At 61.8% G+C, this 56327-nt stretch carries 51 protein-coding genes (2 of these 51 running past the window's edge); 13 read left to right on the top strand and 38 right to left on the bottom strand.

Annotated features, from left to right (window positions below):
• Nucleotides 1-869 carry the 5' portion of a DMT family transporter gene (locus J1G33_RS21805; protein ID WP_103733894.1) on the bottom strand. The gene continues 22 nt to the left of window position 1, outside the view, so 869 of the gene's 891 nt are visible here — the first part of the coding sequence; the start codon lies at nucleotides 867-869; its stop codon lies off the left edge, out of view.
• 97 nt (nucleotides 870-966) lie between these two features.
• Here J1G33_RS21805 and J1G33_RS21800 point away from each other — a divergent pair, with 97 nt between their 5' ends.
• The 3 genes from J1G33_RS21800 (at nucleotide 967) to J1G33_RS21790 (ending at nucleotide 3349) form a co-directional block, all read left to right on the top strand.
• Nucleotides 967-1755, top strand: coding sequence for a helix-turn-helix transcriptional regulator (locus J1G33_RS21800; protein ID WP_005784308.1), 789 nt, complete (start codon nucleotides 967-969; stop codon nucleotides 1753-1755).
• 71 nt (nucleotides 1756-1826) lie between these two features.
• Entirely contained in the window at nucleotides 1827-2126 is a 300-nt protein-coding gene (locus tag J1G33_RS21795) for a PsiF family protein (RefSeq protein ID WP_005784310.1), read from the top strand.
• A gap of 209 nt (nucleotides 2127-2335) precedes the next feature.
• Nucleotides 2336-3349, top strand: coding sequence for an AI-2E family transporter (locus J1G33_RS21790; protein ID WP_032878157.1), 1014 nt, complete (start codon nucleotides 2336-2338; stop codon nucleotides 3347-3349).
• 83 nt (nucleotides 3350-3432) lie between these two features.
• Here the strand turns inward: J1G33_RS21790 and J1G33_RS21785 are convergent, their stop codons facing one another.
• A complete protein-coding gene (locus J1G33_RS21785) occupies nucleotides 3433-4701 on the bottom strand; it encodes an Hsp70 family protein (protein ID WP_078820160.1) in 1269 nt (422 codons plus the stop codon).
• A 238-nt stretch (nucleotides 4702-4939) separates the two neighbouring features.
• Here J1G33_RS21785 and J1G33_RS21780 point away from each other — a divergent pair, with 238 nt between their 5' ends.
• Entirely contained in the window at nucleotides 4940-5878 is a 939-nt protein-coding gene (locus J1G33_RS21780; protein WP_032878155.1) for a DnaJ C-terminal domain-containing protein, read from the top strand.
• A 45-nt stretch (nucleotides 5879-5923) separates the two neighbouring features.
• Here J1G33_RS21780 and ureC read toward each other — a convergent pair whose 3' ends face one another.
• From ureC to cbiE, 22 genes are all read right to left on the bottom strand, one after another.
• A complete protein-coding gene (ureC, locus tag J1G33_RS21775; RefSeq protein ID WP_078820161.1) occupies nucleotides 5924-7624 on the bottom strand; it encodes an urease subunit alpha in 1701 nt (566 codons plus the stop codon).
• Nucleotides 7625-7742: 118 nt separating this feature from the next.
• The gene (locus J1G33_RS21770) at nucleotides 7743-8048 is read right to left on the bottom strand and encodes an urease subunit beta (RefSeq protein ID WP_122732365.1); all 306 of its coding nucleotides are present in this window, start codon (nucleotides 8046-8048) and stop codon (nucleotides 7743-7745) included.
• Nucleotides 8045-8578: a GNAT family N-acetyltransferase gene (locus J1G33_RS21765; protein WP_223018727.1), complete on the bottom strand. Its 534-nt coding sequence runs from the start codon at nucleotides 8576-8578 to the stop codon at nucleotides 8045-8047. Before J1G33_RS21765 ends, J1G33_RS21770 begins: the two co-directional genes overlap by 4 nt.
• Nucleotides 8579-8583: 5 nt before the next feature.
• Entirely contained in the window at nucleotides 8584-9096 is a 513-nt protein-coding gene (locus J1G33_RS21760) for a GNAT family N-acetyltransferase (protein ID WP_032878150.1), read from the bottom strand.
• Nucleotides 9097-9105: 9 nt separating this feature from the next.
• Nucleotides 9106-9408, bottom strand: coding sequence for an urease subunit gamma (gene ureA, locus J1G33_RS21755; protein ID WP_032878149.1), 303 nt, complete (start codon nucleotides 9406-9408; stop codon nucleotides 9106-9108).
• A gap of 159 nt (nucleotides 9409-9567) precedes the next feature.
• Entirely contained in the window at nucleotides 9568-10407 is an 840-nt protein-coding gene (locus tag J1G33_RS21750; RefSeq protein ID WP_223018726.1) for an urease accessory protein UreD, read from the bottom strand.
• Between the two features lie 31 nt (nucleotides 10408-10438).
• Nucleotides 10439-11137, bottom strand: a complete 699-nt coding sequence (gene urtE, locus J1G33_RS21745) for an urea ABC transporter ATP-binding subunit UrtE (RefSeq protein WP_078820165.1) — start codon at nucleotides 11135-11137, stop codon at nucleotides 10439-10441.
• A gap of 148 nt (nucleotides 11138-11285) precedes the next feature.
• Nucleotides 11286-12119, bottom strand: a complete 834-nt coding sequence (gene urtD / locus J1G33_RS21740; RefSeq protein WP_087149500.1) for an urea ABC transporter ATP-binding protein UrtD — start codon at nucleotides 12117-12119, stop codon at nucleotides 11286-11288.
• A complete protein-coding gene (gene urtC, locus J1G33_RS21735) occupies nucleotides 12116-13183 on the bottom strand; it encodes an urea ABC transporter permease subunit UrtC (RefSeq protein WP_223018725.1) in 1068 nt (355 codons plus the stop codon). Before urtC ends, urtD begins: the two co-directional genes overlap by 4 nt.
• Nucleotides 13183-14685 (bottom strand): urea ABC transporter permease subunit UrtB, encoded by a 1503-nt coding sequence (urtB, locus tag J1G33_RS21730; protein ID WP_148852887.1) that lies wholly within the window; start codon nucleotides 14683-14685, stop codon nucleotides 13183-13185. The genes urtC and urtB overlap by 1 nt, the downstream gene beginning before the upstream one ends.
• Nucleotides 14686-14850: 165 nt before the next feature.
• Nucleotides 14851-16116 (bottom strand): urea ABC transporter substrate-binding protein, encoded by a 1266-nt coding sequence (gene urtA / locus J1G33_RS21725; protein ID WP_005784337.1) that lies wholly within the window; start codon nucleotides 16114-16116, stop codon nucleotides 14851-14853.
• A 184-nt stretch (nucleotides 16117-16300) separates the two neighbouring features.
• The gene (locus tag J1G33_RS21720) at nucleotides 16301-17311 is read right to left on the bottom strand and encodes an iron ABC transporter permease (RefSeq protein WP_223018724.1); all 1011 of its coding nucleotides are present in this window, start codon (nucleotides 17309-17311) and stop codon (nucleotides 16301-16303) included.
• Nucleotides 17308-18255, bottom strand: a complete 948-nt coding sequence (locus J1G33_RS21715; protein ID WP_223018723.1) for an ABC transporter substrate-binding protein — start codon at nucleotides 18253-18255, stop codon at nucleotides 17308-17310. The genes J1G33_RS21720 and J1G33_RS21715 overlap by 4 nt, the downstream gene beginning before the upstream one ends.
• A complete protein-coding gene (locus tag J1G33_RS21710; RefSeq protein WP_078820168.1) occupies nucleotides 18252-19040 on the bottom strand; it encodes an ABC transporter ATP-binding protein in 789 nt (262 codons plus the stop codon). The genes J1G33_RS21715 and J1G33_RS21710 overlap by 4 nt, the downstream gene beginning before the upstream one ends.
• A complete protein-coding gene (locus J1G33_RS21705; RefSeq protein ID WP_223018722.1) occupies nucleotides 19040-21148 on the bottom strand; it encodes a TonB-dependent receptor in 2109 nt (702 codons plus the stop codon). Before J1G33_RS21705 ends, J1G33_RS21710 begins: the two co-directional genes overlap by 1 nt.
• A gap of 151 nt (nucleotides 21149-21299) precedes the next feature.
• Nucleotides 21300-22682, bottom strand: coding sequence for a PepSY domain-containing protein (locus tag J1G33_RS21700; protein ID WP_223018721.1), 1383 nt, complete (start codon nucleotides 22680-22682; stop codon nucleotides 21300-21302).
• A 117-nt stretch (nucleotides 22683-22799) separates the two neighbouring features.
• Nucleotides 22800-24860 (bottom strand): TonB-dependent copper receptor, encoded by a 2061-nt coding sequence (locus tag J1G33_RS21695; protein WP_223018720.1) that lies wholly within the window; start codon nucleotides 24858-24860, stop codon nucleotides 22800-22802.
• Between the two features lie 93 nt (nucleotides 24861-24953).
• A complete protein-coding gene (locus tag J1G33_RS21690) occupies nucleotides 24954-25343 on the bottom strand; it encodes a DUF2946 domain-containing protein (protein WP_032878129.1) in 390 nt (129 codons plus the stop codon).
• A gap of 9 nt (nucleotides 25344-25352) precedes the next feature.
• Entirely contained in the window at nucleotides 25353-25835 is a 483-nt protein-coding gene (locus J1G33_RS21685; RefSeq protein WP_032878127.1) for a copper chaperone PCu(A)C, read from the bottom strand.
• 47 nt (nucleotides 25836-25882) lie between these two features.
• Complete coding sequence (locus J1G33_RS21680; protein WP_005784364.1) at nucleotides 25883-26275, bottom strand: DUF2946 domain-containing protein; 393 nt, start codon at nucleotides 26273-26275, stop codon at nucleotides 25883-25885.
• A 258-nt stretch (nucleotides 26276-26533) separates the two neighbouring features.
• Nucleotides 26534-27253 (bottom strand): cobalt-precorrin-6A reductase, encoded by a 720-nt coding sequence (locus J1G33_RS21675; RefSeq protein ID WP_223018719.1) that lies wholly within the window; start codon nucleotides 27251-27253, stop codon nucleotides 26534-26536.
• Nucleotides 27250-28455 carry a precorrin-6y C5,15-methyltransferase (decarboxylating) subunit CbiE gene (gene cbiE, locus J1G33_RS21670; RefSeq protein ID WP_223018718.1) on the bottom strand — a complete coding sequence of 402 codons (1206 nt, stop codon included), beginning with the start codon at nucleotides 28453-28455 and terminating at the stop codon, nucleotides 27250-27252. Before cbiE ends, J1G33_RS21675 begins: the two co-directional genes overlap by 4 nt.
• A gap of 38 nt (nucleotides 28456-28493) precedes the next feature.
• On the opposite strand from cbiE, the gene cobG reads away from it, so the two are divergent.
• The 5 genes from cobG (at nucleotide 28494) to J1G33_RS21645 (ending at nucleotide 33844) form a co-directional block, all read left to right on the top strand.
• Nucleotides 28494-29840, top strand: a complete 1347-nt coding sequence (cobG, locus tag J1G33_RS21665; RefSeq protein WP_223018717.1) for a precorrin-3B synthase — start codon at nucleotides 28494-28496, stop codon at nucleotides 29838-29840.
• Nucleotides 29833-30459, top strand: a complete 627-nt coding sequence (locus J1G33_RS21660; RefSeq protein ID WP_005784376.1) for a precorrin-8X methylmutase — start codon at nucleotides 29833-29835, stop codon at nucleotides 30457-30459. Before cobG ends, J1G33_RS21660 begins: the two co-directional genes overlap by 8 nt.
• A complete protein-coding gene (locus J1G33_RS21655) occupies nucleotides 30459-31190 on the top strand; it encodes a precorrin-2 C(20)-methyltransferase (protein ID WP_223018716.1) in 732 nt (243 codons plus the stop codon). The genes J1G33_RS21660 and J1G33_RS21655 overlap by 1 nt, the downstream gene beginning before the upstream one ends.
• Nucleotides 31190-32827, top strand: a complete 1638-nt coding sequence (gene cobJ / locus J1G33_RS21650) for a precorrin-3B C(17)-methyltransferase (RefSeq protein WP_078820176.1) — start codon at nucleotides 31190-31192, stop codon at nucleotides 32825-32827. The genes J1G33_RS21655 and cobJ overlap by 1 nt, the downstream gene beginning before the upstream one ends.
• A 237-nt stretch (nucleotides 32828-33064) precedes the next feature.
• Nucleotides 33065-33844 (top strand): hypothetical protein, encoded by a 780-nt coding sequence (locus tag J1G33_RS21645; protein ID WP_223018715.1) that lies wholly within the window; start codon nucleotides 33065-33067, stop codon nucleotides 33842-33844.
• Here J1G33_RS21645 and J1G33_RS21640 read toward each other — a convergent pair.
• The 13 genes from J1G33_RS21640 to J1G33_RS21580 form a co-directional block, all read right to left on the bottom strand.
• Nucleotides 33841-34437, bottom strand: a complete 597-nt coding sequence (locus tag J1G33_RS21640; RefSeq protein ID WP_003171467.1) for a MarC family protein — start codon at nucleotides 34435-34437, stop codon at nucleotides 33841-33843. The genes J1G33_RS21645 and J1G33_RS21640 overlap by 4 nt on opposite strands.
• A gap of 438 nt (nucleotides 34438-34875) precedes the next feature.
• Complete coding sequence (locus J1G33_RS21635) at nucleotides 34876-37650, bottom strand: hybrid sensor histidine kinase/response regulator (RefSeq protein WP_032878117.1); 2775 nt, start codon at nucleotides 37648-37650, stop codon at nucleotides 34876-34878.
• A gap of 115 nt (nucleotides 37651-37765) precedes the next feature.
• Nucleotides 37766-39058 carry a phosphoribosylamine--glycine ligase gene (purD, locus tag J1G33_RS21630; RefSeq protein ID WP_032878115.1) on the bottom strand — a complete coding sequence of 431 codons (1293 nt, stop codon included), beginning with the start codon at nucleotides 39056-39058 and terminating at the stop codon, nucleotides 37766-37768.
• Nucleotides 39059-39216: 158 nt separating this feature from the next.
• Nucleotides 39217-40824, bottom strand: coding sequence for a bifunctional phosphoribosylaminoimidazolecarboxamide formyltransferase/IMP cyclohydrolase (purH, locus tag J1G33_RS21625; protein ID WP_032878113.1), 1608 nt, complete (start codon nucleotides 40822-40824; stop codon nucleotides 39217-39219).
• An 81-nt stretch (nucleotides 40825-40905) separates the two neighbouring features.
• Nucleotides 40906-41226, bottom strand: a complete 321-nt coding sequence (gene fis / locus J1G33_RS21620) for a DNA-binding transcriptional regulator Fis (RefSeq protein ID WP_002555375.1) — start codon at nucleotides 41224-41226, stop codon at nucleotides 40906-40908.
• Nucleotides 41223-42236, bottom strand: coding sequence for a tRNA dihydrouridine synthase DusB (gene dusB, locus J1G33_RS21615; protein WP_032878112.1), 1014 nt, complete (start codon nucleotides 42234-42236; stop codon nucleotides 41223-41225). The genes fis and dusB overlap by 4 nt, the downstream gene beginning before the upstream one ends.
• A gap of 185 nt (nucleotides 42237-42421) precedes the next feature.
• Nucleotides 42422-43648, bottom strand: coding sequence for a DUF3426 domain-containing protein (locus tag J1G33_RS21610; RefSeq protein ID WP_223018714.1), 1227 nt, complete (start codon nucleotides 43646-43648; stop codon nucleotides 42422-42424).
• Nucleotides 43649-43678: 30 nt separating this feature from the next.
• On the bottom strand, nucleotides 43679-44557 hold the full coding sequence (gene prmA / locus J1G33_RS21605; protein WP_032878110.1) for a 50S ribosomal protein L11 methyltransferase: 879 nt from the start codon (nucleotides 44555-44557) through the stop codon (nucleotides 43679-43681).
• Between the two features lie 275 nt (nucleotides 44558-44832).
• A complete protein-coding gene (gene accC / locus J1G33_RS21600; RefSeq protein WP_223018713.1) occupies nucleotides 44833-46194 on the bottom strand; it encodes an acetyl-CoA carboxylase biotin carboxylase subunit in 1362 nt (453 codons plus the stop codon).
• Nucleotides 46195-46211: 17 nt separating this feature from the next.
• Nucleotides 46212-46676: an acetyl-CoA carboxylase biotin carboxyl carrier protein gene (accB, locus tag J1G33_RS21595; RefSeq protein ID WP_003188191.1), complete on the bottom strand. Its 465-nt coding sequence runs from the start codon at nucleotides 46674-46676 to the stop codon at nucleotides 46212-46214.
• Between the two features lie 24 nt (nucleotides 46677-46700).
• On the bottom strand, nucleotides 46701-47156 hold the full coding sequence (gene aroQ, locus J1G33_RS21590) for a type II 3-dehydroquinate dehydratase (RefSeq protein WP_032878109.1): 456 nt from the start codon (nucleotides 47154-47156) through the stop codon (nucleotides 46701-46703).
• Between the two features lie 296 nt (nucleotides 47157-47452).
• The gene (locus J1G33_RS21585; protein ID WP_223018712.1) at nucleotides 47453-49414 is read right to left on the bottom strand and encodes a methyl-accepting chemotaxis protein; all 1962 of its coding nucleotides are present in this window, start codon (nucleotides 49412-49414) and stop codon (nucleotides 47453-47455) included.
• A gap of 53 nt (nucleotides 49415-49467) precedes the next feature.
• The gene (locus J1G33_RS21580) at nucleotides 49468-51138 is read right to left on the bottom strand and encodes a PleD family two-component system response regulator (protein ID WP_078820186.1); all 1671 of its coding nucleotides are present in this window, start codon (nucleotides 51136-51138) and stop codon (nucleotides 49468-49470) included.
• 298 nt (nucleotides 51139-51436) lie between these two features.
• On the opposite strand from J1G33_RS21580, the gene J1G33_RS21575 reads away from it, so the two are divergent.
• From J1G33_RS21575 to speA, 4 genes are all read left to right on the top strand, one after another.
• Complete coding sequence (locus J1G33_RS21575) at nucleotides 51437-52504, top strand: DUF2333 family protein (protein WP_003188197.1); 1068 nt, start codon at nucleotides 51437-51439, stop codon at nucleotides 52502-52504.
• A 2-nt stretch (nucleotides 52505-52506) separates the two neighbouring features.
• Nucleotides 52507-53043 carry an NUDIX hydrolase gene (locus J1G33_RS21570; RefSeq protein ID WP_032878106.1) on the top strand — a complete coding sequence of 179 codons (537 nt, stop codon included), beginning with the start codon at nucleotides 52507-52509 and terminating at the stop codon, nucleotides 53041-53043.
• Nucleotides 53044-53225: 182 nt separating this feature from the next.
• Nucleotides 53226-53597, top strand: coding sequence for a translation initiation factor Sui1 (locus J1G33_RS21565; RefSeq protein ID WP_005784408.1), 372 nt, complete (start codon nucleotides 53226-53228; stop codon nucleotides 53595-53597).
• Between the two features lie 142 nt (nucleotides 53598-53739).
• The gene (gene speA, locus J1G33_RS21560) at nucleotides 53740-55653 is read left to right on the top strand and encodes an arginine decarboxylase (RefSeq protein WP_005784410.1); all 1914 of its coding nucleotides are present in this window, start codon (nucleotides 53740-53742) and stop codon (nucleotides 55651-55653) included.
• Nucleotides 55654-55764: 111 nt separating this feature from the next.
• Here the strand turns inward: speA and J1G33_RS21555 are convergent, their stop codons facing one another.
• A protein-coding gene (locus tag J1G33_RS21555) for an MATE family efflux transporter (RefSeq protein ID WP_223018711.1) crosses the window boundary here: on the bottom strand, nucleotides 55765-56327 show its end. It continues 781 nt past the right edge of the window; 563 of the gene's 1344 nt are visible here — the last part of the coding sequence; its start codon lies beyond the right edge, outside the window; its stop codon occupies nucleotides 55765-55767.

The following is a 56327-nucleotide window of genomic DNA, read 5'->3' as shown; positions in this document are numbered from 1 at the left end:
CGTCTGACCGGTGTGGTCCAGCGCTCCGACAGGATCACTCCACCCAGGGTCAGCAAGCCACCCACCAGGTGATACAGCGCCAACTCTTCCTTCAACACCACTGCTGCGATCAGTGCGGTAATCAACGGCAGCAGGTTGAAAAACAGCGTGGTACGGCTTGGCCCCAGGGTCTTCACCGAGTGCATCCACGCCAGCGGCGCCAGCATTGAAGCCAGCAGGCAGGCGTACAGCACCAGCGGAATATTCGTCCAGCCCAAACCGGCCTTGGCCGAGAACAGGTACAGCGGCAGCAGCACCACCACCGCCACCAGCACCTGCAAATACAGCAGCACCAACGGTGGCAGGCGCAGTTGCCATTTTTTCAGCAGGGTGCTGTAGACCGCATAAGCCAGCGTCGCCACCAGCATCATGCCGTCACCCAGGTTGACCCCGTGTTGCAACAGCGCGCCCAGGCTGCCGGACGATACCACCACCACAACACCGGCGAACGACAGCACCGCGCCGGTCAGAGCGCCGAAGGTCAGGCGTTGCCCCAGGCTGATAATCGCGGCGGTCAACGCCATCAGCGGCATCAGCGAGAGGATGATGCCCATGTTGGTGGCGCTGGTCAGCGTGGCGGCGTAATAGGCCAGGCTTTGATACACCGCCATGCCCAGCACGCCGAGGATGAAGATCTTGCCCAGGTTGGGACGGATAAGCGCCCAGTTGGCAACGACCGGCTTGAGCATGAACGGGGTGAACAGCAGTGCTGCGAACAGCCAGCGGTAAAAGCCGATTTCAGCCGGGAAAATCGAGCCCACGGCCAATTTGTTGACCACGGTGTTGCCGGCCCAGATAAAGATGGCCAGCAGCGGATACGCGTATTGCATCGAAAGAAACCCAGTGTATTGACGAGGCGCGATTATCCCCTGTCTGGATCGAAGCCTATACTGCGATCCAGACAACCGACCTCTGAATCCAGACAACATGCCCCGACATACCGTACGCCTGGCGGATTTCCCCCGCCTGCCGAGCCCTGTGTACTTTCGCTATTCCGATTTCGCACCCGATACCGAGTGCACCCCGCACCGGCACAGCTGGGGGTCATTGGACTATTCAGCCAACGGCGTGATGCGCATGGAGGTGGCTGGCAGCCGTTTTATGTCGCCGCCGCAGTACGCGGTGTGGATTCCGCCCAATACCGAACACAGCTCCTACAACGCCCAGGCGATTGTCTATCGTTCGGTGGGCTTGGCGCCGACGCTCTGCGAGCAGTTGCCGCAAGCGCCGTGCACGCTGACGATCAGCGATATTCTCAAGGCCATCCTCAGCGATTTCGCCCAGCGCGACGTGAATATCCCGCAATCGGACGCGGATATCCGCCTGGCCCAGGTGCTGGTGGACCAACTCAAGCAGGCGCCGATCCATGATGGCTTCCTGCCCTACGCCCGCCACCCCGGGCTGCTGGGGGTGCTGGAAGGTATGCAGGCGCAGCCCGCCGACAATCGCCCGCTCGGGCAATGGGCTGAGCAGGTACATGTGAGCGAACGCACCCTGGCGCGTCAGTTTGTGCGCGAGCTGGGTATGAGTTTTGGTGAATGGCGCCAGCGCCTGCGCTACCTGGCGGCCATCGAAGCCCTGGACAGTGATCGCAGCGTGCAGCACGTGGCGTTTGATTTGGGCTACAGCACCGCCTCGGCATTTATCGCCATGTTCCAACGCCATGCTGGTTGCACCCCGGAGCACTACCGACGGACGAATATTCGTGGCCGGTGAAGTTGTAACAGCTTTTGACTACACTGCGCTGTAGGCCGTGCCCGTCGGCACGGTAACAGGGAGAAAACTCCATGAAGATGCTGCGTATTCCGTTGTTGATGATGGGCCTGCTGCTGTGTTCACAAGGTTTTGCCGCCACTGCCCAGCAGAACAAAATGACCACCTGTAATGCCGAAGCCACCACCAAGACCCTCAAGGGCGATGACCGCAAGGCCTTCATGAAGACCTGCCTGTCGGCGCCTGCCGCCAACGATGCCAAGACCCTGACGCCGCAGCAGCAGAAGATGAAGGACTGCAATGCGTCGGCTAAAACCAAAGCGTTGACCGGCGATGCGCGTAAAACATTCATGAGCACCTGCCTCAAAGGTTAATCACGATTTCGCAGGCGCTGCAGATCAAATGTGGGAGGGGGCTTGCTCCCGATAGCGCCGTGTCAGTCAATCGATTCATTGGCTGATCCTCCGTAATCGGGAGCAAGCCCCCTCCCACACTTGATCGCATTCACAGTCGTCCCCCCTCGCTTGATGCCTGCAACGCTGGCAGACTGCCCATCCTTTAACGCCGTTCGTTTTGAGGCTGTATGCCAACGTTTTCTCAGCGTCATGTGTTGTTGCTGGCCAGTTACATCATCATTTTCGGCGGGTTGCTGCTGGTGCTGCCGCTGAAGTTGCTGCCCAGCCTGCTGGCCGGCCTGTTGGTCTATGAACTGGTCAACATGCTCACCCCCCAACTGCAACGACTGATCGAAGGCCGGCGCGCCCGTTGGCTGGCGGTGGCCTTGCTGGGCACCCTGATCGTCAGCGTACTCACCTTGATCTTCGCCGGCGCCATCAGCTTCCTGCTCCACGAAGCTGAAAACCCCGGGGCTTCCCTGGATAAATTCATGGGCGTGGTCGACCGCGCACGCGGCCAGTTACCGCCGTTCATCGACGCCTACCTGCCCGCCAGCGCCGCCGAGTTTCGCGTGGCCATCGGCGACTGGATGAGCAAGCACTTGAGCGAACTGCAACTGGTCGGCAAAGACGCCGCCCATATGTTCGTCACCTTGCTGATCGGCATGGTGCTCGGCGCCATCATCGCCCTGCAACGGGTGCCCGACCTGACCAAACGCAAACCCCTGGCCGCCGCGCTGTTCGACCGTTTGCACCTGCTGGTTCAGGCGTTTCGCAACATCGTCTTCGCCCAGATCAAAATCGCCGCGCTCAACACGGCTTTCACCGCCGTGTTTCTCGCCGTGGTGCTGCCGCTGTGCGGCATCCACCTGCCGCTGACCAAAACCCTGATCGTGCTGACCTTCCTGCTCGGCTTGCTGCCGGTGATCGGCAACCTGATGTCCAACACCCTGATCACCATCGTCGCGCTGTCGCTGTCGATCTGGGTGGCGGTAGCGGCGCTGGGGTATTTGATCGTGATCCACAAGGTCGAGTACTTCCTCAACGCGCGCATCGTCGGCGGGCAGATCAGTGCCAAGTCGTGGGAGTTACTGCTGGCGATGCTGGTGTTTGAAGCCGCATTCGGTTTGCCGGGGGTGGTGGCAGGGCCGATTTACTATGCGTATCTGAAGAGTGAGCTGAAGTTGGGTGGGATGGTTTAGGCGCAGATGCGAGTTACAAGCTGCAAGCTGCAAGTGGAAGCAGATTGGCTTTTACTTGCCGCTTGCAGCTGAAAACTTACCGCTTAAGACCCATAACGCTTGCTGGCTTCAATCGCCAACCCGCTGCCGATACTGCCAAAGATATTGCCTTCCACATGCCGCGCATTCGGCAGCATCGCCGAGATACTGTGGCGCAACGCGGGGATGCCGCTGGAACCACCGGTGAAGAACACCGTGTCCACCTGGGCCACGCTCACCGAGGCGTCATTGAGCAGTTGCGTGACACTGCCGCGCACGCGTTCGAGCAGGTTGTCGATGGAGGACTCGAACAGCGCCCGGCTCAGGTCCACGCTCAGGCCGGCTTCGATACGGTCCAATGGCACATGGCGGCTGTCTGCCTGGGTCAGCTGGATCTTGGTCTCTTCCACTTCCATCGCCAGCCAGTGCCCGGCGCGCTGTTCGATCAGCTTGAACAGGCGGTCGATGCCGCCGGTGTCTTCGATGTCGTAGCGCATGCTGCCCAGGGCCAGCTGGGACTTTTGCGAGTACACCGAGTTGATGGTGTGCCAGGTCGCCAGGTTCATGTGGTGGCTGGTAGGCATGTAGGCGCCGCTCTTCATGCGGCTGCCGTAGCCGAACAGCGGCATCATGCCGGCCAGCGAGAGTTGCTTATCGAAATCGGTTCCGCCGATGTGCACGCCACCGGTGGCGAGGATGTCGCTCTGGCGGTTGTCGTTGTGACGGCGGTCCGGCGACAGGCGCACCAGGGAGAAGTCGGAGGTACCACCGCCGATGTCGACGATCAGCACCAGCTCCTCTTTTTCAATGGTGGACTCGTAGTCGAACGCCGCCGCAATCGGTTCGTACTGGAACGAGATGTCCTTGAAGCCGATCTTGCGCGCCACGTCCACCAGGGTGTTCTCGGCTTCCTGGTCGGCCATCGGGTCGTCATCGACGAAGAATACCGGGCGGCCCAATACCACTTCTTCGAACTCACGCCCCGCGTTGGCTTCGGCGCGGCTCTTGAGTTGGCCGATAAACAGCGCCAGCAGGTCGGTAAAAGGCATTGCAGTGCCAAGCACGCTGGTGTCGTGCTTGATCAGCTTGGAACCCAGCAGGCTCTTGAGCGAGCGCATCAAGCGGCCTTCGTAGTTCTCCAGGTATTCGTGCAGCGCCAGGCGACCGTACACCGGGCGGCGCTCCTCAAAGTTGAAGAAGACCACCGACGGCAGGGTGATTTTGTCGTCCTCCAGCGCGATCAGCGTTTCCATGCCGGGGCGGATCCAGCCGACGGTGGAGTTGGACGTGCCGAAGTCAATGCCGCAGGCACGGGCTGGGGATGGGTTTTTCATGTCTATCGGGTTCCGGTTGAAAAACGGCCGCGCAGTGTATGCCAGTCGCAAGCGCTTGCGTAGGCCAACCATCCGTTAAATCGTGCTTGAAAGTACGGGATTTGCCCCCACATCTGTTGCATACGGCTGATGCCGATAACACTTTGACGTACCCCCAGGCCGCAACCCTCACCAGGTGCAAACCAGCGCACGTTGCGCCCCGGGCAGTGCGATCTCGATAAAGGATGGTGAACCGTCGATGGATTTCAAAGATTACTACAAGATTCTGGGTGTCGAGCCGACGGCCGATGACAAGGAAATCAAGGCTGCCTATCGCAAGCTCGCGCGCAAATATCACCCCGATGTGAGCAAGGAAAAAGACGCCGAAGAGAAATTCAAGGACGCGTCCGAAGCCTATGAAGCGCTTAAAAGCGCCGACAAGCGAGCCGAGTACGACGAATTGCGCAAATACGGCCAGCATGGCCAGCCGTTCCAGGGCCCGCCGGGCTGGCAGAGCCGTGGCGGCTTTGGCGGAGGCCAGGACGCGGGCGATTTCTCGGACTTTTTCAGCTCGATCTTTGGCTCGCGCGGCGATGCTTTCGGTGGTGGCCAACGTCGTCCTACCGGGCGCAAGGGCCAGGATGTGGAGATGCAGCTGTCGGTCTCCCTTGAGGAAACCCTGTCGGCCGAGTCCAAGCAGATCAGCTTTCAGGTGCCGCAATACGACGCCTCTGGCCGGCATGTCAGCAATAGCGTCAAGAGCCTGAATGTGAAGATCCCCGCCGGTGTAGCCGACGGGGAGCGCATCCGTCTCAAGGCCCAGGGCGCGCCAGGCATTGGCGGTGGCGCCAATGGCGACCTGTACCTGATCATCAAGTTTGCGCCGCACCCCAAGTTCGAGGTCGATGGCGAGAACCTGGTCATCAACCTGCCGCTGGCCCCGTGGGAGTTGGCCTTGGGTGCGGAAGTGGCAGTGCCGACCCTGACCGGCAAGATCAACCTCAAGGTGCCTGCCGGCAGCCAGAATGGCCAGCGTATGCGCGCCAAGGGCCATGGCTTGCTGAACAAGGCCGGGCAACGTGGCTACCTGTTCATCCAGTTGAAGGCGGTCATGCCCCCTGCGGGCAATGAGGATGTGAAAGCGTTGTGGCAGGAGCTGGCGCAAAAAGCCGCTTTTAACCCACGCGAGCAGTTCTAAGGTCCTGTGGCGAGAGAGCAAGCTCCCTCGCCACATGAGTTTGAGCTAGAACAGGAAATATCGCTGCGCCATCGGCAGGACTTCAGCCGGTTCACACCACAGCAGTACGCCATCGGCCTTGACCTGATAGGTCTGCGGATCAACCTCGATATCCGGCAGGTAATCGTTGTGGATCAGGTCGCTTTTCTGCACATCGCGGCAGCCCTTGACCACTGCAATCTGCTTCTTCAATCCCAGGGCCTCGGGCAGGCCGGCGTCCTGTGCCGCCTGGCTGATAAACGTCAGGCTGGTGGCGTGCAGCGAGCTGCCGAAGCTGGCGAACATCGGGCGGTAATGCACCGGTTGCGGTGTGGGAATCGAGGCGTTGGCATCGCCCATCAGGCTCGACGCAATCGCGCCGCCCTTGAGGATCAGGGTCGGCTTGATACCGAAAAACGCCGGGCGCCACAACACCAGGTCCGCCCATTTGCCGACTTCGACGGAACCGACGATATGGCTCACGCCGTGGGTGATCGCCGGGTTGATGGTGTACTTGGCGATGTAGCGCTTGGCGCGGAAGTTGTCGTTGCCGGGGCCGTCACCTGGCAGTGGGCCGCGCTGTTTTTTCATCTTGTCGGCGGTCTGCCAGGTGCGCGTGATCACCTCGCCGACACGGCCCATGGCCTGGCTGTCTGAACTGATCATCGAGAACGCGCCGAGGTCATGCAGGATGTCTTCGGCGGCGATGGTCTCGCGGCGGATGCGGCTCTCGGCGAAGGCCACGTCTTCGGCGATGCTCGGGTCCAGGTGATGGCAGACCATCAGCATGTCCAAGTGCTCGTCGATGGTGTTGCGGGTGAATGGCCGCGTCGGGTTGGTAGAACTGGGCAGCACGTTCGGGTAACCGCACGCCTTGATGATGTCAGGTGCGTGGCCGCCACCGGCACCTTCAGTGTGGTAAGTGTGAATGGTGCGGCCCTTGAGCGCGGCGAGGGTGGTTTCGACGAAGCCCGACTCGTTGAGCGTGTCACTGTGGATCGCCACCTGCACATCGTACTGGTCGGCGACGCTCAGGCAGTTATCAATGCTGGCGGGCGTGGTGCCCCAGTCTTCATGCAGCTTCAAACCAATGGCACCGGCCTTGACCTGCTCGATCAACGGCTCGGGCAAACTGGCGTTGCCCTTGCCGGTGAACCCGATGTTCATCGGGAACGAATCACTGGCCTGCAGCATCCGTGCAAGGTGCCACGGCCCCGACGTGCAGGTGGTGGCATTGGTACCGGTGGCCGGCCCGGTGCCGCCACCGATCATGGTGGTGACGCCGCTGGTCAGTGCTTCTTCGATCTGCTGCGGGCAGATGAAGTGCACATGGGAGTCGATGCCGCCGGCGGTGAGGATCATGCCTTCACCGGCGATCACTTCGGTGCTGGCGCCAATGGCCATGGTCACGCCGGGCTGGATATCCGGGTTGCCGGCCTTGCCGATGGCATGGATGCGACCGTTCTTCAAGCCAACGTCAGCCTTGACGATGCCCCAGTGGTCAATGATCAGCGCATTGGTGATCAGGGTGTCCACTACCTCATGGGCGAGCAACTGGCTCTGGCCCTGGCCGTCACGGATCACCTTGCCGCCGCCGAATTTGACTTCTTCGCCATAGACGGTGAAGTCCTGTTCGACTTCGACAAACAGCTCGGTGTCGGCCAGGCGGACCTTGTCGCCGACGGTGGGGCCATACATGTCGGCGTAGGCTTGGCGGCTGATTTTCATGTGGTTGCCCTGATTAATTGTGTTGAATGTGAGATCGCTATCGCGGGCAAGCCCGCTCCCACATTTTGATTTGTGAACACTGTCAAAAGGTGGGAGCCGGCTTGCCTGCGATGAGGCCCTAGAGGTCGCCCATAATTCGACCGGCAAACCCGAACACCCGGCGCCCGCCGCTCAAATCGACTAACTCCACCTCCCTACGCTGCCCCGGCTCAAACCGAACCGCCGTGCCTGCCGGAATATTCAGGCGCATACCGCGGCTCGCTGCACGGTCAAATTCCAGCGCGTCATTGGTCTCGAAAAAATGGTAATGCGAGCCCACCTGAATCGGCCGGTCGCCGCTATTGGCCACGCTCAAGGTGACGGTGCGGCGGCCGACATTCAGTTCGATCTCGCCAGGCTGGATCTGATATTCACCAGGAATCATGCCGGTTGCCCCAGGGTCTTGTAGTAGATGGCGGTCGGGCTGTAGCGCCCGTCCGGGCTTTGGCAGTAATCGGGCAGCTCACCGATCTTGATGTAGCGCAGCGACTGATAGAAGGCTTCGGCGCCGGAGCCGGCCTCGGTGTCCAGATACAGCAGGCCGCGCTTGTGCTGGCGTGCGGCGAGCTCCAGGCTGTGCATCAATTGCTGGCCCAGGCCATGGCGGCGGGCGCTGCTGTGCACCAGCAACTTTTGCACTTCGGCGCGGTTGAGGCCATTGGCCTTTTGGCACAGCGCCAGTTGTACACTGGCGACTACCCGTTCTTCACGTACCACCACCCACAACAGCAGGCTGGCGTCTTCGATACCGGCTTGCACGCCGGCCAGATACTCGCGGGCCTGGGCCTCATCGAAGTCGGCCATAAAGCCCACCGACGCGCCATGCTGCACCGCGTCCAGCAACAACTCGATCAAGCCCAGGCGGTAATGGGCAAAACTTTCAGCATTGACTCGACGCAGTTGTGCAGCGTTCATCGATCTCACTCCTTGGGCGGTTCGGCGCCCGGGTTCAAGGTCAGTTGCATAAAGGTCAGGTCCAGCCAGCGGCCGAACTTGATGCCCACTTGCGGCATATGCCCGGTGGTGATGAAACCCAGGCGTTCATGCAGGTGGACCGAGGCCAGGTTGCCGCTTTCGATGGCGGCGACCATGACGTGCTTGCCGCAGCTGCGGGCGCGCTCGATCAGGGCCTGCATCAGGCGTGGACCGAGGCCTTTGCCGCGCTGGTCATTGCGCACGTACACCGAGTGTTCGACGCTATAGCGAAAGCCTTCGAAAGGTCGCCAGTCGCCGAATGAGGCGTAGCCGGTGACTTCGTCGTTTTCCACCGCGACCAGGATCGGGTACTGCTGCGCCTGGCGTGCGCTGAACCAGGCTTGGCGGTTGGCCAGGTCCACCGGTTGTTCGTTCCAGATCGCCGTGGTGTTGAGCACCGCGTCGTTGTAGATGTCGCGGATCGCCGGCAGGTCTTGCTCGGTAGCATCACGAATCATGGCCGGGCCTCACGCGATTGGCTGGTGGACAGTCACCAGCTTGGTGCCATCGGGGAAGGTGGCTTCCACCTGGATATCCGGGATCATTTCCGGGATGCCTTCCATCACTTGCTCGCGGCTGAGCAAGGTGGTGCCGAAGTGCATCAACTCGGCCACGGTGCGGCCATCGCGAGCGCCTTCCATCAGCGCGGCCGAGATATAGGCGATGGTTTCCGGGTAGTTGAGCTTCACGCCGCGCGCCAAGCGGCGCTCGGCCACCAGGCCGGCGGTGAAGATCAGCAGTTTGTCTTTTTCCCGTGGGGTCAAATCCATGGTTCAAGGTCCTTCAAACAGCATTCATAAAAACACCGCAGATCCCCTGTGGAAACAGGCCGGTGTGGGAGCTGGCTTGCCTGCGATAGCGGTGTATCAGGCACACCGCCATCGCAGGCAAGCCAGCTCCCACATAAACTCAGTTTCACTTGTTGATCTTCATGTGCTCCAGATTCGTGGTGCGACGGCTTCTCGCCCCAGCACTGCCGGGCGCAACAGCCGCCATAAATCAATCAACCACCCCCGCGCCAACAGCGCTTCCTCGGCCAGACAACGCGCCACCAGCAACCCAGGCAGTTGGGTCAAATCTCCGCGCACCGCGTGGGGCAGCGAGCGGCAATGCTCAAGCAATTCAGGATCGACCTCACCCGTCACCAGCAACGTGGCAAACACCGGCTGCCCATCCAGCCCGATGGGCGAATCCAGCAACCCATCGGCGCCCACAATGCGCTGGCGCTCATGCCAGAGCAACTGGCCGTCGCGGCGAATATCCAGGTGTGATTGAAAGTGGCCGAGGTCGAACCGCTCGCCGCTGGCCGGGCGCCCCAGGGCGACCACGTCCCAGTAGAACAACCGCGCATCGCCCGAGAGCTCGATGCGCGTAGTGAGTTCGGCCTGGGCGGCGCTGAACACGATGGTTTCCTGGGGCAGCCATTCCAGGGTCGCGCCGGCCTCGACGGTCAACTCAAGTTGCTGAAATGCCGGGCCGCTGGCGCGGTACCACTTGGCGGCGCCGGGGCTGGTCAACTGCGCCCATGCACCGGCGCTGACGTGGGCGCTGATGTCCAGGCGATCGCCGCCGGCAATTCCGCCGGGCGGGTGCACGATGATGTGCTGGCACACCTGGGGGCCTTCGGCGTACAGGTGCTTTTGCACGCGCAGCGGGCCCAGGTGGCGGCGCAATACCGGGCGCGTGGTGTCGCCGAAACGCGCGTAGCCGAGTTCCAGCGCGGCGTGCCAGCTGGGGGTGAACAGGGCAGGGGAAACGGGCAGGTTCATGGTTTTTGGCTTAATGTCGTGACGCCACAGATTAGATGGTTACGAGGCCGCGTACACCTTCGCTCTCCATATTTTCACCGCGGCCCTGCTGCACGATTTCACCGCGTGACATCACCAGGTAGTGGTCGGCCAGTTCGGCAGCGAAGTCGTAGAACTGCTCCACCAGCAGGATCGCCATGTCGCCACGCTCGGCAAGCTTCTTGATCACCGCACCGATCTCCTTGATCACCGACGGCTGGATACCTTCGGTGGGCTCATCGAGGATCAGCAGGCGCGGGCGGCTGGCCAGGGCGCGGCCAATCGCCAACTGTTGCTGCTGGCCCCCGGACAAATCGCCGCCGCGTCGATGCTTCATCTGCAGCAACACCGGAAACAGCTCGTAGATGAACGCGGGCACTTCCCTGGCTTCGGAACCGGGGAAGCGCGACAGCCCCATCAGCAGATTTTCTTCCACCGTCAGCCGGCCAAAAATCTCCCGGCCCTGAGGCACATAAGCGATCCCGGCATGGACACGCTGGTGCGGCTTGAAGCCGGTGATGGCCTTGCCTTCCCAATTCACCGCGCCCTCCTTGGCCGGCAGCAAGCCCATCAGGCACTTGAGCAGGGTGGTCTTGCCCACGCCGTTGCGGCCGAGCAGGCAGGTGACTTCGCCGATTTTCACGTCGAAGGACAGCCCGCGCAGGATGTGGCTACCGCCGTAGTACTGGTGCAGTTTGTCGACTTGCAGCATTCTCAATACCTCTTCAATCCCCCTGCGGGAACCGGATCAAATGTGGGAGCTGGCTTGCCTGCGATGCAGGCGACTCGGTGTTTGTGTGACACTGAGGTGACGCCATCGCAGGCAAGCCAGCTCCCACATAAAGCAGTTCGTGTCAGCGTTAGCGACCGAGGTAGACCTCGATCACCCGCTCATTTTCCTGCACCTGTTCCAGCGACCCTTCGGCCAATACGCTGCCCTGGTGCAACACGGTGACGTGATCAGCGATGGAGCCGACAAAGCCCATGTCGTGCTCCACCACCATCAACGAATGCTTGCCGGCCAGGCGCTTGAACAGTTCGGCAGTGAATTCGGTTTCGGCGTCGGTCATGCCGGCCACCGGTTCGTCGAGCAGCAACAGTTGCGGGTCTTGCATCAGCAACATGCCGATTTCCAGGAACTGCTTCTGGCCGTGGGACAGTAAACCCGCGGGCCGATGCACCGAGGCGGTCAGGCGGATGGTGTCGAGCACTTCATCGATGCGGTCTTTTTGCTCGCCACTCAGGCGCGCCCGCAGGCTGGCCCACACCGACTTGTCGGTCTTCTGCGCCAGCTCAAGGTTTTCGAACACGCTGAGGGCTTCGAACACCGTAGGCTTCTGGAACTTGCGGCCGATACCGGCCTGGGCGATTTGCACTTCGCTCATGCTGGTCAGGTCCAGGGTTTCGCCGAACCAGGCCCTACCGTGGCTGGGCCGGGTCTTGCCGGTGATCACGTCCATCAACGTGGTCTTGCCCGCGCCGTTGGGACCGATGATGCAGCGCAATTCGCCGACGCCGATATACAGGTTCAGGTCATTCAACGCTTTGAAACCGTCGAAGCTGACGCTGATATCTTCCAGGGTCAGGATGGTGCCGTGGCGGGTGTTGAGCCCTTTGCCTGCGGCCTGGCCGATACCGATCGCATCGCGGCCGCTGCCCGCATCGAAAATAGGTTCAAGCATGACGTTCCTCATTTCTTCAGCAGGCCGATAACGCCCTTGGGCAGGTACAGGGTGACAATGATGAACAGCGCCCCCAGGAAGAACAGCCAGTACTCGGGAAACGCCACCGTGAACCAGCTCTTCATGCCGTTGACCACCCCAGCGCCGAGCAATGGCCCGATCAGTGTGCCCCGCCCGCCGAGGGCGACCCATACGGCGGCCTCGATGGAGTTGGTCGGCGACATTTCGCTGGGGTTGATAATGCCCACCTGCGGCACATACAGCGCCCCCGCCAACCCGCACAACACTGCGCTCAACACCCACACGAACAACTTGAAGCCACGCGGGTCGTAACCACAGAACATCAGGCGGTTCTCGGCATCGCGCAAGGCGGTCAGCACGCGGCCGAACTTGCTCTGCGCCAGGCGCCAGCCGATGTACAGGCTGGCTACCAGCAACAGCACCGTGGCCACAAACAACACCGCCCGTGTGCCAGGTTCTGTAATGCCAAAGCCCAGGATGCTGCGAAAATTGGTAAAGCCGTTATTGCCGCCAAAGCCGGTCTCGTTGCGAAAGAACAGCAGCATTCCGGCAAAGGTCAGGGCCTGGGTCATGATCGAGAAATACACGCCTTTGATTCGCGAGCGGAAGGCGAAGAAGCCGAACACCAGCGCGAGCAATCCCGGGGCCAGTACCACCAGGCAGAGTGCCCAGAGAAAGTTGTCGGTGCCGGTCCAGTACCAGGGCAATTCGGTCCAGGACAGAAACGTCATGAACGCCGGCAACCCATCGCCGGATGCCTGGCGCATCAGGTACATGCCCATGGCATAACCGCCCAGGGCGAAGAACAGACCGTGGCCCAGGGATAACATCCCGGCATAGCCCCACACCAGGTCCAGCGCGAGCGCGACGATGGCGTAGCAGAGGATCTTGCCCACCAGCGTCAGGGTGTAGGCCGATACATGCAGTGGATTGTCCGGCGCCAGCAGCGAACACAGTGGCAGCGCCAGCAGCAGGAACAGGATCACCACGCCGACGGCGATCGTCACCTTGGGGCCGGCCTTTTGCGTGGCCGTAAGCATCAATGGCTGGTTCATCAGTCGATCACCCGTCCTTTCAGTGCGAAGAGTCCTTGCGGGCGTTTCTGGATAAACAGAATGATCAGCGCGAGGATCAGGATCTTGCCGAGCACGGCACCGATTTGCGGTTCAAGAATCTTGTTGGCGATACCCAGGCCGAAGGCTGCCATTACGCTACCGGCCAACTGGCCGACGCCACCGAGTACCACCACCAGGAACGAGTCGATGATGTAGCTCTGGCCCAGGTCCGGGCCGACGTTGCCGATCTGGCTCAGGGCCACGCCACCAAGGCCTGCGATGCCGGAGCCCAGACCAAAGGCGAGCATGTCCACGCGCCCGGTGGGCACGCCGCAGCAGGCGGCCATGTTGCGGTTCTGGGTGACGGCGCGCACGTTAAGGCCCAGGCGTGTCTTGTTCAGCAACAACCAGGTGAGCACCACCACGAACAGCGCGAAGGCAATGATGACGATGCGGTTGTACGGCAGCACCAGGTTGGGCAGTACTTGAATACCGCCGGACAGCCAGGCGGGGTTGGACACTTCGACGTTCTGCGCGCCGAACACCAGGCGTACCAGTTGGATCAGCATCAGGCTGATGCCCCAGGTGGCGAGCAGGGTTTCCAGTGGTCGGCCATAGAGGTGACGAATCACCGTGCGTTCCAGGGCCATGCCGATGGCGGCGGTGACGAAGAACGCCACCGGCAGCGCGATCAGCGGGTAGAACTCGATGGCCTGGGGCACATAGCGCTGCATCATCAGCTGCACCACATAGGTGGAGTAGGCGCCGAGCATCAGCATCTCGCCATGGGCCATGTTGATCACGCCGAGCAGGCCGAAGGTGATCGCCAGACCCAGTGCCGCCAGCAATAGAATCGAGCCCAGCGACATGCCGCTGAACGCCTGCCCGAGGATCTCGCCGACCATCAGTTTGCGTTTGACCTGGGCCAGGCTGGTTTCGGCGGCGGTGTGCACGGCGGCATCGGTTTCCACGCCCGGCGCGAGCAGCGCTTCGAGGCGCGTGCGGGCCAGCGGGTCGCCGGTGCTGCCGAGCAGACGCACGGCGGCCAGTCGCACCGCAGGGTCGGTGTCCACCAGTTGCAGGTTGGCCAGGGCCAGGCTGAGGGCGCTGTGCACATCCTCGTCGGTTTCGGCGGCGACCTGCTGGTCGAGGAATTTCAACTGCGCAGGCACAGCGCTTTTTTGCAGGGTTCGAGCTGCCGCCAGGCGAACCTTGGGATCGGCGGCGAGCAGTTGCTGGCTGGCTTGGACGTTGTCGATCAGGCCGCGCAGACGGTTGTTCAGGCGTACGGTCTTGGTTTCGCCGTTGACGTTAAGTTGGCCTTGTTGCAGGGCATCCACCAGCTCGATGCGCGCCGGGTCAGGCTGGGCGGCCCAGTCCTGGAGCAGCTTGGCTTGTTGCATCGGGTTGGCGTTGATGAAGTCTTCGGCGTCGCTGGCGTGTGCGGCCAAAGGCAGCAACAACAGCACGGCGAGGATGAAGCGGTGGAGGGCAGTGGGCATACAAAAATGTCCTGATCATGCGGGGACAGTGGGGGCGCTGGTTGTCTGTGGGAGCTGGCTTGCCTGCGATGGCATCGCTGCGGTGTGTCAGGCACACCGAGTTGTTTGCATCGCAGGCAAGCCAGCTCCCACATTGACCATGCCCTACATTAGAGTCGTGGGGCTTTAGTTGCTCTTCACCGCGTAATCCGGCTTCTTGTCATTGCCCGGGATGTAAGGGCTCCATGGCTGTGCCCGAATCGGTGCTTCGGTCTGCCACACCACCGAGAACTGCCCATCAGCCTGGATCTCGCCGATCATCACCGGCTTGTGCAGGTGGTGGTTGGTCTTGTCCATGGTCAGGGTAAAGCCCGACGGTGCGGCGAAGGTCTGGCCGCCCAGGGCTTCGCGCACTTTGTCGACGTCGGTGGACTTGGCTTTCTCTGCCGCCTGGGCCCACATATGGATGCCCACATAGGTGGCTTCCATCGGGTCGTTGGTCACGGCTTTGTCTGCGCCCGGCAGGTTGTGCTTCTTGGCGTAGGCTTTCCAGTCGGCGACGAATTTCTGGTTGACCGGGTTCTCTACCGACTGGAAGTAATTCCACGCCGCCAGGTTGCCCACCAGTGGTTTGGTGTCGATGCCGCGCAGTTCTTCTTCGCCCACCGAGAACGCCACCACCGGTACTTCGGTGGCTTTCAAGCCCTGGTTGGCCAGCTCTTTGTAGAACGGCACGTTGGAATCGCCGTTGACGGTGGAGACCACCGCAGTCTTGCCGCCGGCGGAGAATTTCTTGATGTTGGCGACGATGGTCTGGTAATCGGCATGGCCGAACGGGGTGTAGACCTCTTCGATATCCTTATCCGCCACGCCTTTGGAATGCAGGAACGAGCGCAGGATCTTGTTGGTGGTGCGCGGGTACACGTAGTCGGTGCCCAGCAGGAAGAAGCGCTTGGCACTGCCGCCTTCTTCGCTCATCAGGTATTCCACTGCCGGAATCGCCTGCTGGTTCGGCGCCGCACCGGTGTAGAACACGTTAGGCGACATCTCTTCGCCTTCATATTGCACCGGGTAGAACAGCAAACCGTTGAGTTCTTCGAACACCGGCAATACGGATTTGCGCGACACCGAGGTCCAGCAGCCAAACACCACGGCAACCTTGTCCTGGGTCAACAGTTGCCGGCCTTTTTCTGCGAACAGCGGCCAGTTGGACGCCGGGTCCACCACCACTGGTTCGAGCATCTTGCCGTTCACGCCGCCCTTGGCGTTGATCTCGTCGATGGTCATCAGCGCCATGTCTTTAAGCGAGGTTTCGGAGATCGCCATGGTCCCGGACAACGAGTGTAGGATGCCGACCTTGATGGTCTCGGCGGCCTGGACGGTCCAGGTCAATCCCATGGCGGCAATGGATGCCGACAAAGTAAAAGCCTTGATCAAGCTGCGACGCTGCATGGTGCGATCTCCGTGGACTCAACACTGTTATGAGGGGAAAGTTGAGCAGGTGATTGCAAGCGCTGTGCCGAGTCGGAAAAAGGCATGAAATGGTCGCTTCGCCCAGGTCAGCGCATGGGAAATGCACCATGAAATGGCGGGTCGGTCTGCCAGGTGCGTGGCTGTGCGCTACAACGGGGCGCGCTCAACGCTTGCGCATCAAACCGATAAAAAACAGCCCGCCAATCGCCGCCGTCGCCACGCCAATCGGCAAGTCTTCGGGCGCTATCAGTGTGCGTGCGGCGACATCGACCCACACCAGGAACACACTGCCAAGCAGCACGCACACTGGCAGTAAACGCCGGTGTTCGGCACCTATCAGGCGCCGGGCGATGTGCGGCACCATCAGCCCGACAAAGCCGATAGAACCGCTGATGGACACCAGCACGCCGGTCATCAGCGAAGCGACCAGGAAGACTTTCAAGCGTACATTGCGTGCGTTCAAACCCAGGGTCACGGCGGTCTGCTCACCGGCCATCAATGCGTTGAGCGGGCGGGCCATGCCGAGCAGCAACAGCAACCCCAGCAGCACCGTGGTGGCGGGAATTGCCAGCAGTTCCCAGCGGGCCAGTCCCAGGCCGCCGAGCATCCAGAACATCACCGCCGAGGCGGCGCGGTGGTCACCCATGAACAGCAACAGGTTGGCCACCGCCATCATCACAAACGACACCGCTACACCGCACAGCAGCAGGCGATCACTTTCCAGGCGACCGTTGCGACTGGCGACGGCCAGCACCACCAACATGCTCAGCAGCGCACCGATAAAGGCGGCGAGGGGCAAGGTCAGCAGGCCGATGATTTCACCCACATGCAGCACCACGATCACCGCGCCGAGGGTGGCGCCGGAGGTCACACCGAGCAGGTGCGGGTCGGCCAGCGAGTTACGCGTGACCGCCTGCAGTACCGCGCCAATCAGTGCCAGCCCGGCGCCTACCAGCGCCCCCAGTAGCATACGCGGCACACGGATCAGCCAGACGATATGTTCCTGGCCCACACTCCAGTCCACCACACCCAAGCCGAACACCTTGTTCAGCAAAATTCGCCACACCACGTCCACTGGCACCCGCGCCGAACCGAACCCCAGGGAGATCACGCAGGAGACCAGCAACAAGGCACCCAGGGCGCTTAATAACAGGACGTAGTGACGGGTGATCATTCGCCGTGAAACCCCTTGGCCAGGGTTTCAACCGCTAGCACGTTGTCGATGCTTGGTGTGGCTTGCATATAGGGGATCACGATGAAGTGCTGGTGCTTGATGGCCTCCACCGATTGCAGTGCAGGGTGGTCAAGCAGGAACTGTTTCTTCTGTTCGGCGGTGACCTCGCTGTAGTCAACGATCACGATGACTTGTGGGTTGCGCTCAACGACGGTTTCCCAGTTGACTCGGGTCCAGCTGGCGTCGATGTCATCGAGGATGTTGCGCCCGCCGGCGGCGTCGATCAGCGCCTGGGGCATGCCCAGGCGGCCCGAGGTCATGGCGCGGTCTTCGCCGCTGTCGTAAAGGAACACCCGTGGCTTGTCGGCGGGCAGGTCTTTTTGCACCTCGGCCACTTGCGCCTGCATCTGGGCGATAAGGGTATTGGCGCGATCCTGCACGTCGAAGATCCTGCCCAGGTTGCGCAGGTCGTTATAGGTATCGTCGAGGCTTGCGGCTGGGCGCTTCATCACGAACGCACATGACTCGGTCAACTCATACACATTGATGCCCAAGGGTTGCAGGGTGTAAGGCGTGAGGTCGCCGCCCACGCGCATACCGTAATCCCAGCCGGCGAAGAAGAAATCCACGTTGGCGTTGAGCAGGGTTTCCACCGACGGGTACTTGCTCGCCAGTTCCGGCAGGCCGTCGAGGAGCGTGGCCATTTGCGGCGGTACTGACTTCCAGCCGGTCACGCCGCTGTAGCCGGCCATGCGTGGCTTGAGGCCCAGGGCGAGCATCATCTGGGTCATGTTGATGTCGTGGCTGACCGCGTGTTGTGGGGCTTGCTGGAAGGTTACGTCGCGGTTGCAACTTTTGATGGTCAGCGGGTATCGGGTGCTTTCGGCGAGTGCTTGAGCCGCGCCGAGCAACAGAGGCAGAGACAGCAGGATGCGCAGGATCATGGCTGGGTTATCCAAGTGATTCGTGGGTAGCCGTCCAAGGGGTGAGTGTCGATCAAGGCCTCGACGCCAAACACGTCGCGCAGCAACGCGGCGGTCAGCACTTCGTGGGGCGTGCCGCTGGCGACGATGCGCCCGTGGTGGATCACGTACAGGCGATCACAGAAGGCGGCGGCCAGGTTGAGGTCATGGATACTCGCCAGGGTGCCGATGTTCAAACGCCTGACCAGCCTGAGCAACTCAAGTTGATAACGCGGGTCGAGGTGGTTGGTCGGCTCGTCAAGGATCAACAGTTGCGGTTGCTGGGCCAGGGCGCGGGCAAGGATGACGCGCTGTTTTTCACCGCCGGACAGGGTCGCGAAGGCATGGTCCTCGAAGCCTTGCATGCCCACCGATTCCAGCGCTTGAAGGATCAGTTGCTGGTCGTGCAGTGTGTCGCTGTCGAACAAACCCTTGTGGGGTGTGCGCCCCATGGCGACCACCTCATCCACGCGTAAGCCGAAGGTATCGGGAAACTCCTGCAGCACCACGGCGATGCGTTGCGCGCACCACTTTGCGCTTTGCTTCCAGACATTCTGGTGCGCAAGCGATACATCACCGTGTTCTGGCCGGGTGAACCGATAGGCGCAGCGCAACAGGCTGGTCTTGCCACTGCCGTTAGGCCCGATCAGCCCGACAAACTCCCCGGCACCGACGCGCAGGCTGGCGTCACGCAGTTGGAACTGGTGATGGCAGTGGTTGTGGCCGGGTGGAGTCCAAGCCAGGTCGGTGAGGGTGAGTGAGGTCATTAGAAGGTGTAGTCCGCGGTAATGAACATGGAGCGAGGTACACCTAGAATCCACTGCTGCCCATCGTTGTATTGGCTGACCGCATAAGTGCGATCGAACAGGTTATTGAGTTGCAGGCCCAGCGTGGTGTCGCGCATGGCTTTCCACGACAACGTGGCATCGACCACGGTATAGCTCGGCAGCTCGCTCTGGTTGGCCATATCGGCATAGCGTGCGTCGACGTAACGCACACCGGCAGCGGCACGCACGTTGTCGGTCACGGCCTTGCTCAGCCACAGGTTGGCGGTGCGGCGCGGAACGTCCACCGGGCGGTTGCCGTCGCGGGAGACCTGTACGCCGTTGACGTCTTGTTTGAAATCGTCGTACTGCGCCCGCACGACGGCGGCGTTGGCTTGCAACTGCCAGGCGTGGGGCAGTTGCAAGTCGAGGCTGGCTTCCAGGCCGTTGGAGGATTGTTGGCCGACTTGCTGTTTGAAGTCCGGCTCACCCGGCACATCCGTCAGCAGTTTCTTTTTGACGATGTGGTAGGCGGCGAGGGTCCATTCTCCGCGGGCACCCCAGAACGCTTGTTTGATGCCGACCTCGGTCTGCTTGGCGGTAGACAGGTCGAACTGTTGCTGGCTCGGGCTCAGGGAGATCAGCCCGCCGACGCCGTCGGTGCTGGTGGCGTACTGGCCGTAGACCGAGGTGTCCGGGGTGATCGCGTAGACCAGACCGGCTTTCCAGTTATTGCCGGTGAGGGTTTTGTCGGATTGGCCGCCAGTGCGCAGGTCGTCGCGGTCGATATGCGCGTAGTCGCGGCGGATACCGGTGATCAGCGTGAGTTGGTCGGTCAACTGCAAGCGGTTTTCAGCAAAACCTGCGAAGGTTTTGGTCGTAGTGGAAAACACCGGTTTGAACGGGTCTTTACTGGCAAACGGCGCGGGCGCCGGGTGATACAGGTCGATGGGTTGGCCGGTTCCCGACACATCATTAAATGGCGTGTTGCTCGCCAGGCGGAAACGGATGCGGTTGTATTCCACGCCCGCTACGGTCTGGCTATCGAGGCCGAACAGGGTGTGCTTGAAGGTGAAGGTCTGGCGGTCGCCCACCTGTTCCTGATCGTGCTTGATACCGAAGTTGCCGCTGCGGGTCAGTTGGCCGTTGGTGAAATTGTAGTTCTCGGCGTTTTGCCAGCGGCGTTGGTTTTTCAGGTAATACAACTCGTTGGTGGCGCTGACGTTGTCGTTGAGTTGCCACTCGCTGGTCAGGCGCGTCCACTGGTCGTTGTAGTGCTGGGTGTCGTTGCTGACGTTGTAGTTCTTGTCGCGCAGGCCCTTGTGCAACTGGCCGTTGACCAGGGGCGTGCCGAAGTAGTTTTGTGGGCGCTGATCACCGTAGTCGCTGGCCAGGGTGAAACTCAGGTTGTCGGCTGGTTGCCAGCGCAGGGCGCCGCTGATGAAATCGCTGCTGGAATCGCCACGGTCGATGAAGCCGTTGCTGCGCAGGCGGTTGAGGTTCAAGCGGTAGCTCAAGGTGTCGGTCAGCGAGCCGCCGCTGTCGAGGGCTTGCTGCTGGCGGTCGTAGGAGCCGTAGCCAAGGCGGATATGGTTTTCGATCTCGCCCGCAAAGGGTTTTTTCGAGATCGTGTTGATCACCGCGCCGGTGGCGCCTTCGCCGTACAGCACCGAGGCCGGGCCGCGCAGCACGTCCACCCGCTCCACTGCCCAGCTGTCCACCGGGAAGGTCGAGGTGCCCATGCCGGTGTACATGCGGTTGCCGTCGTACAGCTGCATAACCGAGCTTTGGCCGGTAAAGCCGCGGGCCTGCAACGAGGTGCCGCCGTCGCCCGGCGTGCCGGTGCGGCTGATGCCGGTGGCGCGGGAGATGGCGTCCTGCACGCTGGCGTCGCCACGTTCGCGGATCTGGGCGCCGGTCTGGCTTTCAACGCTGCCGGGGGTTTGCAGCGCTGTGAGATTCAGGCGCGAACCGGCGGTGGTCGGGGTGTTGAGGTCAACGCGCTCACTATCCACTGCCGGTGCGGTAATGGGGCTGGCGGGCAGGATCAGGGCCTGGGCGTTGGTATGCAGGGCGAGCAGGCACAGGCCGCTCGCAAGGTAGTTGTTCATCGGTCGATCAGTCGCTTCTTGAGAGGTACTCGCCGCAGGGCGCGGCGAGCAACGATAGCGCAGAAAGTGTTATAAGTTAACACTTATCGGCTGCGGGGCAAAAGTCTGCGCAAGGCTACACAAGCCCCCTGGATTGGGCATCTCGCCTGTTTCATGCGGAACCTGAAGCGGATTCACCTTGGCCAAAAAAGCGCGACAGCACCAGACGATCCAGTACCCACACCACGATCAGCGACGCCCCCACCAGCGGGAAAACAAGTGCCAGGCCCAGCATGATCACCATCGCGGTTTTCCACTTTGGCAGGTCATGACGCAACGGCGGAACACCCACGCCACCGGCAGGGCGACGCTTCCACCAGATCACCACGCCGCTGACCGCACTGAGCAGGATCATCAGGCAGATCACCAGCACGATCAGTTGGTTGACCCAGCCGAACATCTTGCCTTCATGCAGCATCACGCCGGTCTCGGTGGCGCGGGCGACCAGGTTGTAATGTTCCCAACGCACATCGGCCAGGACCTTGCCGGTGTACTGGTCCACATGCAGGGTGGCGTCATTGCGCGGGTCGTTGGCGAACACCGCGACGGTGAATACCCCCGTGGCGGTGGTGGGGAAGGTGATGCTGTAGCCGGGCTCGACCTTGCGTGCATTGGCCAAGTCGACCACTTGTTGCAGGCGCACGCTTGGCGCGGCAGGGCCTGAGTGCATGGCGCCATGCTTCATGTGTTCGGCGTGGTCGCCGGACATCGGCATCGGCGTGTTTTCCATGGCCCAGGGCACGGTCTGTTGGGTGGCCGTGTTAAGCACGCGTGCCTGCTGGTCGGACTGCGGCACGTTGTTCCACATCGCCGCCGGGAAGGTGTTCCACAGGTCGGCGTATTGCTTGCCCCAGAAACCGGTCCAGGTCATGCCGCTGAGCAGCATGACCAGCAGAAATGCCGCGCCCCAGAAGCCGGCGACAGCGTGCAGGTCACGCCAGAACAAGCGGCCACGGCTGTTGAGGCGCGGCCACAATATGCCAGCCGATGACTTGCCACGCGGCCACCACAGGTACAGGCCGGACACCACCAGCATGACGCCCCAGCCGGCGGCGAGTTCTATCAGGCGGTCGCCGGTGGTGCCGATCATCAGCTCGCCGTGCAGGGCGCGGGCAATGGCCTGCAGGTTGTTTTTGGCGTCCTGCTCACCCAGGACTGTGCCGCGATACGGGTCGACGAATACGCTGATCTCGCGGCCCTGGTTGTGCATCACGAACTGCGCGCTGTTGGTGGCGTCGGCAGGCGGCAGGTATTTGCTGATCGCGGCCTGGGGGTAGGCGTCTTTGGCGCGTTGCAGCAGTTCGTCCGCGCTCAGAGCGTGCTCGGCTGTGGGTACGGTGAGCAGGTGGCCGTACATCAGCGGGTCGAGCTGGGGTTTGAACAGGTAGATGATGCCGGTCAGGGCCAGCAGCACCATGAAAGGGGCGACAAAGAGACCGGCGTAGAAGTGCCAGCGCCAGGCCAGGTTGTAGAAGGAGATTTTCGGTGTGCTCATCAGGGGCTCCGCAAGGCTTTTGATTTTTTTGTGTCGGTTACACCGCCATCGGGGGCAAGCCCCCTCCCACATTTGAAATGCGTTTCAAGTGTGGGAGGGGGCTTGCTCCCGATGCTGTTAGAAGCTCATGTCCACCTTGGTCCAGAGCGTACGCCCCGGCTCCTTGATGGCTTGCGGGTCATTCGCCGGGTAACCGAAGCCTGCGTTACCCGCCAGGTTCAAATGCTCGGCATAAGCCTTGCCGAACAGGTTGTCGACTCCGGTACTGACCTTGAAGTTCTTATTGATGCGGTACGCAGCGTTGAGCGAGAACACGCCGAAACCGCCGCTCTTGTCGTAGTCCTTGCCGACCACGTTGCCCTTGTTCTGGTCGATGCGGTTTTGCGCCGCGACCACGCGCCACAAGGCGCCGGCACTCCAGTCGTCTTCGCTGTAGGTCAGGCCCAGGCGTGCATCCAGCGGCGGCATCTGCGGCAGGGCTTTGCCATCGCTGCTGTTCTTGCCCCAGGCGTAGGCGAGGCTGGCGTCGGCTTTCCAGTTGCGGCTCAGCTTGTAGGCCGCACCCAACTCGCCACCCATGATGCGCGCGTCGACATTGCGCGCCTGGGAGGTGGTGCCCATCATGCCGGGCCGGTAGTCGAACAGGATGAAGTCGCGCACCTGGCCGACGTAACCCGAGGCCCAGGCTTCGAGGTCGGCGGTTTTGTATTGCGCGCCGAAATCCAGCTGCGTGGTCTTCTCGGGCTTCACGCCATCAAAGGCATTCACCGAGCCGACCGCGCCGGTGTTGGGGGAGAACAGTTCCCAGTAATCCGGAAAGCGTTCAGCGTGACCCAGGCCCGCATAGACGGTCGTGGGCGTGTCCGCCAGGTCGTGCTCGTAGCGCACAAAGCCCGATGGCAAGGTGTCTGCGCGGGTGTCGTCGGCGGTGGGGTTGGGGCGGCTCATCATTGCCGAGCCGGTGCGTTGCCGGAAATCCTTGGCTGAGGCACGGTCCAGGCGGGCGCCGGTGATCAGGCGGTCGTTGTCGGCGGCGTACCAGGTCAGCTCGCCGAATACCCCGTAGTTGTGGAAGTTGGCGTCCTTGTTGCGCGGCAGGTCCTTGTAGGTGTCGATGCCCATGCTGCTGCGCGCGCGGTGTTCGTTGGTCTGCGCGTCCAGGCCGCCGATCAGTTGCACATCGGCCCAGCGCCAGGTTGCCTTGATGCGACCGCCCAGGGTGCGACGGTCGACGTTGGAGGCCATGGGCCCGGCCATCATGCCGGTGCCCGAAGGGACGCGCAGGCTGTAGTTGTCCATGACGTGGTCGGCGTAGTTGTAGTAGACCTGGGCCTCGACCTTGTCCAGTACCTCGCCGAGGTTGGATTTTTCGAAGCGCAGCCCGAGGCTTTCGCGCAGGAATTGCGAGCCGTCCATACCGCGTCCGGCGTAGCGCGCTTCACCGTCGCCACGGCCGGCGGTGAGTTCCAGCAGCGTGTCGGCGTCGGGGGTGAAACCCACCGCCACATCGCCATTCCACTTGTCATAGCGCGAGGCGACAGTGTCGTTGTTGCCGTCCTTGTAATCGTCGGCATGGGCCTGGTTGCCGATCACCCGCACATAGCCCAACGGCCCTCCTGCAGCAGCATCGATGACCTTGTCGAAACGCCCGTTGGAACCGGCCAGCACACTGGCATTGATCCGCGTGCCCAGCTCGCCGAACTGCTCGGGCTCACGCTCGAACAGGATCGTACCGGCCGACGCGCCCGGGCCCCAGAGTACGGTTTGCGGGCCTTTGATCACGGTGAGCTTGTCGTAGGTTTCCGGCGAAATATACGAAGTCGGCGCATCCATGCGGCCTGGGCAGGCGCCGAGCATCATGCCGCCGTTGGTAAGGATGTTCAGGCGCGAGCCGAACATGCCGCGCAGCACCGGGTCGCCGTTGGTGCCGCCGTTGCGCACCAGGGCGAAGCCGGGGATGGTCTTGAGGTAGTCGCCGCCATCGCTCGCGGGCACCGGCTGGCGTGGATCCTTGGGGTTGGTGACAACGGTGAGGGGCGAGCTGGGAGCGATCGCGGTGATCACCGTGGGGCTCAGCTCGTGTTCGTGCGCATGGGCGTAGGGGGCAAGCAGTGCGCCGCACAGAGCGGCGAAAACAGGGGCAGCGCCCAAACGGGTGTCAGCAGAAAACCTGGACATGACAAATTCCATCAATCAATCGTAAACAACACGGCCAGCAGCCTGCGGCTGTCTAATTGAAGTCGGCCGGGGTGAAGTAACGCGGTGAAGGGCTTACGACACGATGGGCGGCGCACGACTGCGGGCGCCAGGGAAGATGCTCTGCCGAGCATGGCCCAGGCGGGGGGCGGGGATGAGTGCGTTGGCTGGCGGCGGGGTGCCGAGCGTTACGTAGGAGACGCTGCCGGGCAGGGCCGGGCAACTGAACAGCAGGCTGCAATAGCCGCATTTCTCCCAGAGGACATGATGTTCGTCGGGGGTTTTGGTCGGCTTGGGCTCGCCGTGGCACGCGGGCATGTCCATGGACATACCGGCGTGATGATCCATCGGCATCGCTTGGGAAATCAGCGGACCGATAAAGATCATCAGCATGGCGAACAGGCTGATCCAACTGCCGCGCATCACACGGCGGTGCGGAGACAACCTGGCGCGGGGGGCGCCCATCGGGTAGGTCTAGTGAGTGTGCTTATGCTCGTGCGTGGCCATCGGCGGGACCTTCTGCACCGACACTTGCACCTGAACCTTGCCTGCTTTCTCGAAGGTCAGGGTCAGTGGGAATTGCTTGCCATCGGCCAACAGGCTGCGGTCTTTGAGGCCCAGCAGCATCACGTGATAAGCCATCGGCGCGAAGGTCAGCTCACCCTTGGCCGGTACGGCAACGCTGGGCACTTGCTGCATCTTCATCAAGTCGCCTTGCATCACATGCTCGTGCAGCTCGGCTTTCTCCGCGACGCTGGTTTCAACGCTGAGCAGGCGATCCGGAGCAGCCCCGGTGTTATGAATCACAAAGTAGGCCGCCACGGTCGGCGCATTCGGTGGCAGCTCCTGGGACCAGGGATCGCTCACCAACAGGTCGCCGGCCTTGTAGTCATCGGCATTGGCAGCACTGAACACCGGCAACAGCAACGCAGCCAGAAGCAGGGAAGATTTAAGCATGGCAGTTCTCCAGAACGGTTCTAAACGCAGTTCACTTGCGAAGAAGATCAGACCGTTGGGGAGGCGCGAGGGTTAAGGCTTGGCCATTGCTGGCGCGGGGTGGGATTGCGCAATAAGCGTGGCGGCAGGCTCTGCACCGCCTCGAAGCGCGTCACATACAGCTGCGGCACATGCCCCGGCAACGCCACCAACGGCGCCGAGCCCGAGCAACACCAGCAATGCTGCATGGCAGAGTGATCGTCCGGCGCTGCCGGGATTTCCAGCTTGCCCAGGGCAATCGCCTTCAGGCTGGCACCATTGGACGAGCAGAACCCACCCCACATCAGACGCTTGACCGGGTCATCAGTCTGCTGCATCGCACTGGCCAACGGCATGGCAAACGCATTGAACAGCACTGCAAGGCAGGCGATCCAGGCAATTGCAAAGCGTTGACGGGCCATGGCGGATAATCCGTAGGGTTAAACGATCAGGGGGTATTTAGCCTGATCGGGGGGGATAAGTAAAAAGGGGCGGTGTGGTTTGGTGTCGCAGTGCTGGATTTGAGCGTAGACGGCAATTGAGTGGATGAGGATCTTCAGGGCTGCGCAGGTCAAATGTGGGAGGGGGCTTGCTCCCGATCGCGGTGTGTCAGTTACTGATTTGTTGGCTGATCCGCCGCCATCGGGAGCAAGCCCCCTCCCACATTAGGTCGGTGTTGCTCAGAGGGGGTGTATTGCCTGTAGCACCGCAGCTACGCTGGTGAATTCTCGATCTACGGTAGCCAGCACCGGCCGCTTCAGCACCAACACCGGAACCCCTCGCTCACGCGCCACTTCCAGCTTCGGTTCGGTGGCGGTGCTGCCGCTGTTCTTGCTGATCAGTACATCGATCCTGCGCCGTTCGAATAAAGCCCGCTCATCCTCGATCAGAAACGGTCCGCGCGCGCCGATCACTTCACACCGCGCATTCCCCGGATAAACGTCCAGTGCGCGCAGCGTCCAGAACTGGTCGGCGGGGATTTCATCCAGATGCTGCAAGGGTTCGCGACCCAGGGTGAACAATGGGCGCTTGAAGGGCTTCAACGCGGCTATCAGGGCGGCCCAGTCAGGCACTTCCCGCCAGTCATCCCCCACCTGCGGCTGCCACGCCGGACGTCGCAACGCCCAGCAAGGCACATCGCTCAAGCGCGCCGCCTGGGCCGCGTTGTGGCTGATCTGCGCCGCATACGGATGCGTGGCATCGAGAATCAGGCTGATGCGTTCATCACGAACAAACTGCGCGAGCCCTTCAGCGCCTCCATAACCCCCGACTCGAACCTGGCAGCTCAGGTCGGTCGGCACACGGCCTACGCCCGCCAGGCTGTAGATATGCTCCGGCCCCAGGGTGCGGGCAACGGCCAGCGCCTCCGTCACGCCGCCCAGCAACAGAATCCTTTTCATAGGGGCTTGATCACTTCCAATAGCGTGATCGGCAATGCCTGGCGCCAGGTATCGAACTCGCCCAATGGTTGCGCCTGGGCCACGTGGATGCGGGTCAGTTCGCCGCCATGCTCGGCGCGCCAGTTCATCAAGGTCATTTCGCTTTGCAGGGTCACGGCATTGGCCACCAACCGTCCACCGGGGCGCAGGTGTTGCCAGCAGGTGTCGAGCACGCCTTCGCGGGTGACGCCGCCGCCGATGAAGATGGCGTTCGGTGCTTCCAGACCGCTTAACGCATCCGGCGCCTTGCCGCGAATCAGTTGCAGGCCGGGCACGCCGAGGGCGTCGCGGTTGTGTTCGATCAGGCTTTGGCGGCCTGCGTCGGCCTCGATTGCCACGGCGCGGCAGCTTGGATGCGTGCGCATCCATTCAATGCCGATGGAGCCGCTGCCCGCGCCCACGTCCCACAGCAGTTCGCCGGGCATGGGGGCAAGGCGGGCGAGGGTCATGGCGCGCACGTCGCGTTTGGTCAGTTGGCCATCGTGCTTGAAGGCCGCGTCGGGCAAACCTGCAAGGCGTGACAGACGTGGTGCGTTCGCATCCGCCAGGCAGTCGATGGCGACCAGGTTCAAAGCGGCAACCTCGGCGTGTTCCCAGGATTGCGCGTGCCCGTCGATGCGCCCCTCAGCCGGGCCGCCCAGGTGTTCAAACACAGTAATCCGGCTGGGGCCGAAACCGCGTTCGGCCAACAACGCAGCCATCAAAGCGGGGCTGCTGCCGTCATTGCTCAAGACCAACAAGCGCACGCCAGCGGTCAGATGCGCATTAAGTGCCGCCAACGGACGAGCGACCACCGATAGCGTCACCACCTCCTGCAACGGCCAGCCCAGGCGCGCTGCCGCCAGGGACACCGACGATGGTGCGGGCAAAATCAACAACTCTTCAGCTGCCACTTGCCGGGCCAGGCTGGCGCCGACGCCATAGAACATCGGGTCGCCACTGGCCAAGACGCACACAGGCTCCCCGCGCCGCGACAACACCGGCTCCAGGGAAAACGGGCTCGGCCACACCTGGCGTTCGCCACGAATACACACCGGCAAAAGGTCCAACTGGCGTTGGCCGCCTATAATCCGCGTGGCGCGCAACAGGGCGTGCCGGGCATTCCTGCCCAGGCCCTTGAAGCCGTCTTCACCGATGCCTACAACCGTCAGCCAGGGCGACATATCAATTCCTTGAGCGACATCCGACGGGCAGGCTTTTCATGCCGCCGGACAAAGCAGGCATAATACCGCGCCTTTACCCGTCAACCGGTAGCCCCGTGAACCCAACGCCCGCTGTGAATACCATGCGCCCCTCGGCTTGTCCGGGGTTGCTGCGTATTGTCCAGGCGTTGGACGGCGGCATTTGCCGGATCAAACTCGCCGGTGGTTCGATCACCGCAGCCCAGGCCAGCGCCGTGGCCGACGCGGCCCGTACGTACGCGGGGGGGATAATCGAGGCGACCAACCGCGCCAACTTGCAGATCCGCGGCATTGGCGCCGAGCAGGACGCCTTGATCGCCAGGTTGCTTGCCGCCGGTCTGGGCCCCAATAACGCTGCCGGTGACGACGTGCGCAACCTGATGCTCAGCCCCGCTGCTGGTATCGACCCGCAGATGCTGTTCGACACCCGCCCGCTGGCCACGCAGATTCTTGCCACCTTGCAAAACCATGCGCGGTTCCACCAGCTGTCGGCCAAGTTCGCGATACAACTCGATGGCGGTGAAGCCCTGGCGATGCTGGAGCATCACCATGACCTGTGGCTGTCGGCGTTTGTGCGCGATGGTCAGACGCTGTTGGCGTTCGGCCTGGCCGGTTGTCCGGGGTTGGATGCGCCCGTGGCGGCAGTGCCGCTGGACCAGGGGCATGCGCTGGTGGTGGCGGTGCTGGAGGCCTTTCTCGACCTGGCGACGCCCGAGCAAACACGTATGCGTCATCTGCCTGTGGATAACTTGTTGGGCCGCCTGAGGCTGCCGCTGTTGTCGGCGCAGGGCTTCAAGCGCCCGGCCAGTGGTGCGTTGTTGCACATCGGCAGTTATCCACAGGCCCAAAAGAATCAGTTTTACGTCGCGGCAGTCGCGCCATTGGGCCGCCTGGATTCGCTGATGCTCCAGGGCGCCGCGCAACTGGCCAGCGAGTACGGCGATGGCACGTTGCGCTTCACGCCCTGGCAGGGCGTGCTACTGCCCAACATTGAACGCGTTGGCGCCGTGACCGAACGCCTGGCGCAACTGGGCTTTGTGTGTTCAATCGACCAACCCCTGGCGCGCATGATTGCCTGCACCGGTTCCAGCGGTTGCGGCAAGGGCCTGGCCGATACCAAGGCCGACGCGGTGCAACTGGCCGCCCTGCAACCCGGCGTCGAAGCGCACCTGTCCGGCTGCTCGCGCTCATGCGCCGCTGCGCACACCGCGCCGGTCACGTTGCTGGCGGTGAGCCCCGGCCATTACGACCTCTATTTTCGCGATGCAGCCCACCCGGGTTTCGGTCGGCTGCACGCGCGCACTCTTTCCATTGAAGCGGCGGGCGCCCTGTTACGCGCTCGCCCACGGAGCAACACCGATGATTGATTACATCCGCGACGGTCAGGAGATCTATCGCAACTCCTTTGCCATTATTCGCGCGGAAGCCAACCTGGACCGCATCCCGGCCGATCTGGAAAAACTCGCGGTGCGGGTGATTCATGCGTGCGGCATGGTCGAGGCCATCGACGGTCTGCAATTTTCCGAAGGGGCGGGCAAGGCCGGGCGCGATGCGCTGGCTGCTGGCGCGCCGATCCTGTGTGATGCGCGGATGGTCTCCGAGGGCGTGACCCGTGCGCGCCTGCCGGCCAATAACGAAGTGATCTGCACCCTGCGCGACGACAGCGTGCCGCAGCTGGCGCGGGAGCTGGGCAACACCCGTTCCGCCGCCGCTCTGGAGCTGTGGCGCCCGCACCTGGAAGGCAGCGTGGTGGTGATCGGCAACGCGCCGACCGCCTTGTTCTACCTGCTGGAAATGCTCGACGCCGGCGCGCCGAAACCGGCGCTGATCCTGGGGTTCCCGGTCGGTTTCGTCGGCGCCGCCGAATCCAAGGCCATGCTTGCCGCCGACAGCCGTGGCGTACCCTTCGTGATCATGCAAGGCCGCCTGGGCGGTAGCGCAATGGCTGCCGCCGCCGTCAACGCCCTGGCCACGGAGGTCGAATAATGCAGGTGCGCGGACGTTTGATCGGGCTGGGCGTAGGCCCCGGTGACCCGGAACTGATCACCCTCAAGGCCCTGCGCCTGCTGCGTGAATCGCCGGTGGTGGCGTATTTCGTGGCCAAGGGCAAGAAGGGCAACGCTTTCGGCATCATCGAAGGCCACCTGGTGCCACAGCAGACCCTGATGCCGCTGGTGTACCCGGTCACCACTGAAGCGCTGCCGGCGCCGCTGTCCTATGAACAAGTGATCAGCGACTTCTACGACAACGCCAGCCTCGACGTGGCCGCGCACCTGGAGGCGGGCCGCGATGTGGCGGTGATCTGCGAAGGTGATCCGTTCTTCTACGGCTCCTACATGTACCTGCATGACCGCCTTGCCGCGCGCTACGAAGCCCAGGTAATTCCGGGCGTGTGTTCGATGCTCGGTGGCGCTTCGGTGCTCGGCGCGCCGTTGGTGTATCGCAACCAGAGCTTGTCGGTGCTCTCGGGCGTGTTGCCCCATGATGACCTCAAGCGCCGCCTGGCGGATGCCGATGCCGCAGTGATCATGAAGCTGGGGCGCAACTTCCCGAAGGTGCGCCAGGTGTTGGAAGAGCTGGGCCTGGCCGAACGTGCGTTGTACGTGGAGCGCGCCACCATGGCCAACCAGAAGATCGTGCCGCTGGACCAGGTGGAGCCGATGTCGTCGCCGTATTTCTCGCTGATCATCGTGCCCGGTGAAAGGTGGCAAGGTTGATGACTCCGGCGATTGTGATTCTGGGCCAAGGCAGTTTGGCCACGGCGCGCAAGATCCAGCAGGTTTACCCTGGCGCGTTGATTCACGGCCTGGCCGCTCGGGTTGAAGGGGCGGACCAGAGCTACAGCGAGTTCGGCGCGACGCTGCGCCAGCTCTACCAGCAAGGCACGCCGCTGATTGCCCTGTGCGCGGCCGGCATTGTGATTCGCACCTTGGCGCCGCTGCTGCTGGAAAAGGGCGAGGAACCCGCCGTGCTGGCCGTGGCAGAAGACGGCAGCGCCGTGGTGCCGCTGCTGGGTGGCCTGGGCGGGGTGAATGTGATGGCGCGGGACATCGCCGCGGCATTGGGCGTATCCGCGGCAATCACCACCAGTGGCGAACTGCGTTTTGGCACCTGCCTGCTCAACCCGCCGACGGGTTATCAACTGGCGGACATTGAACTGGGCAAGCGCTTTGTCTCGGACCTTTTGGCCGGTGAGTCGGTACGCGTCGAAGGCGTGGCGCCGTGGCTGGATCAAGCCAATCTGGCCCAGGACCCACAGGCGCGCCTGGCGATTCATGTGGGCAGTGCCGAGCGCCCACCGGCAGCGAACGAGCTGCTGATTTATCCGCAAAACGTCTGCATTACCTGCAAGCCTGGTGCGCGGTTGGCCGAGCGCGTGCGCACTGCGCTGCATGAGGCGGGGATCGCGGTGCAAGCCGTGGCCTGCCTGTTGGCCAGCGACCTGCAGATGGCCGACGCCTCATTGCATGAAGCTGCGCTGGCGTTGGGTGTGCCGCTGCGTTTTGCCCCGGTGACGCCCGTTGCGGACATCAGCATTACCGTGGCCGAACAGCCCTTGGACGTGTCGCAGGTGGGACGCCCCCGTGGCCGTCTCGCAGTGATCGGCCTGGGTCCCGGCGCGGCCGAGTTGATGGTGCCGGCGGTCAAGGCGGAACTGGCGCGTTGCACCGATGTGCTGGGGTATGAAACCTATGTGCGCATGGCCGGGCCGTTCCGTGACGATCAAGTGCAACACTGCACCGACAACCGCGAAGAAATGCAGCGCGCTCGCCATGCTTTCGAGCTGGCTGCGCAGGGGCGTTCGGTGGTGGTGGTATCGTCCGGCGACCCGGGTGTATTCGCCATGGCCGCCGCGGTGATCGAGGCGCTGCACGACTCCACGGACCCGGCCTGGCATCAGGTCGACCTGGAAATCCTGCCGGGGGTTTCTGCCTCCCTGGCCACCGCTGCCCAGGCCGGTGCACCCTTGGGGCATGACTTCTGCGTCATGTCGCTGTCGGATAACCTCAAGCCCTGGTCGATCATTGAAAAGCGCCTGGACCTGGCTTCCCAGGCCGATCTGGCCCTGGCGTTCTACAACCCGATCTCGCGTTCGCGGCCCTGGCAACTGGGGCGTGCCCTGGAGATCGTCGGCCTGCACCGCACGCCCGATACGCCGGTGGTGCTGGGCCGCGACATCGGCCGCCCGGGCCAGACGCTACGCGTCACCACCCTGGGCCAATTGACGCCCGAGCAGGTGGACATGCGCACCATGGTGCTGATTGGCTCGTCCACCACCTGCGTGTTCCCGCGTGCCGGTGGCGGGGCGTGGGTGTACACGCCGCGTTGGTACGGCGACAAACCCGCCTCCTGAAAACGGCCCACTGGCCGTCGGAAAGCTCCGAATGACCCAGGGATTCTCCTGATGTTGTTCGGGGCTTTTTCTTTTTTTTACGGTGAAAACCGCAAGCCTGCCGGCTGTGCCTTGTGATTGCTGGGCACTGGGTTTTGACCGGTGCCACCAAGGCATGTTTGTCGCATGGAAAGCCCTCCGCCCGCTGGACTAGTGTGAAGGAAAGCCCCATGTCGGGTGCTTGTGGAGAACTGAAAAATGGAGCGACGTCACAGAAGGATCAACACTATCAAACGGCGCAAGCTGATTGCCGCCTACAAGTTGCCGGGGGCACCAGGAGTGCACGCGGCGTTACCCCTGGACACTGACGACGACTGCAATGCGGCGGTGGTCAACAACGGGGTGATTTCCTTCGCCGAGGGGCTGTCTGGGCTGAACCGCGAATACATTCGCAAGAGTTACCTGCTGGCCAGCAGTTACGTGAGCGATGTATTGAAAGTACATCGGGGCACCGAGGCGTGGTACGACGAATTTATCAAGGTCATGGTCAGTCTTGGCTGGCTGCCGGTGCGCAGCAGTTTCGAGCGGGTCTCACGCTCCGGCAAGGGGCTGACGGTGCAATTGGCTGCGCTGAATATTATCGGCGCGCTGCTGGCGTCGATGTCACTGTCGGGGCCGCTGGTTACCGCGCTGCCAAAACTGGCCGCCGATGCGCTGGAGGCATTGAAGCGGCAGCCGGCGTCTTTTGATGTGTTCAAGCGCAATAGCGCGGTGCATGAGGGCGGTGACTTCGGCGTGGCGTCCTGCGCCGAAACCAATGGTGAAGTGATGATGGTGCTGGTGACCTTCAGCAGCCACGGCGTGAACAAACAGGTGGGAGTGCCGTTCCTTGAATGGGACAGCTCATCGTTCGAGGCTTTCAGCGGGCAAACCTGCCTGGTGCTGAACACCTCGGTGGTCAACGAAAAAACCATCCAGCTGATGCGCGAAAGCGCCGGTGACAAGGTGCAGCTGGCGATTGCCAAATACCGGATCTAAGGCACCAGGTAGCCGCGAACCCCGGTAAAAATGATTTGCGCGGCCAGGGCGCATACGAACAGGCCCATCAACCGGCTGACAATCTGCAAGCCCTGGTCGCCGAGAATCCGTTCGATACGGTTGGACAGGTACAGCACCACACCCACTGTGAGGCTGGCCAAGGCGATGCTGAGGATGGCGGTGAGCTTGTCGTCCCAGTGGGGCTGGCTCACGCCCATCACCAGCAGCGCACCGATGGTGCCTGGGCCGACAGTGAGCGGGATGGTCAGCGGCACGATGGTCACGTCCTGCTGCACGTTGTCGGTCTGCACCGCCGACTTGCCCTGAGCCATGCCCAGGGCCGAGATAAACAACACGCTGCCGGCGCCGATACGGAACGCGTCCACGGTAATGCCGAACACGCTGAAAATCACCCTGCCGAACAGGTAGAGCAACACGCTCGATACCAGGGTCGCCAGTGCGACTTTCCAGGCCAGGCGCCGACGTTCCTTGCTGGAATAGCCACGGGTCAGGCTGATAAAGCAGGACAGCACAAAAAACGGGCTGTAGAGCACCAGCATCTTCAGGTAAACGCTGAATAACACATGGAGCATGGGGGCGGCTCGCGGGCGGGGGAAGTGTGGAGGAGTCTATCCGACAGAGATCAAATGTGGGAGCTGGCTTGAACTGCGATAGCCATAGGTATCTAAACAATTTTGTAGGTTGTAGCAGCCGACGGTAACCACGATGCGAAGCGAGTCGCTTTTGATCTTAGGCGCCCCGTTAAACCACGCTGGCCGGAATTCGACAGGGATTTGGCGGCGGCCCCCCAAATCCATGGCGGATTACGGGCACACCGAGCCTAAGCGAGGTGCCAAGTGGTGGGGCAAGAGCGTTTGGGTTACTTCTGCGCTTTTCAAAAGTGACCCGCTGTAAAAGCGGAACCCTAAGTGGCCGTTACCGCAGGAATGGATATGTACTCGGTATAACTGTGTCGGCTGTCAGGCCGCCTTCGCGAGCAAGCCCGCTCCCACAGGGGATGGTATTTCAAATCAGGAAATGGTGCTGCGCTCAGGAAGCTTTTGGCGCTGCACTACCCAGTAATCCACCAGCTCGCGCAACTGTGATAGCTCCACCGGCTTGGCCATATGCCCGTCCATGCCGGCCTGGCGTGCGCGTTCTTTATGTTCCGAAAGAATATGCGCCGTGAGCGCTACCACCGGCGTGCGTACGCGTTGGTGGCTGACTTCCCACGCGCGCAGCTGCTGCGTGGCAGAGAATCCATCGAGGACTGGCATTTCACAATCCATCAACACCAGGTCATAGCGCTGGGCCTTCATCGCTTGCAGGGCTTCTTCGCCGTTGCTGGCGGTGTCCGGGTTGAGGTTGAGTTTGCCGAGCATGCCGCGAATCACTTTGGTGGAGATGCTGTTGTCTTCGGCTACCAGGATGCGGAAATCGCTCGGCACGGTCACCGCCACCGGTGCGCTGGGGGCGGGGCGTGGAATGGCTGCGCCTTTGCTGCGTTGAGCCAGTTCGTCGGCCAGGGTCGTCTTGAGCGTATAACCGGCCACGGGTTTGGCGAGGATGCGCTTGATCCCGCAGTTGCGCGCGATGATCTTGCTCGGCGCGTTGCTGATACCGGTGAGCATGATCAGCAGGATGTCGTGGTTCAGGCTCGGGTCTTCCTTGATCTTCGCCGCCAGTTGCATGCCGGTCATGCCCGGCATGTTCTGGTCCAGCAGCACCACGTCGAAGTAATCGCGCAGGTGTGCCTTGGTGCGCAGCAGCGCCAGGGCCTCCTTGCCGGACGGCACGGCGCTGACATTCAGGCCCCAGGCCGAACATTGCTGCACCAGTACTTTGCGGCAGGTGTCGTTGTCGTCCACCACCAGCACGCGGGCGTCCTTGAGCGGGCCGTCGAGATCCGACGTCGGGTGCTCCAGGCGCTCCGGGTCCAGCGGCAGGGTCAGCCACAAGGTACTGCCCTGATGGCTGCCACTCTTGATACCGAATTCGCCGTTCATCAGCAGGATCAACTGGCGGGCAATGACCAGGCCCAGGTGACCGCTCAGGCGTGTCGCCGAGAGGAAGTTCTTGCTGTGCAGTTCGCTGTGCAGCAGCGCGTCGCGTTCGGCGGCTTCCATCGGCACGCCGCTGTCCTGCACGGCAATGCGCAAACGGGGCTTGGTGCTGCGCTCGTCGAGGGCCACGACGATCAGCACTTCGCCTTCATCGGTCTTGTGCAGGGCGTTCTCCAGCAGGCTCAACAACGCCTGGCGCAGGCGCGTCGGGTCGCCGCTGATCACGCGTGGCACCTGGGGCTGGATAAAGCTGATCAGCTCGACATTCTGCTGCTCGGCCTTGGCGCGAAAGATACTCAGGCAGTCGTCGATCAACGCGTTGAGGTCGAACTGCACATCATCGAGTTCGATCTGCCCGGACTCCAGCTTGGAAATGTCGAGAATCTCGTTGATCAGGGTGAGCAGCTCGTTACCGGCGCTGTGGATGGTCTGCACGTAGTCGCGCTGCTTCACCGACAGCGGCGTACCCAATAGCAGTTCGGTCATGCCCAGCACGCCGTTCATGGGCGTGCGGATTTCATGGCTGATCTTCGCCAGGAACTCGGCCTTGGCGGCGATTTCGGCATTGCTGGCGGCCAGGTCGCGGCTCAGGCTGAAGCGCGTTTCGACAATCGCGCGCTGGCGTTCGCCCAGGGCCAGGCTCATCAACAGGCCGCTGAGGCAGATGAAACCCAGCAGGGTGACGATCAGGCCCTGCGGCGCCACCAGGGTGAGGCCGAGCAGGGCGGGAAGAATGATCAGTGTGCCAATGTTGAATACCACCATCGCCGCCACGAACAGACGTGCCGGGCGGTAGCCTTTTTGCCAATGGTAGGCCGAGACAAACAACATGCTCAGGCCGGCCAGTGCCACCAGGGCATAGGTGATGATGTTCAGTGGCAGGGTATTGACGAACAACAACAGCAGACCGCACAGCACGATCAGCAGGATATCGGCCATCAACACCTTGTTCAGCGGGTGCGGGCCCAGGGGCATGAAGAAGCGGTAGGCGAACATCAACCCGCAAGGTGCGGTCAGCAACAGGGCGAGGTAGGCGCCAGGGGTCTGGATCGCGTGCCAGTTCGGCAGCCATGGCCCCACCAGGTTGAGCAGCAGCGCCAGGCTGAGCATCAACAGCAATTCGCAGGCGGCCAGCCACAGGCTGCTGCGCGAGCGGTGGTAGGCGAAGCGCGTGAGGTTGTGCAGGATCAGCATCAGCAGCACGCCGAACAGCAGGCCGTAGATCAGCGTCTGGTTCTGGTTGGCGGCGGCCAGTACTGCAGGTTCCAGGGTGATGTAGGGGCGCAGTTCGTGTTCCGAGACCAGGCGCAGGTACACCTCCAGAGGCCGTGGGCTCTGGGGCATCGGCAGCATGAAATCGCTGCTGGGCAGCGGGCGTTCAACCTGGGGTTGGCGCGTGCCGGTGGTTTGTTGCTCCACCAGGGTATCGCCGTCCAGTACATACAGGCTCAGGCTGGAAAGATCCGGGGCAAAGACCCGCAGCACTTGTTCGTGCTTGCCGGGCTGCAGCCTGAAGCGCACCCACAACGCACCGTCCGGCTGCGCGGCAGTGATCCGGTCCAGTTCGATGGGGCTGAATTGATTGGTGTAGCGGGCGGAACGGATGTCGCTCAGTTGCAGGTCGGCCTGTTCATCAAGCAATACCGCCCAACCACTGCCTTGTGCGGCGGCCTGGGCCGGGAGCAGGCAGAGCAGGGTCAGCAAGCTGACTGTGAAACCTATGGCGATCCTGAGCCAGCGCACGGCGAAATCCCTTCGTAGGTTGATGCACGGGTTAACTATGCGCGGGGCGACATGTGTACGGCAAGGGCCAAAGGCCCTTACCTAACCGAACGGATAGCTACTGCAAGTGTAGCTCTCAGCTGTTCTCGCCGCGTTCACGGGCAATGGCACGGTAGCCGATGTCGGTGCGGTAGAAACAACCTTTCCAGTCGATTTTCGCAGCCAGCTTGTACGCCTGCTGTTGTGCTGCATCGACACTGGCACCCATTGCGGTGGCGCACAACACACGGCCACCTGCGGTTACAACTTTGCCGTCCTTGAGCGCGGTGCCTGCGTGGAACACCTTGCCTTCCAGCGCAGCGGCGGCATCCAGACCTTCAATCACATCGCCCTTGGCGTAATCGGCAGGGTAACCACCGGCCGCCAGCACGATGCCGACGCTCGGGCGTGGGTCCCACTGTGCTTCGACCTTATCCAGCGCTTGGGCCAGCGCCGCTTCCACCAGCAGCACCAGGCTAGATTGCAGGCGCAGCATCACCGGTTGTGTTTCCGGATCGCCGAAACGGCAGTTGAACTCGATGACTTTCGGGTTACCGGCTTTGTCGATCATCAGGCCGGCGTAGAGGAAACCGGTGTAGACGTTGCCTTCGTCGGCCATGCCGCGCACGGTCGGCCAGATCACCAGGTCCATGACGCGCTGATGCACATCGCTGGTGACCACTGGCGCCGGGGAGTAAGCACCCATGCCGCCAGTGTTCGGGCCGCTGTCGCCATTGCCGACGCGCTTGTGGTCCTGGCTGGTGGCCATGGGCAGTACGTTCTTGCCGTCGACCATTACGATGAAACTGGCTTCTTCGCCGTCGAGGAATTCCTCGATCACCACGCGCGAACCTGCATCACCAAAGGCATTGCCGGCGAGCATGTCGCGCACGGCGTCTTCGGCTTCCTGCAGGGTCATGGCGACGATCACGCCTTTACCGGCAGCCAAGCCATCGGCCTTGATCACGATCGGTGCGCCTTTTTCACGCAGGTAGGCGAGGGCCGGCTCGATCTCGGTGAAGTTCTGGTAGTCGGCGGTGGGGATCTTGTGGCGTGCCAGGAAATCCTTGGTGAAGGCTTTCGAGCCTTCCAACTGGGCGGCGCCAGCGGTCGGGCCGAAGCAATCCAGGCCACGGCTGCGGAACAGATCGACGACGCCGGCAACCAGTGGCACTTCCGGGCCGACGATGGTCAGGGAAACATTCTTCTCGGCAAAATCTGCCAGTTGCTCAAGGGCCAGCACGTCGATGGCGACGTTTTCGCACTTGGCCTCAATGGCGGTACCGGCGTTGCCGGGGGCGACGAAGACTTTCTGGACACGTGGGTCCTGGGCAACTTTCCAGGCCAGGGCGTGTTCACGGCCACCGCTGCCAATGATCAAAACATTCATTTCAAAAACCTCGGATGAAGCAAATTCTGTGAGGCGCCGCAAGTGCGCTTTATGTGGGAGGGGGCTTGCTCCCGATTGCGGTGTATCAGTCAAATAATCAACCTGCTGAAATACCGCTATCGGGAGCAAGCCCCCTCCCACATTTCGATCGAGTGGGATCAGTGGCGGAAGTGGCGCATACCGGTGAAGACCATGGCGATGCCGGCTTCATCAGCAGCGGCAATCACTTCTGCATCACGCATCGAGCCGCCCGGTTGGATCACGGCAGTAACACCGGCTTTCGCGGCGTTATCCAGGCCATCACGGAACGGGAAGAATGCATCGGAAGCCATTACCGAACCCACCACCTGCAAACCGGCGTGTTCTGCCTTGATCGCGGCGATACGCGCCGAGTTCACACGGCTCATCTGGCCGGCGCCGACACCGATGGTCTGGCGGTTCTTGGCGTAGACGATGGCGTTGGATTTAACGTACTTGGCGACTTTCCAGGCAAAGATCAAATCGTTGATCTCTTGCTCGGTCGGGGCGCGTTTGGTCACCACTTTCAAGTCTTGGCTGCCGATCATGCCGATGTCGCGGCTCTGTACCAGCAAGCCGCCATTGACGCGCTTGTAGTCCCAGGCAGCGGCGCGGTCGGCCGACCACTCGCCGCAGGCCAGCAGGCGCACGTTGGCTTTGGCGGCGACAATGGCGCGGGCTTCTTCGCTGACGCTTGGCGCGATGATCACCTCGACGAACTGGCGCTCGACGATCGCCTTGGCGGTCTCGGCATCCAGCTCGCGGTTGAAGGCAATGATGCCGCCGAACGCAGATTCGGTATCGGTGGCGTAGGCCAGTTCGTACGCCTGGCGGATACCGCCTTCAGCGTCCGGGCTCACGGCCACGCCGCACGGGTTGGCGTGCTTGACGATCACGCAGGCCGGTTTGACGAAGCTCTTCACGCATTCCAGCGCGGCGTCGGTATCGGCCACGTTGTTGTAGGAAAGTTCTTTGCCTTGCAGCTGGGTCGCGGTGGCAATGCCCACTTCGGCAGGCTTGGCTTCCACGTAGAACGCTGCGCTCTGGTGCGGGTTCTCGCCGTAGCGCATTTCCTGGGCCTTGATGAACTGGCTGTTGAAGGTGCGCGGGAACTGGCTGCGACCTTCTGTGCTCAAGGTGTCAGCCGCTTGGTTCACGGTGCCCATGTAGTTGGCGATCATGCCGTCATAGGCTGCGGTGTGTTCGAACGCCTTGAGCATCAGGTCGAAACGCTGGGCGTAGGTCAGGCCACCGGCTTTCAGGTTTGCCAGCACGTTGGCGTAGTCGCTGGCGTTGACCACGATGGCCACGTCTTTGTGGTTCTTGGCCGCCGAGCGCACCATGGTCGGGCCGCCGATATCGATGTTCTCGATGGCGGTGGGAAGGTCGCAGCCTGGCTTGTTGATGGTGGCTTCGAATGGGTAGAGGTTAACGGCCACCAGGTCGATCGGCTTGATGCCGTGCTCGGTCATGATGGCGTCGTCGATGCCGCGACGGCCGAGGATGCCGCCATGGATTTTCGGGTGCAGGGTCTTGACGCGACCGTCCATCATTTCTGCGAAACCGGTGTAGTCCGCGACTTCTACTGCGGCCACGCCGTTGTCCTGCAGCAGTTTGAAGGTCCCGCCCGTGGAGAGGATTTCCACACCCAGGGCTTCCAGCTCCCGGGCAAATTCGAGGATCCCGGTCTTGTCGGAAACACTGATCAAGGCGCGGCGGATCGGCAGGCGGGTAGTCTGGTCGGTCATTTCAATTTCCATCAAAAGCAAAGGAGTCAGCAAAAAAGGCGACCGGTTTTACGCGGGCGCCTTTCTGGTTTGATTGAATGCTTACAGCAAATCGTACTGCTTGAGCTTTTTGCGCAAGGTGCCACGGTTGAGGCCCAGCAGCTCACTGGCTTTGGTCTGGTTGCCCTTGACGTAGTTCATCACGCTTTCGAGCAAGGGCGCCTCGACTTCGGAGAGCACCAGGTTGTACACGTCCGTGACGGAAGCACCCTCAAGGTGGGCGAAATAATTGTGCAGCGCTTTCTCGACACTCCCGCGAAGGGTCTGGCCTTCTTCGCTGGGCGTGTTGAGGTGCTGTTTCAAATTGACGTTGTCGCTCACGGGTGTTGTTCCACTCACTAAAGTCTCGGTCATCATCGTCATGCGGCCACCCCTTTTCCATCCCCTGTTCCCAGGCTCTTGTCACGTTCGGCGAAGAACTCACGAACGGTGGCGACCTGTGCCTGCGTTTCATCCAAACGATTGAACTGAGCGCGAAATTCCTTGGCGCCCGGCAAGGTGGCGAGATACCAGCCGACATGCTTGCGAGCAATGCGTACGCCCATCACATCCCCATAGAAGGCGTGCAGGGCGGCCAGATGCTCCAGCAGAATACGTTCCACTTCGACCAACTCCGGCGCCGGCAAGACTTCACCAGTGCGCAGGAAATGCTCGATCTCGCGAAAAATCCACGGTCGCCCCTGGGCGGCCCGGCCAATCAACAATCCGTCGGCACCGGTTGCGTGCAGCACACGCCGGGCTTTCTCGGCGCAGTCGATGTCGCCATTGGCAAATACCGGCATCGACACGGCCTGCTTGATCGCGGCAATGGTGTCGTACTCGGCTTCACCGGTATAAAGGTCGGCGCGGGTACGGCCATGCACCGCCAGCGCTGTAATCCCGGCCTGTTCAGCGATCTTTGCCACTGTGAGGCCATTTTTGTTGTCCCGGTCCCAACCGGTACGAATCTTCAGGGTCACCGGCACATCGACTGCGCCAACGACGGCCTGCAGGATCTCGGCGACCAACTGCTCATCTTTCAACAGGGCGGAACCGGCGGCCTTGTTGCAGACCTTCTTGGCCGGGCAGCCCATGTTGATATCAATGATCTGTGCACCCAGCTCCACATTGGCCCGGGCCGCATCCGCCAGCATCTGCGCATCACCCCCGGCGATCTGTACCGAGCGTGGCTCGGGATCACCTTCGTGGATCATGCGCATCCGCGATTTGCGGGTGTTCCACAAACTCATGTCGCTGGTAACCATTTCAGAGACTACTAGACCCGCGCCCAAACGCTTGCACAGCTGACGAAAGGGCTGATCGGTGACACCCGCCATCGGGGCGAGGATCAAGCCGTTCTGCAATGTATATGGGCCGATGCGTACCGCCGACATAGGACTTCCCTGTTGTGGGGCCGGATCATTAGAGTTCGAAAAAGGGTTGGCATGATACCCGCTCTCGATGACGGGTTAAAGGCTGAATTGGATAAAATCTGAACAGTTATTTTTTTATCGCCACCGGTTTGGTTGACGTCGGTCAAGTCAATAATCCGCCGTCAAACCTCTTCGGGCGTGGCGTTTCACTCGGGCGAGTGGAAGCTCAGGCTGTAGTTCACGGCTTTGTTGCCGGGATCAAGGATGTCCAGGGAAATGTGGATCGGTGTCTGCGAAGGCATTTCGCTGACGCCAGCCAACTCGCCGCTCAGATATTCGGCGGGTTTGAAGCGACGACTGGCGATCAGGCTGCCGTTCAAATCTGCAAAACGCAGTTCCAGCAGCGGGAACGGCTGGGAAAAGGTTGCGCGGTTATAGAGGATCGCATCCACCACCAGCGCACCGGCGAACTCCGGGTGGCTGCGTACCACCAGGTTGCTGCTCTTGATATGGGCGATATCGACCCGCGATGGCACGGTGCAACCCAATTTCGGGCACAGCTGCTGGAACCACGGACGGTAGGCGTCCTGACGGGCCAGTTCGTCGAATTGGTAGGCGATGTACTGGCCTGCCAGGCCGGCGGCGGCGATCAGCACCAGCAGGATCCAGATCAGGCGGCGGCCCCAGCCCGACGGACGTTTCTGCGCATAGAGGTGCAGCGGGTCGTCTTCAAGGTCCTGGAGCACGGCGTCGTGCACGCTGGCCTCGGTGCGTGGGCGTTTACGCCGTGAGTGCGGGCGTTCATCGGCTTCTTCTGCCGCTGGGGTCAGGGGCGTGAAGGGCGGGTCGGGCTCGTCGTCATGCAGGGGCGAGAGCAGGGTTGGCTCGTCGTCGATGGTTTCGCTGTGCAGCGACATGGACGGTTCGGTGCGCTGCCGGGTATTGCTTGGTTCAGGCTCGTCTTCGTCGCTGTCTGCGCGCTCTTGCGCGGGCTCGCTGAACAGGCTGGCGGCCCATTGTTCTTCCTCGGCCTTGACCGTGTCGCGGCTGGCGCTGAGGGTGTCTTCCTTGTGCCGACGATCGGTGCCGGGTTGCCGACGCTCCGCGCCCTGGGGTTGAGTGTGCTGAATCTCGCGGCGCTCGAGCTTGGCCAGTTCTTCGTCCAGGTCCAGGTTGTCCAGGTCCAGCTCCTGGGCTGTCCACTGTTTCTGGCTGATGGCTCGCGGGGGGGCAGGCGTTGGCTCAACCACAGCGGCCAGTTCAGGTTCGGCTGCCGACACTTGGGCGCGCTGCTCCAGCAACTGGCGAGCGGCGTTGAACACTTGCAGGCACGAGCCGCAGCGCACCACGCCACGGGCCACGCTCAACTGAGCGTGGTTGACACGGAAGCGGGCTTGGCAATGCGGGCACTGGGTGACGAAACTGTCGGTCATGCGGCCATCCGATTCAGACAAGCGCTCATTCTAGCGCCGACGACCGCTGATGCGTACCCAGCCATCACGGTTGGCGATCGGGTCCAGCTCGAAATCCCTGGCGTAGGCCGCAGCCACTTCTTCACCTTGCTCGGCGAGGATACCCGACAGCGCCAGGCGCCCACCCGGCTTGACCAGGCTCGACAGTTGCGGTGCCAGCGACACCAGCGGCCCGGCGAGGATATTGGCGACCAGTACATCGGCCTGTACCTGGGGCAGATCTTCAGGCAGATAGAGTGGGAATTTGCCTTCAGCGATGTTATTACGCCCGGCGTTATCGCGGGAGGCTTCCAGGGCCTGCACGTCGATATCGGTGCCCACGGCCTCCTTGGCGCCCAGCAGCAGCGCGGCAATCGCCAGGATTCCGGAGCCGCAGCCGAAGTCCAGTACGTTGCTGTCGGTCAGGTCCTGGCCGTCCAGCCATTCCAGGCACAGGGCGGTGGTGGGGTGGGTGCCGGTGCCGAACGCCAGGCCCGGGTCCAGCAGCAGGTTGACGGCGTCTGGCTCGGGAGCAGCGTGCCAGCTTGGCACGATCCACAGGCGCTGGCCGAAGCGCATGGGCTGGAAGTTATCCATCCAGCTGCGTTCCCAGTCCTGGTCTTCGATGACTTCGCTGTGATGCTCGGGCAGCGGGCCGCCGGTGAGCAGTTCCATATGGGCCAGTACGGCGGCGGCATCGGTGCCGTCTTCGAACAGGGCCAGCAGGTGGGTGTGGGACCACAGCGGCGTGGTGTTGAGTTCCGGCTCGAAGATCGGCTGGTCTTCGGCGTCCATGAAGGTCACCGACACAGCGCCCACTTCGAGGAAAGCGTCTTCGTAGGTTTCGGCTTGTTCTGGGCTGATGGCGAGACGGACTTGCAGCCAAGGCATGGCGGGCACCTTTGAAAAAATGAATGTGCAGCGAGTAGGCCGCGAAAGCGCGCAAGTTTACGCGAGCGGGCAGCATAAGACGACATTACTGAATGAATGCGGACCAAATGTGGGAGGGGGCTTGCCCCCGATAGCGGTGGATCAGTTACAGATACTGAGGCTGACACACTGCAATCGGGGGCAAGCCCCCTCCCACATTTGTACTGTGTATGGCCTGAAAGCTGGGGGGCAGAAACAACAAAGCCGCCCGAAGGCGGCTTTGTTGGGTGGAGCACTTACTGGTTGGCCAGCTTGTGTTCCAGGTAGTGAATGTTCACACCACCCTCGCAGAAGCCCTCATCGCGAACCAGGTCCCGATGCAGCGGGATGTTGGTCTTGATGCCGTCGACCACGATTTCGTCCAGGGCGTTGCGCATACGGGCCATGGCCTCGTCGCGGGTCGCGCCCCAGGTGATCAGCTTGCCGATCAGCGAGTCGTAGTTGGACGGAACCTTGTAGCCGCTGTACAGGTGCGAATCCACACGTACGCCGTTGCCGCCGGGCGCGTGGAAATGCTTGACCAGGCCAGGGCTTGGGATAAAGGTTTTCGGGTCTTCGGCGTTGATGCGGCACTCCAGGGAGTGGCCGTGCATATTCACGTCGTCCTGGGTGAAGGACAGCACGTTACCTGCGGCGATGCTCAGCATCTCCTTGACGATGTCGATACCGGTGACCATCTCCGAAACCGGATGCTCTACCTGCACACGAGTGTTCATCTCGATGAAGTAGAAGCGACCGTTCTCGTAGAGGAACTCGAAGGTACCGGCGCCACGGTAGTTGATGTCGATGCACGCCTTGACGCAGCGTGCCAGGACTTCCTGGCGGGCTTTTTCGTCGAGGCCCGGTGCCGGGGCTTCTTCCAACACTTTCTGGTGACGACGTTGCAGCGAGCAATCGCGGTCGCCCAAGTGGATGGCGTGGCCCTGGCCGTCGGACAGCACCTGGACTTCCACGTGACGTGGGTTGGTCAGGTACTTCTCCAGGTAGACCATCGGGTTGCCGAACCAGGCGCCCGCTTCGGAGCGGGTCTGCTTGGCGGCTTCGATCAGGTCTTCTTCCTTGTGCACCACGCGCATACCGCGACCACCACCGCCACCGGCGGCCTTGATGATCACCGGGTAACCGACTTCGCGACCAATGCGCAGAGCGGTTTCCTCGTCTTCAGGCAGTGGGCCGTCGGAGCCTGGAACGGTCGGCACGCCCGCTGCAATCATGGCGTCCTTGGCCGAGACCTTGTCGCCCATCAGGCGAATGGTTTCGGCTTTGGGACCGATGAAGGCAAACCCGGATTTTTCCACCTGTTCGGCGAAGTCGGCGTTTTCCGCGAGGAAGCCGTAGCCCGGGTGGATGCCATCAGCGCCGGTCACTTCTGCGGCAGCGATGATGTTCGAGACTTTCAGGTACGAGTTCGTGGCCAGTGGCGGGCCGATGCAGATGCTTTCGTCCGCCAGTTTCACGTGCATCAATTCGGTATCGGCCGTCGAGTAAACAGCGACGGTCTTGATGCCCTCTTCCTTACAGGCGCGCAGGATACGCAGCGCGATCTCGCCGCGGTTGGCGATCAGGACTTTTTGCAGTTTCTTCGCAGGTTTCAACATCGAAGGCGCTCCGCGGTTCAAACGATGGTGAACAGCGGCTGGTCGTACTCAACCGGCTGACCGTTTTCTACCAGGATGGATTCAATGACGCCGGCTTTTTCAGCGGTGATGTGGTTCATCATCTTCATCGCTTCAACGATGCAGATGGTGTCGCCCACTTTCACGGTCTTGCCTACTTCAACGAAGGCTGGCGAGGTCGGTGCCGGGGTGCGGTAGAAAGTACCGACCATTGGCGACTTGACCACGAAGCCGTTCAACGCTGGTGCGGCTGGGGCAGCAGGGGCTGCGGCAGCGGCTGGAGCGGCGGCAGGGGCGGCAGCGGCAGGAGCCGGTGCTTGCATCTGCGGTGCGTAGAACTGTTGGGCCGGGGTCTTGCTGTGACGGCTGATCCGTACGGACTCTTCGCCTTCCTTGATTTCCAGCTCGTCGATACCGGATTCTTCCAGCAGTTCGATCAGTTTCTTAACTTTACGGATATCCATGAATCATCAACTCCCAAGGGTCGGTCAGGGGCGTTTAGCCTGTTCTTCAACGTGTTCCAGGGCGGCCTCCAGGGCCAGTCGGTAACCGCTGGCGCCAAGGCCGCAGATCACTCCTACCGCTACATCGGAGAAGTAAGAGTGATGGCGGAAAGCTTCGCGTTTGTGCACGTTCGATAAATGCACTTCGATGAATGGGATGCTCACCGCCAGCAGCGCGTCACGTAATGCAACGCTTGTATGCGTAAAAGCGGCGGGATTGATCAGGATAAAGTCCACGCCTTCGTTACGCGCGGCGTGGATGCGATCAATCAATTCATACTCGGCATTGCTTTGCAGGTAGAGCAGATGGTGGCCGGCTTCACGGGCCCGTCTTTCCAGGTCGAGGTTGATCTGGTCGAGGGTCACTGCCCCGTAGACGCCCGGTTCGCGGGTGCCAAGCAGGTTCAGGTTGGGTCCATGAAGAACCAGTAAGGTCGCCATCGGCTGTTCCTTGTTATTGGTAGGGGTGCGGCAGAACCCGGCGACTATGCCGCAAAGCCTTTGTGACTGTCCAGTTCTATGCAGTAGCCAGCACGATTAGCGAGGATTGCGCGAAATTTGTGACTGTGGCCCGGAATCCGGTCATGCTGAACACGGTCTTGAATCCACTGAAGATCAAATGTGGGAGGGGGCTTGCTCCCGATAGCGGTGGATCAGCTACAGGTATTGAGACTGACACACTGTAATCGGGAGCAAGCCCCCTCCCACATTTGATCTCCATAGAGCGGGAGAGCGGGTCAGACGCGGAAGGCTTGTACGGCAGTGTTGAGTTGCCCTCCGAGCACCAACAGGTGCTCACCCTGGCTACGGCCCTGGCCTATGCGCAGCAAGTTATCCTCACCCAGCTGGTGAATCCGCTCACTGTTATCGCGAATCTCACTCACGGCCCCACTCTGCTGCGCAGTCACATCGGCAATGCGTACCGCCGTCTCGGAAATCGTCTGGATTGCGCCGACGATTTCATCCAGCGCACCATCTGCTGCCTGGGCTTGCTGGGCGGTGGCTTCGGCGTGTTCAACCTGGGCGCGCATGCCTTGTACCGATTGATGGGCGGCGGTTTGCAGGCCGGCGATCAGGCCCTGGATTTCGGCAGTAGCGCCAGCGGTGCGCTGGGCCAGGGAACGGACTTCGTCGGCCACCACCGCGAAGCCGCGTCCGGCTTCACCGGCGCGAGCCGCCTCGATAGCGGCATTGAGCGCCAGCAAGTTGGTCTGCTCGGCAATCGAGCGAATCACGGTCAGCACGCCGCCGATGGTGGCGGATTCTTCCGCGAGTTTCTCGATCATCTGCGCATTTTGCTGCACTTCGCCCACCAAGGCGTGCAACCCGGTCAGGCTCAGGCCGATTACGCGCTGGCCTTGCTCCACAGCAAAGCCTGCACTGCGACTGGCGCCGGCAGCCTGGCTGGCATCCCCGGCCACTTGCTGGATGGTGGCTTCCAGTTCACCCAGGGAGTCACGGATTTGCGCGGTGTCGCCGGCCTGACGCTCGGCGCCGTCGTGCAGGCCGCTGCTCAGTTCGGCGAGGGCGCGGCTGCTGCCGGCCACTGCTTCGGCATTCCCGCGAATAGTGCCTACCAGGCCCACCAGATAGGCGCGCAGGCGGTTCAGGGAGGCTTCGATAGCGTGCAGTTCATGGTTGGTCTTGCCCAGGGCTATCGGCTGGCTGAAATTACCTTCGGCCCAGGTCGACAAGGCCGGTGCCAGATTGGTCAGCACCCGTGCCAGGCGCCGTTGCAGCGTGTCGATCAGCAGTGCGATCAACAGGATCAGGCCGATCATCACGCCTTGCAGCACACGCACCTCGCCCTGGATTCTGGCGTGCTGTGCACGCACTACCGGCTCCAGGCCGGCGATGGCCTGTTGCACGTTGGCGATCTTCAGGTGGGTGGCAGCGGCGAGGTCGGCGCGCTGCTGGATCTGCTCGCGGGTGCGCTTGAGTTCGGCGGGGTAGCGGGTCAACAGGCTGTTGAGCTCGTGCTTGAGGTCGACGCCGGTGTCCTGGGCTGCGGTTTTTTCGGTGTTTTCCAAGCCCATCAACGCGGAGAAATCGTCAGCGTTGGATTCGGCGCTGGCCTTTACCCCAAGCAATGGCAACTGCGCCAACAGGTCGGCCTGGGTGCGCATGGTGGCAATCTCGCGCTCCACCTCGTCGGCCAGCTCGGCGCGGCCGCTGCTCACCAGCTTGTCGCGGGCCAGGGACAGTTTGCCCAGATGCTGCGAGGCGGTCAGCAGGGGAGGCAGGTAGCGTGCTGCGTCTGTGGAGTTGACGCCGCTGGCGTACTGGCTCAGTTGCTCCAGGTTTGCGCCCAGTTCGCGCTCGGCCTGAACCAACAGTGCTTGCGGGTCGCCGGCCAGCTTGCCTGCAGCCAGCAGGTCGGTCTTGCTGAAGGTTTCCAGGTCCGCCAGGCTGGGGTGCAGGGTTTGCGCTAACTCGGCCGGCAATTGCGCGAGTTGCTGCAACAGGCTCTCCAGGCTTTGACTGGCGCTGCTCAGGCGCAGGGCATCGCCGCTGGCCAGGTAGTCGTCGATATTGCGCGCTGCCTGGTTTTGAAAGCCCTGGGACAGGCCCAGGTAGCGCTCCATCAATAAATAAGGCCGCTCCAGCGCCCGTTGCGACCACCACAGCGTCGCCCCGAGGGCCAGGCATACGGCCACCAGCAGAAGGGTATTGAGATTGGTCAGCAGCTTGAGGCGCATGCGGGGTTTCAACCGACGGCAAAAGATAAGTGCCTGAAGTTATTGCGCTTGCGTTACAGAGTTATGACCGATTCGGTGGATTCCGGTGAAAAGATGGCACTTTGCTTTGATGCGCGCGCGGCTTGCACGCGGTTGCGTCCGGCGTCCTTGGCAAGATATAGCGCTTCGTCAGCCTGGGCAGCCATCGTCAGGCTGTCGCAACCGTCACACAGCTCCACCAGGCCGGCGCTGAAGGTGCACCACAAATCCTGCGGTTGGGCGGGGTAGTGGATTTCTGCAAAGCGCCGCCGAATGTCGTCCAGTACCTTGCAGGCCGATTCCACGTCGGTGTCGGGCATCACAATGGCGAATTCTTCACCGCCATAACGGCCGATGTAGTCGGTCTTGCGCAGGCGCTGCTTGAGAAACAGCGCCAGGCTCTTGATCACCCGGTCGCCCATGGGGTGGCCGTGGCTGTCATTAACACGTTTGAAGTGGTCGATATCCAGCATCGCAAAGCTCAATGGCTTGTTCTCGCGGCGGGCGCGAAAGCTGCAGTCTTCGAGCAATTGCAGGATATGCGTATGGTTGTACAGCCCGGTCAGGCTGTCGCGCACCATCCGCGCCTTCAAGTTGCGCGCACGCGCTGCGCGGTTGCGCACGGTGGTGATCAGGTGGCGCGGCTTGATCGGTTTGGTCAGGAAGTCATCGCCGCCTTCGCTCATCGCGTCCAGCTGTTTGTCCAGGTCGTCTTCGGCCGACAGGTAGATGATCGGCACGCTGACGTAACGGTCGTTGTGGCGAATCACCTTGGCCAGTTCGGTGCCGGTACAGGCGGGCATATACATGTCGAGGATGATCAGGTCGGGCTGGAAATCCGCCAGTTCGGCCATGGCCTGGATCGGTTCGATCAAGGTGCGCGTGACAATCCCGGCGCTGTTGAGCAGGCGCTCGGTGTGCAGCGCCTGGGCCCGCGAGTCGTCAATGATCAGCACTTTGTACGGTTCGTACTGGGCAACGCAGGTCAGCACTTCGATCTTTTCCAGCAGGCTCGAAGCCTCCAGCGTGCCGGTCAGGAACTCCTCACCTCCGGCGCGCACGGCGGCCAGGCGCGTCGGCGTGTCGGTTTCGTGCAGGCTGAAAAACAACAGCGGCAGCTTTTGCTCCAGGCCCTCCTGGGCTTGCGCGGCGAGGGTGAGGCCCAGGCCGGGGCCGCAAAAGTCCACGTCCATGACGATGGCTGACGGCAGGCGCTCAGCCATGGCCGTGTGAAAAGCCGAGACGCTGTCCAGGGATTGGGCACTCAGGCCAAAGAATTCCAGCTGCTTGGCCAGGCGCTCGGCGCGGTCGTGGTCGGCCAGCATCACGTAGATCGGTTTGCGCATCGGTGGCAGCAGGGTTTGCTCAAGCTGGTCACCCTGACGCAGGCCGGTGCGCGACAGGCGCTGCATCAAGCGGTTGAGTTCGGTGATCAGTTGGCTGCTCAAACGGCCACGGTTTTCGTCCACCGCCTGGAGAGTTTGGCCAATATGCTGGGCCAGTTGGCGGTGTTCGGGCTGTTCAAAACGCTCGGCGAAGCGCTGCAGGCGCAGGTTGGCTTCGCTGAGTTCGGAAAAGTCGGCGTTCGACCATTCGCCGCGTTGCAGGCGCTGCCAGATCTCAAGAATTTGACGTGCCTGATGAATTACCCGCTGGGCAAAATGCTGCTTGAGACGCTCGCGGCTAGGGTCTTCTGACTCGGTCATATCCTGACTACTGTGAGGGTGCATGCTGAGGTCGACTGATGGCTCTATGCTAGCACCTCTTTTCTGTTGCATGAGTGTCATACGTCAATTAAGTCTGCGTGCCGGATATTCAGTTATTGACTCGCGGGTCGCGCAGCGTAAAAAGCGTGCATCCTTTATAGTCCAACCTTGCTTGTGCGCCACTTTCGCGTAAAAGCCCCGCAACGATGGGCACGATGGGGTAGGGTTGTGGTCGGAGTGTCTGAACGCACCCGGACAATTGACGTGCATGAACTCAAGTGATTGAAAGGATATCGCCATGCTGGACTGGAAAAACCGTGAAGGCAGTGCCAAAGGCCCCGCCCCTGAGCCCAAGTCGGCCAACCGCAGCTATTTTCGCAACTTGCTGATGAGCCGGGCTTTGCTCAGCATTATCGGCCTGTACCTGCTGGTCACCGGTGGCCTGGGTTGGTACTGGAGCCAGGAGCCGGCGCTGTTTCCGGTCCAGCAGAACGCCCAGCTTGCCGCCGAGAAGGAAGGCAAGCAGATGGTCGTGGGCTACACCACGGTCGAAACCCTCAAGACCGTGGTCGGCACCTTGCTGAACAAGCCTGGCGGCTACATCTCCAACGACCGTTTCCCGCCGGGCTTGTGGATGGACAACATGCCGAGCTGGGAATATGGCGTGCTGGTGCAGGTGCGTGACCTGACCCGCGCACTGCGCAAAGACTTCGCTCGCTCCCAGTCGCAGTCGGCTGAAGACGCGGACCTGGCCAAGGCCGAACCGCGGTTTAACTTCGATAACAAGAGCTGGGTGCTGCCTTCGAGCGAGTCGGAATACCAAGAAGGCATCAACTCCCTGAGCCGCTACGAAGCGCGCCTGTCTGACCCGAACCAGCGCGGCGCACTGTTTTACGCGCGTGCCGACAACCTGAACAACTGGCTGGGCGATGTGGCGACCCGTCTGGGCTCGCTGTCCCAGCGCCTGTCGGCCAGCGTCGGCCGCGTCAAACTGAACACCGCGCTTAAAACCGAGGCGCTGGCGCCGGGCGAAGTGCCGCAAGTCGATGAAGAAGTGGTGGAAACCCCATGGATGCAGATCGATAACGTGTTCTACGAAGCCCGTGGCCAGGCATGGGCCTTGTCCCATCTGCTGCGCGCCATCGAAGTCGACTTTGCCGACGTGCTGGCCAAGAAAAACGCCACCGTCAGCGTGCGCCAGATCATTCGTGAGCTGGAGGCCTCGCAGGAGCCGGTGTGGAGTCCTATGATTCTTAACGGCAGTGGCTTCGGGGTACTGGCGAACCATTCGTTGGTGATGGCCAACTATATTTCCCGGGCAAACGCTGCAGTGATCGACTTGCGTCAGCTCCTCAACCAGGGTTGATGATGGACGCTACTCAAAAGGAGGCCGAACACCGTGCGGCCTCCGATGCTGAACTGATCTGCTGGGTCGACGAGCAGGACAAGCTGCTCGGCCACCTGGTCAGGTCCGACCTGCGCCAGCGCGGCCTGATTGGCCGTTGCACCTTTATCTTTCTGTTCAATTCCAAGGGCGAGCTGTGTGTGCATCGGCGCACCTTGAGCAAGGCCCTGTATCCGGGGTTTTGGGATACGGCGGCTGGCGGTATGGTGGCGGCGGGGGAAAGCTATGCCCTGTCGGCACAGCGAGAATTGGCCGAAGAGCTGGGCGTAAGTGGAGTGGAGTTGGTCGAGCACGATCATTTTTACTTTGAAGATGGTGACAGCCGCCTGTGGTGCACTTCCTACTCTGCCGTATGGGACGGCCCGTTGTGTTTGCAGCCTGAAGAGGTCATGGAGGCACGCTTTCTGCCCCTCGAAACGGTGCTTGCCGAGGCCGAGCAAAAGCCCTATTGCCCGGATGCTCAGGAAGGTCTGCGGCGCTATCTCGCCTCACGTCGCTAAAGTTGCATAAATTGGCGCCATTTGGCTCTTAGCAACTTCGCTTTTTGCCGTTACACTGCGCGCCTTTTCACCCGAACCACATTAGCGGTTCGGTAGCGCTGCCCCTGCCTGAGTGGGGCTTCGCGGTCGGTCACCGCCCTTTGCGGCGCCGATCAGTCTTCATCCTCCCAAGAGGATTGCCGGTGGCCAAAAAAGCCGCATCCTTCGCCGCCCTTGGTGGCCTGGTATTTTCCACCGACGCAGGTCGACACTGCCCGGACTGTCGTCAGCCCGTGGATTCGTGTACCTGCAAACAGACCCTGATCCCCGAAGGTGATGGCATTGCCCGCGTACGCCGCGAGAGCAAAGGCCGTGGCGGCAAAACGGTGACCACCATCACCGGCGTGCCCCTGGCCGAAGATGCCCTCAAGGAGCTGGCCACCACGCTGAAAAAGCGCTGCGGCACCGGTGGTGCGTTGAAAGACGGGGTCATCGAGATTCAGGGTGATCACGTCGAACTGCTGTTGGCCGAGTTGATCAAGCTCGGTTACAAGGCCAAGAAGTCCGGCGGCTGAAAGCCTCTTCCCAACCTGTGGCTAAACTCTGTCCTGCGAGTGGGGTCTGACCTTCTTGCAGGCAAATCGTCATTTTCATTCTTTAGACTGCGCCAGCCTCCGCTTGAGGTGGCGCCTTCGCCTTCATTTATAGGGGACTTCGATGTCCGTACGACGCACACGCAAAGACGATGGCAGCCAATGGACAGTTGCGGACAGCCGCAGTGTTTACGGGATCCGCCATTGGGGGGCCGGTTATTTCGCGATCAATGAAGCCGGTCGCGTAGAAGTCCGCCCCAACGGTCCGAACAGCACGCCGGTCGATTTGTACGAGCAGGTCGATCAACTGCGTAAAAGCGGCCTGTCGTTGCCGCTGCTGGTGCGTTTCCCCGACATTCTGCAAGACCGTGTACGCCAACTCACCGGCGCCTTCGATTCGAATATCGAACGCCTGGAATACCAGAGCAAGTACACCGCGTTGTACCCGATCAAGGTGAACCAGCAGGAAGCGGTGATCGAGAACATCATCGCCACCCAGAACGTTTCCATCGGCCTGGAAGCGGGCTCCAAGCCCGAGCTGCTGGCCGTGTTGGCCCTGGCGCCGAAGGGTGGCACGATCGTCTGCAACGGTTACAAGGACCGCGAGTTCATCCGCCTGGCGTTGATGGGTCAGAAGCTTGGTCACAACGTATTTATCGTGATCGAGAAAGAATCCGAGGTCGGGCTGGTGATCGAAGAGGCCGCCAGCCTCAAGGTCAAGCCTCAGGTGGGTCTGCGTGTGCGCCTGTCTTCCCTGGCATCGAGCAAGTGGGCGGACACCGGTGGCGAGAAATCCAAGTTCGGCTTGTCGGCGGCGCAGTTGCTGTCGGTGGTCGAGCGTTTCCGCGCGGCCGGCCTGGACCAGGGCATCCGCCTGCTGCACTTCCACATGGGTTCGCAGATCGCCAACCTGGCCGACTACCAGCACGGGTTCAAGGAAGCTATTCGTTACTACGGCGAACTGCGCAACCTCGGCCTGCCGGTGGACCACATCGACGTCGGCGGCGGCCTGGGCGTGGACTACGACGGTACCCACTCGCGTAACGCCAGCTCGATCAACTACGACATGGACGACTACGCCGGCGTGGTCGTGGGCATGCTCAAGGAATTCTGCGATGCGCAGAGCCTGCCGCACCCGAACATCTTCTCTGAAAGCGGTCGCTCCCTGACCGCCCACCACGCCATGCTGGTGGTGCAAGTCACTGACGTCGAGAAGCACAACGACGAAATCCCGACCATTGAAAACAAGGAAAGCCTGCCGGAAACCGTGCAATGGCTGGTGGACCTGCTCGGCCCGACCGACATCGAAATGGTCACCGAAACCTACTGGCGCGCCACCCACTACATGAGCGACGTGGCCACCCAGTACGCCGACGGCAAACTGACCCTGGCCGAAAAAGCCCTGGCCGAACAGTGCTACTTCGCCGTGTGCCGCCGCCTGCACAACTCGTTGAAAGCCCGCCAGCGTTCGCATCGCCAGGTGCTGGACGAGCTCAACGACAAGTTGGCCGACAAGTACATCTGCAACTTCTCGGTGTTCCAGAGCCTGCCGGACACCTGGGCCATCGGCCAGGTCCTGCCGATCCTGCCGCTGCACCGCCTCGACGAAGAGCCGCTGCGCCGTGCCGTGCTGCAAGACCTGACCTGCGACTCCGACGGCAAGATCAAGCAGTACGTCGACGAGCAGAGCATCGAGACCAGCCTGCCGGTGCACGGCTTGAACGAAGGTGAAGACTACCTGCTGGGTATCTTCCTGGTCGGCGCGTATCAGGAGATCCTGGGCGACATGCACAACCTGTTCGGTGACACCGACTCGGTGAACATCTACCAGCGTGAAGACGGTTCGGTGTACAGCGCCGGGATCGAGACCCACGACACCATCGAAGACATGCTGCGCTATGTGCACTTGTCGCCGGAGGAGTTGATGACGCATTACCGCGACAAGTGTGCGAGTGCGAAGATCTCCGCGTCGGAGCGTACCCAGTTCCTGGATGCGTTGCGCCTGGGCTTGACCCGTTCTTCGTACCTGTCCTCGTAATATATGTGGGAGGGGGCTTGCTCCCGATAGCGGTGGATCAGTCAATGAGTCTGTTGACTGACACTCAGCTATCGGGAGCAAGCCCCCTCCCACATTTGGATCTGCATTCCTTCAGTTTGCTCCCAGCCACAGCCCTTGCCGATTCAAGCGCCAGGCTATCGCCCAGAGTGTCAGGCTGCGTACCGCCATGAACAGCAGGAAGGTTACCCACAGCCCGTGGTTACCCAACCCCTGCAACGCCCAGGCAATCGGCAGCACCAACAGCACCGTCAGCAACATCCCATTGCGCATCTCCCGCGCCCGCGTTGCGCCGATAAACAGTCCATCGAGCAAATAACTCCACACCGCTATCAACGGCAGTACCGCCAGGTAAGGCAGGTAGATGTCGGCGGTTTCGCGCACGCTGGGAATATCCGTTTGCATAGCGATAAACAGATGGCCGCCGAAGGTGAACAGCAGGGCGAAGCCGAGGCTGGCGATCAGTGACCAGCCGCAGGCAACCACCAGCGAGCGGCGCAACGCCTGGCGGTCACGGGCGCCAATGGCGTGCCCGCACAGGGCTTCGACGGCGTGAGCCAGGCCATCCAGCGCATGGGCCGTCAGCAACAGGCCATTGAGCAGCAGCGCATTGGCTGCAACGGTGGCGTCCCCCAGCCGTGCACCTTGCACCGTGA

Origin of the sequence: Pseudomonas sp. P867 (genome assembly GCF_019891455.1) — a bacterium.
GTDB classification, from domain to species: domain Bacteria; phylum Pseudomonadota; class Gammaproteobacteria; order Pseudomonadales; family Pseudomonadaceae; genus Aquipseudomonas; species Aquipseudomonas synxantha_A.
Note: the sequence above shows the minus strand (reverse complement) of the source record. Positions and strands in the feature narration are given on the sequence as shown.

What these genes read in the sequence shown, in the direction of transcription:
- J1G33_RS21610 (WP_223018714.1), bottom strand. Translation starts at nt 43,648, where the DNA reads ATGACCGACAGTTTCGTCACCCAGTGCCCGCATTGCCAAGCCCGCTTC.
- fis (WP_002555375.1), bottom strand. Translation starts at nt 41,226, where the DNA reads ATGACGATGATGACCGAGACTTTAGTGAGTGGAACAACACCCGTGAGC.
- J1G33_RS21580 (WP_078820186.1), bottom strand. Translation starts at nt 51,138, where the DNA reads ATGACCGAGTCAGAAGACCCTAGCCGCGAGCGTCTCAAGCAGCATTTT.
- aroQ (WP_032878109.1), bottom strand. Translation starts at nt 47,156, where the DNA reads ATGGCGACCTTACTGGTTCTTCATGGACCCAACCTGAACCTGCTTGGC.
- cobG (WP_223018717.1), top strand. Translation starts at nt 28,494, where the DNA reads ATGCCGCCGGACAAAGCAGGCATAATACCGCGCCTTTACCCGTCAACC.
- purH (WP_032878113.1), bottom strand. Translation starts at nt 40,824, where the DNA reads ATGACCGACCAGACTACCCGCCTGCCGATCCGCCGCGCCTTGATCAGT.
- dusB (WP_032878112.1), bottom strand. Translation starts at nt 42,236, where the DNA reads ATGTCGGCGGTACGCATCGGCCCATATACATTGCAGAACGGCTTGATC.
- J1G33_RS21675 (WP_223018719.1), bottom strand. Translation starts at nt 27,253, where the DNA reads ATGAAAAGGATTCTGTTGCTGGGCGGCGTGACGGAGGCGCTGGCCGTT.
- J1G33_RS21765 (WP_223018727.1), bottom strand. Translation starts at nt 8,578, where the DNA reads ATGAACGCTGCACAACTGCGTCGAGTCAATGCTGAAAGTTTTGCCCAT.
- J1G33_RS21705 (WP_223018722.1), bottom strand. Translation starts at nt 21,148, where the DNA reads ATGAACAACTACCTTGCGAGCGGCCTGTGCCTGCTCGCCCTGCATACC.
- J1G33_RS21750 (WP_223018726.1), bottom strand. Translation starts at nt 10,407, where the DNA reads ATGAACCTGCCCGTTTCCCCTGCCCTGTTCACCCCCAGCTGGCACGCC.
- urtD (WP_087149500.1), bottom strand. Translation starts at nt 12,119, where the DNA reads ATGAGGAACGTCATGCTTGAACCTATTTTCGATGCGGGCAGCGGCCGC.
- J1G33_RS21795 (WP_005784310.1), top strand. Translation starts at nt 1,827, where the DNA reads ATGAAGATGCTGCGTATTCCGTTGTTGATGATGGGCCTGCTGCTGTGT.
- accB (WP_003188191.1), bottom strand. Translation starts at nt 46,676, where the DNA reads ATGGATATCCGTAAAGTTAAGAAACTGATCGAACTGCTGGAAGAATCC.
- J1G33_RS21645 (WP_223018715.1), top strand. Translation starts at nt 33,065, where the DNA reads ATGGAGCGACGTCACAGAAGGATCAACACTATCAAACGGCGCAAGCTG.
- J1G33_RS21585 (WP_223018712.1), bottom strand. Translation starts at nt 49,414, where the DNA reads ATGCGCCTCAAGCTGCTGACCAATCTCAATACCCTTCTGCTGGTGGCC.
- ureC (WP_078820161.1), bottom strand. Translation starts at nt 7,624, where the DNA reads ATGAAAATCAGCCGCCAAGCCTACGCCGACATGTATGGCCCCACCGTC.
- J1G33_RS21710 (WP_078820168.1), bottom strand. Translation starts at nt 19,040, where the DNA reads ATGACCTCACTCACCCTCACCGACCTGGCTTGGACTCCACCCGGCCAC.
- cobJ (WP_078820176.1), top strand. Translation starts at nt 31,190, where the DNA reads ATGACTCCGGCGATTGTGATTCTGGGCCAAGGCAGTTTGGCCACGGCG.
- J1G33_RS21640 (WP_003171467.1), bottom strand. Translation starts at nt 34,437, where the DNA reads ATGCTCCATGTGTTATTCAGCGTTTACCTGAAGATGCTGGTGCTCTAC.
- J1G33_RS21570 (WP_032878106.1), top strand. Translation starts at nt 52,507, where the DNA reads ATGGACGCTACTCAAAAGGAGGCCGAACACCGTGCGGCCTCCGATGCT.
- J1G33_RS21780 (WP_032878155.1), top strand. Translation starts at nt 4,940, where the DNA reads ATGGATTTCAAAGATTACTACAAGATTCTGGGTGTCGAGCCGACGGCC.
- purD (WP_032878115.1), bottom strand. Translation starts at nt 39,058, where the DNA reads ATGAATGTTTTGATCATTGGCAGCGGTGGCCGTGAACACGCCCTGGCC.
- J1G33_RS21800 (WP_005784308.1), top strand. Translation starts at nt 967, where the DNA reads ATGCCCCGACATACCGTACGCCTGGCGGATTTCCCCCGCCTGCCGAGC.
- J1G33_RS21655 (WP_223018716.1), top strand. Translation starts at nt 30,459, where the DNA reads ATGCAGGTGCGCGGACGTTTGATCGGGCTGGGCGTAGGCCCCGGTGAC.
- urtC (WP_223018725.1), bottom strand. Translation starts at nt 13,183, where the DNA reads ATGAACCAGCCATTGATGCTTACGGCCACGCAAAAGGCCGGCCCCAAG.
- urtA (WP_005784337.1), bottom strand. Translation starts at nt 16,116, where the DNA reads ATGCAGCGTCGCAGCTTGATCAAGGCTTTTACTTTGTCGGCATCCATT.
- urtB (WP_148852887.1), bottom strand. Translation starts at nt 14,685, where the DNA reads ATGCCCACTGCCCTCCACCGCTTCATCCTCGCCGTGCTGTTGTTGCTG.
- J1G33_RS21660 (WP_005784376.1), top strand. Translation starts at nt 29,833, where the DNA reads ATGATTGATTACATCCGCGACGGTCAGGAGATCTATCGCAACTCCTTT.
- J1G33_RS21700 (WP_223018721.1), bottom strand. Translation starts at nt 22,682, where the DNA reads ATGAGCACACCGAAAATCTCCTTCTACAACCTGGCCTGGCGCTGGCAC.
- J1G33_RS21790 (WP_032878157.1), top strand. Translation starts at nt 2,336, where the DNA reads ATGCCAACGTTTTCTCAGCGTCATGTGTTGTTGCTGGCCAGTTACATC.
- J1G33_RS21715 (WP_223018723.1), bottom strand. Translation starts at nt 18,255, where the DNA reads ATGATCCTGCGCATCCTGCTGTCTCTGCCTCTGTTGCTCGGCGCGGCT.
- J1G33_RS21770 (WP_122732365.1), bottom strand. Translation starts at nt 8,048, where the DNA reads ATGATTCCTGGTGAATATCAGATCCAGCCTGGCGAGATCGAACTGAAT.
- J1G33_RS21680 (WP_005784364.1), bottom strand. Translation starts at nt 26,275, where the DNA reads ATGGCCCGTCAACGCTTTGCAATTGCCTGGATCGCCTGCCTTGCAGTG.
- speA (WP_005784410.1), top strand. Translation starts at nt 53,740, where the DNA reads ATGTCCGTACGACGCACACGCAAAGACGATGGCAGCCAATGGACAGTT.
- J1G33_RS21695 (WP_223018720.1), bottom strand. Translation starts at nt 24,860, where the DNA reads ATGTCCAGGTTTTCTGCTGACACCCGTTTGGGCGCTGCCCCTGTTTTC.
- J1G33_RS21575 (WP_003188197.1), top strand. Translation starts at nt 51,437, where the DNA reads ATGCTGGACTGGAAAAACCGTGAAGGCAGTGCCAAAGGCCCCGCCCCT.
- ureA (WP_032878149.1), bottom strand. Translation starts at nt 9,408, where the DNA reads ATGGATTTGACCCCACGGGAAAAAGACAAACTGCTGATCTTCACCGCC.
- accC (WP_223018713.1), bottom strand. Translation starts at nt 46,194, where the DNA reads ATGTTGAAACCTGCGAAGAAACTGCAAAAAGTCCTGATCGCCAACCGC.
- prmA (WP_032878110.1), bottom strand. Translation starts at nt 44,557, where the DNA reads ATGCCTTGGCTGCAAGTCCGTCTCGCCATCAGCCCAGAACAAGCCGAA.
- J1G33_RS21760 (WP_032878150.1), bottom strand. Translation starts at nt 9,096, where the DNA reads ATGATTCGTGATGCTACCGAGCAAGACCTGCCGGCGATCCGCGACATC.
- J1G33_RS21685 (WP_032878127.1), bottom strand. Translation starts at nt 25,835, where the DNA reads ATGCTTAAATCTTCCCTGCTTCTGGCTGCGTTGCTGTTGCCGGTGTTC.
- urtE (WP_078820165.1), bottom strand. Translation starts at nt 11,137, where the DNA reads ATGCTGCAAGTCGACAAACTGCACCAGTACTACGGCGGTAGCCACATC.
- J1G33_RS21690 (WP_032878129.1), bottom strand. Translation starts at nt 25,343, where the DNA reads ATGGGCGCCCCCCGCGCCAGGTTGTCTCCGCACCGCCGTGTGATGCGC.
- J1G33_RS21720 (WP_223018724.1), bottom strand. Translation starts at nt 17,311, where the DNA reads ATGATCACCCGTCACTACGTCCTGTTATTAAGCGCCCTGGGTGCCTTG.
- J1G33_RS21785 (WP_078820160.1), bottom strand. Translation starts at nt 4,701, where the DNA reads ATGAAAAACCCATCCCCAGCCCGTGCCTGCGGCATTGACTTCGGCACG.
- cbiE (WP_223018718.1), bottom strand. Translation starts at nt 28,455, where the DNA reads ATGTCGCCCTGGCTGACGGTTGTAGGCATCGGTGAAGACGGCTTCAAG.